45 protein-coding genes, 1 tRNA gene and 4 pseudogenes are annotated in these 45204 nt (G+C 69.9%); 25 read left to right on the top strand and 25 right to left on the bottom strand.

What is annotated here, in order from left to right; genetic code table 11:
• Positions 1-121 precede the first annotated feature (121 nt).
• Positions 122-319 (top strand): IS3 family transposase, encoded by a 198-nt coding sequence (locus tag AB0I21_RS48940; protein ID WP_360571574.1) that lies wholly within the window; start codon positions 122-124, stop codon positions 317-319.
• A 1040-nt stretch (positions 320-1359) separates the two neighbouring features.
• On the opposite strand, the gene AB0I21_RS48935 is transcribed toward AB0I21_RS48940, so the two are convergent.
• Positions 1360-1551: a hypothetical protein gene (locus AB0I21_RS48935; RefSeq protein ID WP_360571572.1), complete on the bottom strand. Its 192-nt coding sequence runs from the start codon at positions 1549-1551 to the stop codon at positions 1360-1362.
• A 172-nt stretch (positions 1552-1723) separates the two neighbouring features.
• On the opposite strand from AB0I21_RS48935, the gene AB0I21_RS48930 reads away from it, so the two are divergent.
• The 3 genes and pseudogenes from AB0I21_RS48930 (at position 1724) to AB0I21_RS48920 (ending at position 5036) form a co-directional block, all read left to right on the top strand.
• Positions 1724-2140 carry a hypothetical protein gene (locus AB0I21_RS48930; RefSeq protein WP_360571570.1) on the top strand — a complete coding sequence of 139 codons (417 nt, stop codon included), beginning with the start codon at positions 1724-1726 and terminating at the stop codon, positions 2138-2140.
• 282 nt (positions 2141-2422) lie between these two features.
• Positions 2423-3363 (top strand): annotated as a pseudogene (locus tag AB0I21_RS48925) (cation:proton antiporter); the annotation flags it as partial.
• 194 nt (positions 3364-3557) lie between these two features.
• Positions 3558-5036 (top strand): GAF domain-containing protein, encoded by a 1479-nt coding sequence (locus AB0I21_RS48920; RefSeq protein WP_360571568.1) that lies wholly within the window; start codon positions 3558-3560, stop codon positions 5034-5036.
• Between the two features lie 672 nt (positions 5037-5708).
• Here the strand turns inward: AB0I21_RS48920 and AB0I21_RS48915 are convergent.
• The 3 genes from AB0I21_RS48915 to AB0I21_RS48905 form a co-directional block, all read right to left on the bottom strand.
• Positions 5709-7913 carry a hypothetical protein gene (locus AB0I21_RS48915; RefSeq protein WP_360571566.1) on the bottom strand — a complete coding sequence of 735 codons (2205 nt, stop codon included), beginning with the start codon at positions 7911-7913 and terminating at the stop codon, positions 5709-5711.
• A gap of 658 nt (positions 7914-8571) precedes the next feature.
• Positions 8572-9189 carry a superoxide dismutase gene (locus AB0I21_RS48910; RefSeq protein WP_360571564.1) on the bottom strand — a complete coding sequence of 206 codons (618 nt, stop codon included), beginning with the start codon at positions 9187-9189 and terminating at the stop codon, positions 8572-8574.
• Positions 9186-9647 carry a hypothetical protein gene (locus tag AB0I21_RS48905; protein WP_360571562.1) on the bottom strand — a complete coding sequence of 154 codons (462 nt, stop codon included), beginning with the start codon at positions 9645-9647 and terminating at the stop codon, positions 9186-9188. The genes AB0I21_RS48910 and AB0I21_RS48905 overlap by 4 nt, the downstream gene beginning before the upstream one ends.
• A 294-nt stretch (positions 9648-9941) precedes the next feature.
• Here AB0I21_RS48905 and AB0I21_RS48900 point away from each other — a divergent pair, with 294 nt between their 5' ends.
• A complete protein-coding gene (locus tag AB0I21_RS48900) occupies positions 9942-10277 on the top strand; it encodes an STAS domain-containing protein (protein WP_360571561.1) in 336 nt (111 codons plus the stop codon).
• 49 nt (positions 10278-10326) lie between these two features.
• Here the strand turns inward: AB0I21_RS48900 and AB0I21_RS48895 are convergent.
• Positions 10327-10475, bottom strand: a pseudogene (locus AB0I21_RS48895) (DUF4235 domain-containing protein); the annotation flags it as partial.
• On the opposite strand from AB0I21_RS48895, the gene AB0I21_RS48890 reads away from it, so the two are divergent.
• Together AB0I21_RS48890 and AB0I21_RS48885 are read left to right on the top strand one after the other, a co-directional pair.
• Positions 10476-10742, top strand: coding sequence for an STAS domain-containing protein (locus AB0I21_RS48890; protein ID WP_360571559.1), 267 nt, complete (start codon positions 10476-10478; stop codon positions 10740-10742).
• Between the two features lie 96 nt (positions 10743-10838).
• Positions 10839-12221: a hypothetical protein gene (locus tag AB0I21_RS48885; RefSeq protein ID WP_360571557.1), complete on the top strand. Its 1383-nt coding sequence runs from the start codon at positions 10839-10841 to the stop codon at positions 12219-12221.
• Positions 12222-12234: 13 nt separating this feature from the next.
• On the opposite strand, the gene AB0I21_RS48880 is transcribed toward AB0I21_RS48885, so the two are convergent.
• On the bottom strand, positions 12235-14046 hold the full coding sequence (locus AB0I21_RS48880) for a prolyl oligopeptidase family serine peptidase (RefSeq protein ID WP_360571555.1): 1812 nt from the start codon (positions 14044-14046) through the stop codon (positions 12235-12237).
• Positions 14043-15401 carry a M20/M25/M40 family metallo-hydrolase gene (locus AB0I21_RS48875; RefSeq protein ID WP_360571553.1) on the bottom strand — a complete coding sequence of 453 codons (1359 nt, stop codon included), beginning with the start codon at positions 15399-15401 and terminating at the stop codon, positions 14043-14045. Before AB0I21_RS48875 ends, AB0I21_RS48880 begins: the two co-directional genes overlap by 4 nt.
• Before the next feature lie 126 nt (positions 15402-15527).
• Here AB0I21_RS48875 and AB0I21_RS48870 point away from each other — a divergent pair, with 126 nt between their 5' ends.
• The 3 genes from AB0I21_RS48870 to AB0I21_RS48860 all read left to right on the top strand — a co-directional run bounded on the left by AB0I21_RS48870 (position 15528) and on the right by AB0I21_RS48860 (position 19086).
• Positions 15528-16142, top strand: a complete 615-nt coding sequence (locus AB0I21_RS48870; RefSeq protein ID WP_360571551.1) for a TetR/AcrR family transcriptional regulator — start codon at positions 15528-15530, stop codon at positions 16140-16142.
• Between the two features lie 207 nt (positions 16143-16349).
• On the top strand, positions 16350-18224 hold the full coding sequence (locus AB0I21_RS48865; protein WP_360571549.1) for a DUF4118 domain-containing protein: 1875 nt from the start codon (positions 16350-16352) through the stop codon (positions 18222-18224).
• Between the two features lie 49 nt (positions 18225-18273).
• Positions 18274-19086 (top strand): hypothetical protein, encoded by an 813-nt coding sequence (locus tag AB0I21_RS48860; protein WP_360571547.1) that lies wholly within the window; start codon positions 18274-18276, stop codon positions 19084-19086.
• Between the two features lie 425 nt (positions 19087-19511).
• On the opposite strand, the gene AB0I21_RS48855 is transcribed toward AB0I21_RS48860, so the two are convergent.
• Positions 19512-19883 carry a helix-turn-helix domain-containing protein gene (locus AB0I21_RS48855; RefSeq protein ID WP_360571545.1) on the bottom strand — a complete coding sequence of 124 codons (372 nt, stop codon included), beginning with the start codon at positions 19881-19883 and terminating at the stop codon, positions 19512-19514.
• 74 nt (positions 19884-19957) lie between these two features.
• Positions 19958-20446 carry an HSP20 family small heat-shock protein gene (locus AB0I21_RS48850; protein WP_360571543.1) on the bottom strand — a complete coding sequence of 163 codons (489 nt, stop codon included), beginning with the start codon at positions 20444-20446 and terminating at the stop codon, positions 19958-19960.
• Positions 20447-20796: 350 nt separating this feature from the next.
• On the opposite strand from AB0I21_RS48850, the gene AB0I21_RS48845 reads away from it, so the two are divergent.
• A complete protein-coding gene (locus tag AB0I21_RS48845) occupies positions 20797-21384 on the top strand; it encodes a DnaJ C-terminal domain-containing protein (RefSeq protein ID WP_360571541.1) in 588 nt (195 codons plus the stop codon).
• 127 nt (positions 21385-21511) lie between these two features.
• Here the strand turns inward: AB0I21_RS48845 and AB0I21_RS48840 are convergent, their stop codons facing one another.
• The gene (locus AB0I21_RS48840) at positions 21512-21886 is read right to left on the bottom strand and encodes a DUF2267 domain-containing protein (RefSeq protein WP_360571540.1); all 375 of its coding nucleotides are present in this window, start codon (positions 21884-21886) and stop codon (positions 21512-21514) included.
• A gap of 302 nt (positions 21887-22188) precedes the next feature.
• On the opposite strand from AB0I21_RS48840, the pseudogene AB0I21_RS48835 reads away from it, so the two are divergent.
• Positions 22189-22577 (top strand): annotated as a pseudogene (locus AB0I21_RS48835) (methionine synthase); the annotation flags it as partial.
• A 236-nt stretch (positions 22578-22813) separates the two neighbouring features.
• Here the strand turns inward: AB0I21_RS48835 and AB0I21_RS48830 are convergent.
• Positions 22814-23242, bottom strand: coding sequence for a hypothetical protein (locus AB0I21_RS48830; RefSeq protein WP_360571538.1), 429 nt, complete (start codon positions 23240-23242; stop codon positions 22814-22816).
• 53 nt (positions 23243-23295) lie between these two features.
• Positions 23296-24006, bottom strand: a complete 711-nt coding sequence (locus AB0I21_RS48825; RefSeq protein WP_360571536.1) for a hypothetical protein — start codon at positions 24004-24006, stop codon at positions 23296-23298.
• A 165-nt stretch (positions 24007-24171) separates the two neighbouring features.
• Here AB0I21_RS48825 and AB0I21_RS48820 point away from each other — a divergent pair, with 165 nt between their 5' ends.
• The 4 genes from AB0I21_RS48820 (at position 24172) to AB0I21_RS48805 (ending at position 27277) form a co-directional block, all read left to right on the top strand.
• Positions 24172-24426, top strand: a complete 255-nt coding sequence (locus AB0I21_RS48820; RefSeq protein ID WP_360571534.1) for a hypothetical protein — start codon at positions 24172-24174, stop codon at positions 24424-24426.
• Between the two features lie 531 nt (positions 24427-24957).
• On the top strand, positions 24958-26313 hold the full coding sequence (locus AB0I21_RS48815) for an NAD(P)/FAD-dependent oxidoreductase (protein ID WP_360571533.1): 1356 nt from the start codon (positions 24958-24960) through the stop codon (positions 26311-26313).
• Between the two features lie 179 nt (positions 26314-26492).
• Positions 26493-26939 (top strand): VOC family protein, encoded by a 447-nt coding sequence (locus AB0I21_RS48810; protein ID WP_360571531.1) that lies wholly within the window; start codon positions 26493-26495, stop codon positions 26937-26939.
• The gene (locus AB0I21_RS48805; protein ID WP_360571529.1) at positions 26936-27277 is read left to right on the top strand and encodes a hypothetical protein; all 342 of its coding nucleotides are present in this window, start codon (positions 26936-26938) and stop codon (positions 27275-27277) included. Before AB0I21_RS48810 ends, AB0I21_RS48805 begins: the two co-directional genes overlap by 4 nt.
• Here AB0I21_RS48805 and AB0I21_RS48800 read toward each other — a convergent pair.
• From AB0I21_RS48800 to AB0I21_RS48785, 4 genes are all read right to left on the bottom strand, one after another.
• Positions 27265-27474 carry a hypothetical protein gene (locus AB0I21_RS48800; RefSeq protein WP_360571527.1) on the bottom strand — a complete coding sequence of 70 codons (210 nt, stop codon included), beginning with the start codon at positions 27472-27474 and terminating at the stop codon, positions 27265-27267. The two genes, AB0I21_RS48805 and AB0I21_RS48800, sit on opposite strands and share 13 nt — an antisense overlap.
• Positions 27475-29007: 1533 nt before the next feature.
• Positions 29008-30246, bottom strand: a complete 1239-nt coding sequence (locus tag AB0I21_RS48795) for a sigma-70 family RNA polymerase sigma factor (protein ID WP_360571525.1) — start codon at positions 30244-30246, stop codon at positions 29008-29010.
• A 64-nt stretch (positions 30247-30310) separates the two neighbouring features.
• Complete coding sequence (locus AB0I21_RS48790) at positions 30311-30682, bottom strand: YciI family protein (protein ID WP_344505985.1); 372 nt, start codon at positions 30680-30682, stop codon at positions 30311-30313.
• A 33-nt stretch (positions 30683-30715) separates the two neighbouring features.
• Positions 30716-31366, bottom strand: a complete 651-nt coding sequence (locus AB0I21_RS48785; protein ID WP_360571523.1) for a DUF998 domain-containing protein — start codon at positions 31364-31366, stop codon at positions 30716-30718.
• 150 nt (positions 31367-31516) lie between these two features.
• Between AB0I21_RS48785 and AB0I21_RS48780 the strand changes: the two genes are divergently transcribed.
• On the top strand, positions 31517-31942 hold the full coding sequence (locus AB0I21_RS48780; RefSeq protein ID WP_360571522.1) for a hypothetical protein: 426 nt from the start codon (positions 31517-31519) through the stop codon (positions 31940-31942).
• Positions 31943-32055: 113 nt separating this feature from the next.
• A tRNA-OTHER gene (locus AB0I21_RS48775) sits at positions 32056-32183 on the top strand.
• 84 nt (positions 32184-32267) lie between these two features.
• Here the strand turns inward: AB0I21_RS48775 and AB0I21_RS48770 are convergent.
• Positions 32268-33404: a hypothetical protein gene (locus AB0I21_RS48770; protein ID WP_360571520.1), complete on the bottom strand. Its 1137-nt coding sequence runs from the start codon at positions 33402-33404 to the stop codon at positions 32268-32270.
• A gap of 399 nt (positions 33405-33803) precedes the next feature.
• Here AB0I21_RS48770 and AB0I21_RS48765 point away from each other — a divergent pair, with 399 nt between their 5' ends.
• The gene (locus tag AB0I21_RS48765; RefSeq protein ID WP_360571518.1) at positions 33804-35411 is read left to right on the top strand and encodes a cellulase family glycosylhydrolase; all 1608 of its coding nucleotides are present in this window, start codon (positions 33804-33806) and stop codon (positions 35409-35411) included.
• 192 nt (positions 35412-35603) lie between these two features.
• Positions 35604-37094, top strand: coding sequence for a transposase (locus AB0I21_RS48760; RefSeq protein WP_360571517.1), 1491 nt, complete (start codon positions 35604-35606; stop codon positions 37092-37094).
• Positions 37095-37112: 18 nt separating this feature from the next.
• Here AB0I21_RS48760 and AB0I21_RS48755 read toward each other — a convergent pair whose 3' ends face one another.
• On the bottom strand, positions 37113-37433 hold the full coding sequence (locus tag AB0I21_RS48755) for a DNA polymerase ligase N-terminal domain-containing protein (RefSeq protein ID WP_360571576.1): 321 nt from the start codon (positions 37431-37433) through the stop codon (positions 37113-37115).
• Between AB0I21_RS48755 and AB0I21_RS48750 the strand changes: the two are divergent.
• A pseudogene (locus tag AB0I21_RS48750) lies at positions 37425-37694 on the top strand (GNAT family N-acetyltransferase); the annotation flags it as partial. The gene AB0I21_RS48755 and the pseudogene AB0I21_RS48750 sit on opposite strands and share 9 nt — an antisense overlap.
• 206 nt (positions 37695-37900) lie before the next feature.
• Here AB0I21_RS48750 and AB0I21_RS48745 read toward each other — a convergent pair.
• The 4 genes from AB0I21_RS48745 to AB0I21_RS48730 all read right to left on the bottom strand — a co-directional run bounded on the left by AB0I21_RS48745 (position 37901) and on the right by AB0I21_RS48730 (position 40393).
• Positions 37901-38200 carry a hypothetical protein gene (locus AB0I21_RS48745; protein ID WP_360571578.1) on the bottom strand — a complete coding sequence of 100 codons (300 nt, stop codon included), beginning with the start codon at positions 38198-38200 and terminating at the stop codon, positions 37901-37903.
• Positions 38201-38305: 105 nt separating this feature from the next.
• Positions 38306-38755 carry a hypothetical protein gene (locus tag AB0I21_RS48740; protein ID WP_360571515.1) on the bottom strand — a complete coding sequence of 150 codons (450 nt, stop codon included), beginning with the start codon at positions 38753-38755 and terminating at the stop codon, positions 38306-38308.
• Between the two features lie 9 nt (positions 38756-38764).
• Positions 38765-39928, bottom strand: coding sequence for an amidase domain-containing protein (locus AB0I21_RS48735; protein ID WP_360571513.1), 1164 nt, complete (start codon positions 39926-39928; stop codon positions 38765-38767).
• A gap of 99 nt (positions 39929-40027) precedes the next feature.
• Positions 40028-40393 carry an MBL fold metallo-hydrolase gene (locus AB0I21_RS48730; RefSeq protein ID WP_360571511.1) on the bottom strand — a complete coding sequence of 122 codons (366 nt, stop codon included), beginning with the start codon at positions 40391-40393 and terminating at the stop codon, positions 40028-40030.
• 255 nt (positions 40394-40648) lie between these two features.
• Here AB0I21_RS48730 and AB0I21_RS48725 point away from each other — a divergent pair, with 255 nt between their 5' ends.
• Positions 40649-40984, top strand: a complete 336-nt coding sequence (locus AB0I21_RS48725) for a hypothetical protein (protein WP_360571509.1) — start codon at positions 40649-40651, stop codon at positions 40982-40984.
• On the opposite strand, the gene AB0I21_RS48720 is transcribed toward AB0I21_RS48725, so the two are convergent.
• Positions 40961-41929, bottom strand: coding sequence for a nitronate monooxygenase (locus AB0I21_RS48720; protein WP_360571507.1), 969 nt, complete (start codon positions 41927-41929; stop codon positions 40961-40963). The genes AB0I21_RS48725 and AB0I21_RS48720 overlap by 24 nt on opposite strands.
• Before the next feature lie 101 nt (positions 41930-42030).
• Here AB0I21_RS48720 and AB0I21_RS48715 point away from each other — a divergent pair, with 101 nt between their 5' ends.
• The 3 genes from AB0I21_RS48715 (at position 42031) to AB0I21_RS48705 (ending at position 43691) form a co-directional block, all read left to right on the top strand.
• Complete coding sequence (locus tag AB0I21_RS48715; RefSeq protein ID WP_360571505.1) at positions 42031-42546, top strand: AAA family ATPase; 516 nt, start codon at positions 42031-42033, stop codon at positions 42544-42546.
• A gap of 68 nt (positions 42547-42614) precedes the next feature.
• A complete protein-coding gene (locus AB0I21_RS48710) occupies positions 42615-42923 on the top strand; it encodes a hypothetical protein (protein WP_360571503.1) in 309 nt (102 codons plus the stop codon).
• A gap of 42 nt (positions 42924-42965) precedes the next feature.
• Positions 42966-43691 (top strand): GAF and ANTAR domain-containing protein, encoded by a 726-nt coding sequence (locus AB0I21_RS48705; RefSeq protein WP_360571501.1) that lies wholly within the window; start codon positions 42966-42968, stop codon positions 43689-43691.
• Between the two features lie 8 nt (positions 43692-43699).
• Here AB0I21_RS48705 and pyrF read toward each other — a convergent pair whose 3' ends face one another.
• Together pyrF and AB0I21_RS48695 are read right to left on the bottom strand one after the other, a co-directional pair.
• Positions 43700-44407, bottom strand: coding sequence for an orotidine-5'-phosphate decarboxylase (gene pyrF, locus AB0I21_RS48700; RefSeq protein WP_360571499.1), 708 nt, complete (start codon positions 44405-44407; stop codon positions 43700-43702).
• A partial coding sequence (locus AB0I21_RS48695; RefSeq protein ID WP_360571497.1) for an RNA-guided endonuclease TnpB family protein occupies positions 44404-45204 on the bottom strand: 801 nt, incomplete at its 5' end. The genes AB0I21_RS48695 and pyrF, both read right to left, overlap by 4 nt.

The raw sequence follows: 45204 nt of genomic DNA, 5'->3' as shown, positions 1-45204 counted from the left end.
GCAATGACGTACCGGGGCCGCGGCATCAGGTGACGTACCAGCCTCAGGCCGCCGATCGCCCACTCGATCCCCTTGCCCGGGCCGAGCAGCCCCCACGTCAGGATCGTGCGAACCGACCGAGATGATCAAGCGGATCCATCGGGAGAACTACGGCGTCTACGGTGCCCGCAAGATCTGGCACGAGCTGCACCGGCGTGGCGTGCGAGGACGCCCCGACGACCGAGAGTTGGGGGGCAGTCGCTTCCGCCCATCGGTCGTGCTGGGCAAAAATGGTCTCGTCCTTGGTCCTGCCTTCGGCGGTGCGCCGAGGTCCGGGTAGCGACGGGCTGCACTCGAATCGCAGATGCTGCCCATGCTGCTGCAGATTCGTGCTTGCGCTTACCCTTCTTACTTCGTGTCCGAGCCGGGTTTGAGTGTGCGCCCGAGGGTAACTACGTCCGTGCCGGACGACTCCCGCATTCCTGCTCGAGCGTCCGACAGTGTGTTGGTTACGGGGGTTGGTCAGCACACCGCCGGCGGGTGGACTCGACAGGGCACTGCCCGCCGGCACCTCGCGCCGCGAGGACCTGAAAGGTCAACCGATCGGTGGCTGGCGGTTGACGTTCCTGCAGTATCCGGCAATTTGCGCCGATCAACACTCGGCGGCGCCCAGAACACGGTAGACAGTGGTGCAGGTCGACGCGGCAACATGGGTGGCTCCCGCCGGGAGCGCCCGCCTTCCGCAGCACGGCACGTCGCCGCGTCGGCCCGAACCGGACCTACGAAGCCCCGGCCGCTGACGAAGTCGCCCAGTTGTATACCGACCCGTCCCGGCGCTACTACTCGACCATCACAGTCCGCTTCCCCCATCGGCGCCGTGAACGTGATCCGTCCCCGCACGCATCGACCCGCGGGAAGGTCCCGGTCCCCAACCGGGTGAGTCGGCGCTTCGAACTGGTTGTAGGTGGTGTTCGACGGCTCCGCGCTGGTTCCGTCCGCGTAGATCAGCAACCACGAGATGTTGCTCGCGTACGGCGTCTCACCGGTCCCTGTCTTGATGCACACCTGCGCATCGACGGAGGCCCGTTCTGAGTCGGGTGTCGAGCTTCGGCGGGCTCGCGTGTTTGCCGGCGCTGCCGCGGACGCAGCAGGAGTCGGTGATCCACTTGATCCACTGACAGTCGGGCCGGCCGAGGCGGTCGATGAGGTGGCCGGCTGCGCGGTCGACTTGCCCGGAGCGCTACCGCAGCCGGCGAGGACAGGTGCGGCGACGCCAAAGCGGGTGATGGTCATGGCGTTCGGCGGTGTGTGGTGCGACAGGTCCATCACCTCGTCCTTCATCGTTCCCGGCATCGACTGGGTCACGATGGAATCGACAGGTCATGGTGAGTCTGGATCGTCGACGACCGCTGCGACGCGGACAGCACGGCGGCGTGATCGGGTGATCTCCGCTTCGGCCCCGGCGCGGCCGGCCCAGACGCCGTGCTCGGCGTCGATGGCCTTGCCCGGTTCGAGATCCTGGTGAATCTCAAAGGAGCGTGCGGTGATCGTTCCGTGCAGACCCAGTGCCACGGCCGCGGGAACCGCGTCAGGCGTACCGGTCGGTTGGGGTGATGAACCCTGGACGAGGGAATGGTGCATTCATCGTGCGCTCTCGGACCGGCAGTGGCCTACCATTGGCGCGTCATCTCAACCGCTCCGGACCCCGGCGGTGTCCTCACTGCTGGCACCGTTGGGAGCTTCGATGGCAACATCGCCGGTGGACCCGTCAGCCGCTGCAGCGTCATACAACATCCTCGTTCGGCAGATCGCGGACCGGGATCCGGCCGCCCTTGCGCGGCTCCACCGTCTGCTGGCCCACCAGGTCTTCGTCCACGTTCGGGCCGGGCTGGGCGACACTGCCGCCGCTGTGTCGATCGTCCGTGCGGTCTTCGTCGAAGTGTGGCGACTCGCACCCGTGTCGAGGATGCGCCACGACGATGCACACGCGTGGCTGATCGCGATCGCCGATCGGCGGGTCGCCGAGCACCTCTGTTCACGGGAATGGCTGTTCTCGCTGGCGATGGGCTACGACGAGCACATCGGCCTGGAGTTGAACGCCCTGCTCCGGTACGGGCGGCCCGCGCGTCGCGACGGACACCGGCGATCGGGCAGCTGGTGATCCCGGCCCGCGGTCATGTCGCCGGCCTGAACTGCCCGCATTGTCTCGACGCATGGCAGGTAGTAGCGTCAGCGACACGACGTCGGCCCCGGCGCCTGACTGCCTTGGCGCCGGCGGTGCCGGTCTGCGGAAGGGTGCGGCGGCGGATGCGTACGCACTACCGGCACGTTGCCCGACGTTGTAAGCCGTTGCCCTGGGCCGCCGTGATCGGCGCGGTCAATGCTCATACGTCAAGCGCTACGCCTCGTCTGCGACGCCGGGCACCACCGGCCACGGTCGGCCTCAGGCGCGAGCCGGCTGCAGACGAGCGCGGTCTGGCGGCTGGTCGACTTCCTGCTCGAAGGCTTCGTGTTCCTGCTGATAGGGCAGCAGTTGCCCGAGGTTGTACGCGGCCTCGCGCGGTACGACGCGGCCACGATTGTCATCGCGGTGACGATCACCGTCGGTGTGGTGTTGCTGCTACGCCCGGTGTGGCTGGTGTTGACCCAGTCGCTGCCCCGATCGCTGCGCACCCTGGCTGGGTGGCCAGACTGTCGACGACGACCGCGCTGGGGCGGACGAGACACGGGCGGCACCGTCACACGATCGCGAATCCCAGCGGCTCACGTGCCGCGACATCGTGGCCCTCAGCTGGTCCGGCACCCGAGGCGTGATCAGCCTCGCGGCGATTTCCACCCTGCCACTGGTCACCGCCAACGGCACCCCGTTGCCGAATCGCGATCTGCTGCTGTTCTGCACGTTTGTCGTCGTACTGGTCACACTGGTGGGTCAGGGTCTCACCTTCGCACCCCTGGTCCAAGCGCTCGGCCTGCGCGCCGATGAGGTCGACCAGGCGCGGCTACGCAACGAGGCACGCTCGGCCGCTGTCGAGGCTGCTCTGGCCAGGCTCGACGAGTTGGCGGCTCAAGCGCATGACGACGTCGAGACCCACGCGATCAACACGATGCGTGGGAAAATCAACACGATGCGTGGAAAACTCCGCGGCCAGTTGACCCACCACCAGGGTCCGACGAGACCAGCTGAGCAGCACTGACCTGGTCCACGTGCCGTTGTCGCCGCGACACGAAGCCGCGCTGCACGTCCGCCGGGAGGTCATCGATGCCCAGCGGGAGGAACTGCTGCAGTGGCGTGACGCCGGCAGACTGCCGGATGAGGGCCTCCGCGTGCTCGAACGGGAACTCGATCACGAGGAAGGGCTGCTGCCCACGAGGCCGTCGCGCTGAGCCCGGCGCGCAGATCGCGTACACGTGAGACAGCTTCTTGCTCTGCCTCCGTTACGACGAGCGTTTCCCGAAGCGTCGATAGTTCGGGGTCGGGCCGGTCGATCGGTGGTTGGTCACCCGGCGCCTCACCCTGGAATCACCGGTGACCGGCATAGTGTGGGCGCCAATACGTCTGGTCGGCGAAGGGGCCGCGGATGGAGGCATACCAGGAGGCCGACTTCCTGGCCGTGCTGAGCCGTCTCATGCTGTGCGCGGACGATCTGCGGTCGGTGCTGCCGGAGGTCTCGCGCCGCCTGGCGCGGGAGCTGCGTCTGCCCTTCGCTGTGATCAAGTTCGACAGCGTCCCAGGCGACGAGCGCCGGGTTGCTTTGCCGCTGCGGTACCGCTCGCAGCCGGGCACCCTCCTCGTCCCCGCCGACCTGCCCGAGCCGACCCTGCGGCGCCTCCGCGAGCGCGTGGTGCCCCAGCTGGAGACGCTGCTGGCAGTCGCGACCGAGTACAAGGCGATGGCCGAGTCCCTGCGGACGAGCCGCGACGAACTGCACGACCTCGCGACGGAACAGGCGGGTCTGCGGCGGGTGGCGGTGCTCGTCGCGTCCGGTGCGCCGCCGGCGGACGTGCTCGCTGGGATCGTCGCCGAGGCCGCCGCGCTGCTCGACGCGGACGCCACCAGGCTGATGCGCTACAAGTCCGCTGGCACCGTCACCGTCCTCGCCGGGTACGGCAAGCCCGGCACCGAGACCTGGCTGGGTCGGCGATTCCACGTCGAAGGCGACGTCACGGAGCCGGTGCTGCGAGCCTTCCACCCGGCCAGGGTAGACAGCTACGACGATCGTCCCGGCGCCTTCGCCGACCTGGCCCGCCGCGAAGGCTTCAACTCGTCGGTCGCCGCACCGATCACGGTGGGTGGCCGCCTGTGGGGCTGCCTGGTGGTGATGTGGTCCCGCCGAGAATCACCGCTACCCGGCACCGAGGAGCGACTGGCGCAGTTCGCCGAGGGCGTCGCCACCGCGGTGGCGACCATCGAGAGCGGCGCGTCACGTGCACGGATCGTCCATGGCGTCGAGGAGGGGCGCCGCCGCTTCGAACACGACGTGCACGATGTCGTCCAGCAGCGTCTGGTGTCGCTCGGCCTGGAGCTTCGTGCGGCGGAGGCGTTGGTGCCTGACGAACTCGACGAGCTCAAGGCGCGGCTCTGCCGCACGATCAAAGGTCTGATAGACGTCTTCACGGTTCTGCAAGAGATCACACGCGGCATCCACCCGGCCATCCTCACGCAGGCCGGGCTCATGCCTGCACTCAAGGCACTCGCGCGGCGCTCGGCCGTTCCGGTCACGATCAGCCAGGGTCCCGAGCGCCGGCTGCCCCACAGCGTCGAGGTGGCCGCGTACGACGTCGTATGCGAAGTGCTCGCGAACGCGACCGAGGACGCACACGCCGCCCCGATCAACGTCGACATCACCGTCGACCGCGCGGCCGCGCGCGAGTTCCTCGTGGTCTCGGTCAGCGACGATGGTGTCGGAAGAGCAGAGCCAGCCTTCGAAACGGCGCTCGTAGGCCTCACCGACTGGGTGGAGGCACACGGCGGACGCCTGCAGATCTCACGTCCGGCAGGTCAGGCGACGTCACTATGCATCACCTTCCCGATCGATATCGACTCCGGACGGTTTTGACGCTGCACGGTCGCCGACCTGTTCGCCAAGTCCGGCCGCACCGGCTCCGCACTCGGGGTGGTGCTGGCCTTCGTCCACACCGGCCGGTTGTTCCCGCAGCGCGGCTGGGGCGGCGTGTGGGTCGGGAACCTTCAAGTGGGGCGAGCTGACCCACGCCCGGGTGCTGCGTCGGTTGCTGAAGAACCCCACCTACGCCGGGGTCTACACCTTCGGCAAGACACCTGGCGCACAAGTCTCCATCAGCTTCCGAGGTGCCTGACGGCGCACCGCAGCCTGGACCACGACCACACAATGAGCAACCGTCCACACGCTTGAGGGAACGACTCTTCGTCGATATGGTCGGACGCATGCATCCCAGTTTCTTTCAGGGGTGCTATGGGTGGGGGTTCACATCCCCCCCTTTGACACGTAGGAGTCCCGCACGGATCATGGCTCCAGAGCGGTCGCATCCGAACCGCACTCGACGGTCTCAGGCAACCGTTGATCATTGTTGAAGTCATTCCAGTTGTTCACGGACTGCAGACAGTAGTGATGTGACCTTGCTGGTCCGGAGCGGTTGGCCACTGTCGCCCGCGGGCCGCGGCACGCGAGGAACGGGCGGTGTGGCCGGCAGCATCGGGTAGCCGGTCGGGTCATAGCTGACGAGCACCGGCGGCGCGGTCGGTGTACCGGTCATCGTGACGTCCGTTCTGGCGCACCGCTGGTTGCCGGCACGCCGGGGTCCGTGGTGGTGAGCTCCTCGTACAGCTGCTGCGTGGCCGTCTCGGGCGTGGCCTCGTCCGCCGACCGCCGGTCAAGCAGGGCGGTGTACGCGCGGTGCACGCCCTCGAGGTCGCCGGCAGCGGCGTGGCGGCGCAGCACTGCGCGCAGGATCGCCTCGTTGTCGGGTGCGACGCGCAGCGCCTGATGCAGCAGCGGGAGGGCGGTGCCGTGGTCCGGTTCGGTGCCGGCCAGGTAGGTGAGGATGTCGATGCGGTGCCGGGCGGTGGCTTCGCGTGCCGGCGCCAGCCAGGCCGCGGTCCATCCTTCTGCGAGCTCGCCGCGGTCGAGGTCCGCGGCCTGTTGCAGCAGTGCCCGGCGTTCGGCCGGCGAAGCGGCGCTCGTGGCGTTGTCGAGCAGGTCGTGGAACCGCCACAGGTCGATGTCCACTGCCGAGGGTTCCAGCCGGTACCGGCTGCCGCCGGTGAGCACGTTGGACCGTTCGACGACATCGACGCCGGTTGCCTGCTGCAGCTCCTGCCGAAGCTCCGACAGGGTGGTCGCGAACCGCCGGGTGGGACGGGTGGGCAGGTCGGACCAGAGCGCGGCGGCGAGGTCATCGCCGGTGGCGCCGTCCCGGTGCACGGCGAGCAGCACCAGCAGGTGCATGCCGGCGGTACGCCGCACGTGGACCGGTGATACCGCGTCACCGTCGGCGCACTCCACGCGGACCGGCCCGAGCACACCGACGGACAGCAGCCGCGGCGCGGCGGGCGGTGCGGCGGGCTCCTGCGCAGGCACCGCGGCCGCCTTCGGCGTCACCTGCCGCAGTCCGGTGAGGACGACGGCTGCTGCGGCGGCGTTGAGCACCGCGAGCCGCACGTCCGCTGCTGCGACGGTACCGTCGGCGCGCACCTGCCATGAGGGCAGCGACGCTGCGGCGGCGAGTGACACGACGGTCATCCCGGCTCGGGTCGGCCCGTCGAATCGCCCGTTCCCGCCTCGCACGAGCAGGACCGGCTGCCCGGCCGCGGCGAGGACGGCCCCGACCGTTGCGGCAGAGCTTTGGTTGTCGACGACGTGCAGGCCGGGCACTGCGGTGACTGCCCCACCGACCAGCGTACGCAGATCGCTGGACGAGATCACCACGGCTGGGCCGCGAGCGGACGCGGTCGCTGCGGCGGCCAGCACGGAGACCACCAGCCCGCGCAGCGCGCGCACCGCTCCGGCACCGGTGAGGTGCACTCCCCCACCGGGAAGGTCCGCCAGATCCAGCCACCCGGCCGCCGTGACGCCGACGACGACCCGTCCGTCCACATCGGACGGTACCGGCAGCGGCGTCAGATCGGGATCGTCACGGTGCGCACCGCACGGTGTTCGCGGCAGGTACTGGCGGCGGCGCTGCACCCAGATCAGGGCCACGGTGGTGTCCGCTGCCGGTACCGGCAGCTGGACCGCGCCGAGCACCGCCGCCACCTCCGGCTGCGGGACCGTCACCGGACGGACGCCGACCGCGTCGCCGAACGCGTCCGCGACGACCGGCAGCCGCGCTCCCCCGCCGACACACACCAGCGGCCCCAGGTGCTCACGGCCGACATCAGCGGCCTCGACCGCCTGCACCGCCGCGGCGACGGCCGCATCCACGACCCCGGCGGCCGCCTGCCGCAGCTGCGGCAACCCGAACACGATCTGCTCGCCCGACGGGCCCGGCACCAGCACCGTCTGGGTCACCGACAGCGCCTCCTTCGCCAACCTGGCCGGCAGCAGCAGCTCCGCCGCCCCACCGGACGGGGCCAGGAACTCCGTGACCGCCGCATCCAGCGCGTCACCGCCGCCGTCCACGGCCTCGACACTGGCGAGAACGTCGAACCCGTCACCCGTCCTCGACAACACCGTGGCAGTGAACCCGGCGCCCAGGTCGCAGACGACGAAGGCCTCTTCGGACAGCTCGGCACCACCCGCGAGCAGGTGCCAGCCCACCGCGACCGGCGCAGCGACCAGCTCCGCGTCACCCGCACCGACCCGCTGCAGCCCACTGCGCAGCGCGGCCCGCCGGCGCGGACCCCACGAACCGGCGGTCACGACCCGCACCACGACGGCCGGCGAACCGGCAGCCTGTGCCGCAGTCGCCAGCGCCACCCGCAGCAGCGCCGCGACCAGCTCCGCGGTCTCGACCACGACTCCGCCGGCACGGTGTCCGCAGTCAGCCGGCCCATCGGATGCGTCACGAGGCCTTCCGGGCGGTGCACCGCTCGACGGACTGCGGCCGGACCGGTGATCAGGCTGCAGTCCTGCTCGACCAGGACTGCGGAGGGCGTCCAGCCGTCCCCGTCGAAGCGGACGACGTGCACGACACCGTCCGGTCCCGCGTACGCGACCTTCATCCGAGCCGCACCGATGTCCACGGCCACGACGACCCCAGAACGCGAAGACATAGACACATCCTTACGCATCGAATCTTGACCGTGTGACCCGGTAGTCACACCCAGCAACAGCGCCTATGTTCGATGCAATCAGCACAGTCGCCAGGGCGGCCGCAGCGAACGCGGATCGTCGCGTGCTGTCTCGGCTACCATTCGACCGCGTCCTCAGGACTGGTGAAGTCAGATGCGTCAGGATCCTGCTTCTTCACACACCCTCGTTGACCCTGCCCGCACGAGACGATGATCAGGTCAGGCACCTGTTCGGGCGACCCAGCTTCGGGGGTAGCCGGTCGACGTACGCCTGCTCCGTTCCGGGGGTTCGTTCCATGGCGGTCGACTGAATGCGGCCTGATAGACGCCGGCCAGTTCGTTGCGCAGGGCGACGAACTGGCCGGCGGTCACGGTCTGGATGCTCATGCGAGGGGGTTGGGCACCTGGCGGGCGGTGTCGAAGCGGCGGGTGACGTCGGTCCAGTTGACGAGGTTCCACAGGCGCTGGACGTAGTCGGGGCGCACGTTGCGGTACTGCAGGTAGTAGGCGTGTTCCCAGGCGTCGAAGACGAGCAGCGGGACGGACCCGTGTCCGACGTTGCCGTGGTGGTCGTAGACCTGCTCGATGATGAGCCGCTGTCCGAGGGGTTCCCACGCCAGGACGCCCCAGCCGGAGCCCTGCACGCCGGTGGTCGCGGTGGACAGCTGCGTGGAGAACGCGTCGAAGGAGCCGAAGTGTTCGTCGATCGCGGCGGCGAGGTCGCCGTCGGGGCGGTCGCCGCCGTCCGGGGAGAGGTTGCTCCAGAAGATCGAGTGCAGGACGTGCCCGGACAGGTTGAACGCGAGGGTCTTCTCCAGCCCGACGAGGCCGCCGAGGGCGCCCTTGTCGCGGGCCTCGGCGAGCTGGTCGAGGGTGTCGTTGGCGCCTTTGACGTAGGCGGCGTGGTGCTTGCCGTGATGCAGCTCGAGGATGTCGCCGGACATCGCCGGCTCGAGGGCAGCGTAGTCGTAGGGCAGGTCGGGCAGCGTGTAGACGCTCATCCGGATGCGGTCCTTTCCACAGTTCTCAGGTTGGGTGTCAGGTCAAGCAGCCCGGCTGGGCTGATGCCGCCGGGCAGGTGCTCGTCGAAGCAGCGCCACAGGGGTGGTGCGGGCCGCTGGGAGTGGACTGGCCGGGCGGCCGGGTCGGGGTTGCCGTCGAGGATCGCGGCGTAGGTGAGCACGACACCGCCGTCGGCGTAGCGCCGTGACGTGGAGTGCAAGATGGTCAGTGGCGGCGCCCAGTCTGGCTGAGGACCATCGCGCTGGGCGCCGCCGTGCCCTGCCGGGCCCTGACCCGACGGGACGTCTCCGCAGACCTGACCGGCCACCACACCGCCGCGCCGCCGACGGGTCGCCAGTGCCGCCGCGACCTCGGCTGGATGCCCGCCGCTGCACAGGTCACCGGCATGGTCCCGGTGGTGCAGCTGCCCGTCCGCGCCGAGCACGAGGACTTCCACCCGGACCGACGGTCGGCCGTCATCGCCCACAAGATGCAAGTCTTCCGCAATTGCCAGTAACTTGCAACAAGGCGCCCATCGGCCGGCTGCAGGACACCGCCACCGACCCCACGCACACCGACGGTTTGCGGCCCCTCGCCGATCGACTCTCCGCGTTCACCGACGAAACGGGTGATGGCGACCTGAGATTCGATGTCGTCACCTCGCGACGCGCCCGAACCCCAGCGGCAGCCCCGCCGGGCCCGGTGCGAGAGCTAAGATTTGCCATCCGCCGGTGCCCGTTGGGAGCCCGTCATGCAGTTGTCCGTGACCTTCACGCCGGGCTCCCCGACCGTGGTCGCTGCCACCGGGGAACTCGACGTCGCCACCAGCACCGAGCTGCGGCAGTACCTGCACGCCTACCTCGACGACGGCGTGACGGCGCTGACCGTCGATCTGACCGAGGTGGCGTTCCTGGACTCCACCGCCCTCAGCGTCTTCGTCGGCGTCCACAAGCGCCTGCACCAGGAGGCTGGCAGCGGGTTGACGCTGGTCGCCCCGCACGAGCGGCTGCTGCGGATCTTCCGGCTGACCGCCCTGGACCGCGTCTTCACCATCGTCGACGTACTGCCCGGCACCACCCAGATGTGAGCTGCCTCCGCGCCGTTCGGGACGACGGAGGCGCTAGAGCCGCGCAGGCTCAGGTCGGCCAGTGGGTGGTGCGCCGCACCGCGACCGCGCCGCCCGGTCGACCGCCGCTTTGACGACGGCGAAGATGGCGCCCTGTAGCGCTGCTGCGGCGAGGATCTCGCCCCAGCCCCGGTCCTCGTCGGTGGCGTTCGGTGCGTCGTGCGGCTGGTTGCCGTCGGGCACCTCGACTACGCCGCAGCCGACGGCTTCCACGCTGCGGTGCTGGAGGCGTTCGACGCCGGCGCCCGCGCGGTCACTGTGGATGTGGCCGGGATCGAGTTCAGCGACTCGTCCGGGGCTGGGCTGCCGTCATTCGCGCGCACAAGACCGCCACGCGGCTCGGGTGCGGGTTCAGCATCGCCGACCCAGACGACCGGCTGTCCCACATCTTCGCGATCACGGCACTGGACCAGGTCCTGCACGTGATCAGGACCCCAGCGCCGGGCAACCCAGGGGGCAGCCCCCTAAATTCTGGCCAGCTTTGAAGTCGACTCTAAAATTCTAGTTGACTATCATCGTGGAATGCCGCTGCATGAGCACCTTTCGTTCCGCGATGGTGAGCTGTTCCTCGACGAGGTGAGCGCCGGACAGATCGCACGGGAGTTCGGCACCCCGGTCTTCGTGGTGTCCGAGACGCAGCTGCGCCGTGAGACCCGGCGGTGGAGGCAGGCGCTGGAGGACGCGTGGCCCGACGGTCCGGCCGCGCTGCTGCCGGCCTTCAAGGCCAACACCTGTCTGGCGCTGCGCCATGTGCTCAACGGGGAGGGCGTCGGGTGTGACACCTTCGGCGAGCATGAGCTGCGGGCGGCGCTCTCGACCGGCGTCGATCCCGCCCGCGTGTCGCTCAACGGCACCAACAAGTCCGAGGCGGCGATCCGCCTGGCGATCGAGCATGGTGTGCGGATCACGCTCGACAGTCCCCGCGAGGTCGAAACGGTCCTGGCACTGACCAGCAGCGGGAGCCGGCCGGCCCTCGTGCGGTTGCGGCTTCGTCCGGGCGGCGAAACGCTCGAGGCGCCGAGCGACTTCTCCGACCGTGGTGAGTCCATCGCCGGGCTCGCCGCGGCGTACCGCCCAGGTTTCGCCCTGTCGGACGCCGAACGGGCGGCGCGTTCGATCGTGGACTCTGGCAGCGCGCGTCTTGTCGGGACCCATGTGCACCTCGGCCGGCACACCACGAGCCTGTCGACCTGGTCCGGCGTGGTCAGCGATCATGTTCGCCAGATCGCGCGGATCTCAGCCGTCTGCGGCGGTTGGCGGCCGGAGGAGATCGACCTCGGCGGTGGATACGCGGAGCGCGGCAGTCCCGTCGGGCAAGCGATCGCGGGTCGCGGAGCCGCGCCGGAGCCGCCGTCGCCGGAGCGGTACACACAGGTCATCGCGCAGGCCCTGCGTGCCGGCATGCGGCATCACGGCTTCGACAGCAAGGGCGTTGCGCTCCAGCTGGAGCCCGGACGGGCCGTCTACGGGCCGGCCGGCGTCCACCTGACGCGGGTGGTCAGCGTCCGGCGTTCACCCGAGCGTCCCGATCGGCGGTGGGTGGAGCTGGACACGACGGAACAGTTCCTCGCCGATGTGGTGCTGGAGCACGCCCGCTATCCCTTCGTCCTCGCCGGTCGCGGGTCGGCGGCCCCGGGCGTGCCGGCCGACCTGACCGGATCCAGCTGCGGGTTCGACATCATCGCCGCCGGCGTCACCGTGCCGGAGGACGTCGCGCCCGGCGATCTCGTCGCGCTGCTCAACACCGGCGCCTACGTCGAGACGCAGACGACGAACTTCAACGCGTTTCCCCGGCCCGCGACGGTGCTGGTCAGCGGTGATCTCGTCGAGGTGATCCGCCGTGCCGAGACCCCGGCGGAGGTGTTCGCCCGTGACCGGATCCCCGCCCGGCTGATGGGCCGCTGACCCGGCGTGTCGCTCAGCCGCCGACGGCGGTCCGGGCGAAGGCGATCGCTCGTTCGAGGTGCGCGAGGTGCCCGCCCTCGTCGCCGAACCCGTGGCCGCCTTCGAACCAGTGCAGCTCGCACGGGTGGTCGCGAGCGGCGAGCCGTTCGGCGTACGCGACGACCTGTCCCGGAGGGGTGCGGGTGTCGTTGCTGCCCTGCCACAACAGGATCGGTGCGCGGACCTCGTCGACGTACGTGAGCGGGGAACGCTCACGGTAGAGGTCGCCGTGGGTCTCGGGCGGCCCGCCGAAGAGCATCTCGTCCAAACGCCGCATCGCCAGCGGGCTGTCGTGGTGGGTCAGCTCCCAGTCGGCGAGGACGACCTCCCCGATACCCGCGGCCCACAGCTCCGGTTGCCGTCCGAGCGCATAGAGCACGAGGAACCCGCCGTAGGACTCGCCGTTGATGAGGATCTGACCGGCGGCCGAGATTCCCCCGTCGACGAGCCACCTGTGCGCGGCGGCGAGGTCTTCGAGCTCCCAGCGGCCGACATCGCCGTGGATCTGCTCCTCGAACGCGCGGCCCCGCCCTGACGAGCCGCGATAGTTCACCGTGAGGAAGGCGAAGCCGTGCTCGACCCAGGCCCGGGCGGCGGGTGTGAACTCGTCGGCGACGCAGACGTGCGGGCCACCGTGGCAGTGCACGACCGCCGGGAACGGGCCGGTGCCGGTCGGGCGCGCGAGCCATCCCTGGATCTGCGTACCGTCGCTCGACGGGAACACGACGTGCTCGAAACCGGCGCGGTCCGCCGAACCGTCTCCACCGAGCACCACCCGGTGCCGGGACGGGGCCTGCCAGGCGATCAGCGTGAGCGGGGACATTCCGTGCTCGTGCGACGCGAGCACCGTGCCGCCCGGGCCGAACTGCGACGTGCGCAGGTAGGGCGAGCGGAAGCTGCCGGCCGGGAGGTCGAGTCGCTCCCGTTCGCCGGTCAGGACGTCGACGCGCTCGAGCCACTGGGCCGCGAGCAGCTCGAGGCAGAGCAGTACGTGGCGCCCGTCCGGTGACCAGTCGAGCGGGACCACCGTCGCCGTGGTCTCTTCAAGGAGCTCGACGGTGGTGTCGCCGACGGGGTCCCAGACGAGGACGCCCGACCGGTCGCCGGCTCGCTGCGTCGCGACAAGCACCCGCTGATCGCCCCGGTGCGGCGAGCAGCAGACGGCGGTGGCCGCGCCGGACGACGGCAGCATGAGGCGTCCGACGACCGCGCCGGTCACGGTGTCGTACGCGGTGACGGCGAAACGCCGCGTGCCGGGCGCGTGGTCGGTGGTGTCGAGCGTGGCGACCGTGCCGTCGGCCGAGATCCGGCAGTTCCACGCCTCGTGCACCGTGCGGACGAGGCGCCGGGGCGAGGTCGCGGGTGCGCCACGGACGGGGAGACAGACCAGGTCGTAGCCCTCGTCGGTGACGAGGTCGAGCACGAGCGTCTCGCCGTCCGCGCTCACGTCCGCACCGCGCAGCGTGTAGTCGGGCAGGCCCGGCGTCATGTCCTCGATCACGCTCGGATCGTCGAGCAGCACGCGATGGACGTGCCCGAGCTCGTTGCCTCCGTCGTCGGCGAGGAAGAACGCGGAGGTCGCGTCGGCGGCGACCCACGCCGAGTCGATGAACCCGTCGGTGGGCACGCCGATTCGGCGGACCTCCCCGGTGGTGAAGTCGCACGCCGCGAGCTCGAGCCCGTGCTCGTCCTGCAGCGCCGCAAGCCCCCGCGACCGCTCGGCCTTCGCCACCTGTACCCACCTGAGGCGGGGCGCGAGGAAGCCCTGCCGCCAGTCGCCGGTCATCGGACCCTCACCCTCGACAGCTCGGACAGCAGCGCCGCGGCGATCTTCGGCGCCGACAGGTACCGATGCAGCTCGATGTTCTCGTTGGGAGCGTGGTTGGCCTCGTCGGCGTTGGCGAACGGCACACCGATCGACGGCACGCCGAGGATCTTCGTGAACACGTAGTCCGGAAGGCTGCCGCCCATGGCCGGCACGAGGTACGGATCCTCGCCGTGCACGAGTCGCAATGCCCGTCGGATCGGTTCGACGAACGCCGAGTCGAGGTCCGTGCGGGACGGCTCCATCGCCGCGCGCAGCGTGCAGCGCACATCGGGGGCGTGGCGCCGCACGTGGTCGGCGATGCGCTCGTACGTGGTGTCGACCGTCATCGCATCGACCAGCCGGACGTCGCAGACGGCTCGCGCCATGGCCGGGATCACCGCGCGGTCCCCGCCCGAGGCACCGGTCTCGAACCGGCTGATCGTGAGGGTCGGATGTGCCGCGAGACGGTCGTAGAACGGCCGCTCGGCGGGTTCGTCCCAGCGACCGATGCCGAGGGCGGCAAGCTGTTCGTCGTCGACGGGCAGGGCTTCGAGCGCGCGTGCCTCGGCAGCGCTGAGCGGTGTCACGTCGTCGGTGAAGCCGTCGATCGTGACCAGCCCACGGTCGTTCTTCATCGACGCGAGCAGGTGCACCAGCTCCCAGGCGGGATTCCGTCCGACCCCGCCCCAGTTGCCCGAGTGCAGATCGATGGCCGCGCCCTGTGCGATCAGCTCGAACTGGACGATTCCCCGCACCCCGAAGTTCATCGTCGCGCGTCCGCTCTCGTGCACCGGGCCGTCGCTCCAGACGACGAGATCGCAGGCAAGGAGATCCGCGTTGCGGCGGACCAGATCGGCGAGGTTCGGGCTGCCGACCTCCTCCTCACCGTCCAGCAGCAGGGTGACGTTGCAGGGCGGCGCGCCATGAAGACGGATCCATGACTCGATGGCCAGGAGGTGGGCGAGATGCTGGCCCTTGTTGTCGGCGGTGCCGCGGCCGTAGACGCGACCGCCGTGCACCGTCGTGCTGAACGGTTCGAACAGCCAGTCGTCGGCGCTGCCCGCGGGCTGCACGTCGTAGTGACCGTAGATCAGCACGCGGGGCGCGTCGTCGACCTGCGGCCCGTGCAGCAGCACGGCGGGCTGGCCGCCGGTCTCCAGCAGCATCGTCTCCAGACCCCAGGCGGCCGCGCGACCGCGGATGTGATCGGCCGCTTCACGCACGCCCCGGTCCTCGGAGCTGACCGAGGGAATCGAGACGTACCGGTCGAGCTCGTCGAGGTGGGCGTCACGCCGTTGGTCGAGGTCGTGCAGCACGCTCTGGAGATCAGTCACCGCCGGTACACCTCCACGGTTGCGTCGTGGAGTGGACTCTAAATATCTCCTGCACTACAGTCAAGGTTCCGCTCCGGCCGAACGATTCGCTCGGCCGCGAGCTCGTTTCGATTCGACAGGATGGGCATGGAAGAAGCTGGCCTGCGCGAGAGGCAGAAGCAGCTGCGCCGGCTCGCCGTGCTGGATGCGGCGCGTCAGCTGTTCGCGGAGCGCGGGGTCGACATGACGACGATCGAGGAGATCGCCGGGCGCGCCGTGGTCTCCCCCGCCACGATCTACAACTACTTCGTCTCCAAGAACGACCTTCTCGTCGCGCTGTTCGAGCATGAGTGGTCCGACGTCGAGGTCCGGCTTGCGAAGATCACGGTGCGGGCGGGTGACGACGCGGCAACCGCGATGACCCGGTTCGTCGAGGGGTACAACCGCATCGACGAGTCGTTCGGACCCCCTCAGCTGTGGCGGCAGCTGATCGCGGCGTCGTTCACCGCGTCGGCCGAGGTGCGCACGTCCTACCAGCAGATCAGCGACCGCTTCGAAACCATCCTGGCCGAACGCCTGCGGCGCCTCGTCACAGCCGGCCTGCTGCGCCCCGACACCGACATCGAGGCGCTCGCCCGGTCGCTCAGCGCCATCGCCGACGCCGACTTCCACCACCGGGTGCGCGTCCGCGAACGCTGGACGCGAACGCCCCCGGACCTTCTCCGGCGACAGATCCGCCAGATCCTGCACGCCTCGACCTGAGGCACGAGACCAGCGCCGTGTATCGGGGCTCCACACGGCCGGTCGCGCGTCGGCCCGATCGGGGCGGTCGTCGCGACAGCGTCGTTCCGGCTCAACCAGTACATCCGCGGCGCCACGGTGGTGCCGGTTGGCCCGGCGCACACGGATAGATCGGCCACCCGGCACCGGCGGTGAGCTGGAGCGAGTGAGTCGAGCTAGGTTTGGAGGGTGCGCGTCGGTTCGCGGTCACGGCTGGTGCGGCTGACACCCCCGTCCCGCGCGGTCGGGATCACCGTCGCCGCTCTGATGATCGCGGTGGAGACGGTTCTGCTCTACCCGCTGCGATCGATCGTGACACCGCTGTCCCCGGGCATCATCTACATCATCGGCGTGCTGGTGGCCGCGATGGTGTGGGGGATGTGGCTGGGCATCGTCACAGCGGTGGCGAGTTCGCTCGCCTTCGTGGTCTTCCACGTCCCGCCCTTCGGCAGGGTCGCCGTCTCGAATGCGCAGCAGCTGGCCGAGGTGGTGGCCTTCTTCGTCGTCGCGATGGCCACGAGCGTCATCGCGAACGTGTTCCGGCTGCGGATCGTGCAGGCGGAGGAGTCCGACCTCACCGCCGACATGGCCCGACTGCTGCTGCACGCGAACGATCTTCCCGGCGTCCTGCCCAAGGTCGCGCAACGCATCGCGGAGACGCTCGAGCTGCCGGATGCCGTCATCGATCGGGGCGCCGTCGCCGGCGACGACCGGTACTGGGCGTTTCCGCTCCGTGTCGGCGCCACCTCGCTGGGCACCCTACGCGTGCCGCGCGGGGTGCCTGAGCCGACCGTGCAGCGCCTGCGGGAGCGAGTCGCGCCGTCGCTCGCGTCGCTGCTGCAGGCCGGGCACGAACGCGTGGCCATGGTGGACTCGCTGAAAGCGAGCCGGAAACAACTGCGCCGGCTGGCCACCGAGCAGGCCGCGTTGCGGCGGGTGGCGACGCTCGTGGCGCGAGGCGGCCGGCCACCCGAGGTCTTCGAGGCGATCACCACGGAGCTGCACCGGCTCCTGGCCAAGGACACCCTGCAGCATCAGTACACGACGTGGCTGCTTCGCTACGAGGCCGAGGGCATGGTCACCGTCGTGTCGGCCAGCCTCGCCGATCTGCAGCCCGAGCAGATGCACTGGTCGTCCGAGGGCCAGAACGTCCTGGCACTGGTATGGGACACGGGCCGGGCCGCCCGGATGGACAGCTTCGAGGGTGCCATCGGCCCAGCCGCCGCGCTGGCACGGGAGCTGGGCATCCGCTCCGCGGTCGGGGTCCCGATCATCGTCCAAGGGCAGCTGTGGGGCGTGGCCGCCGTCGCGTCGAACCGGCCCAGTCCGCTGCCACCCGGCACGGAGCAGCGCGTCGCGAACTTCGTGGACCTCGCCGCCACCGCGATCGCCAACGCCGACAGCCGGGCCGAACTCGTCGCATCGCGCGCCCGGCTGGTCGCCGCTGCGGACCAGGCGCGCCAACGGATCGAGCGCGACCTGCACGACAGCGCACTGCAGCAGGCCATCGGCATCGGGCTACGGCTGGGCCTGGTGCAGGCCGGCCTGCCGCCCGAGCTGGAGCAGACCAGAGCGGAGCTTTCCAGCGCCGTACACGGCCTGAACAACGTCGTGGACAACATGCGAGAGATCTCGCGGGGCATCCATCCGACGCTGCTCGCCGCGGGCGGGCTGCAGCCCGCGATCAGGTCGCTCGCCCGCAAGTCACCGGTACCGGTCGAACTGGACACCCACGCCGACGGGCGCCTGCCGCCAGTCGTCGAGATCGCCGCCTACCACGTCGTCTCCGAGGCGCTGACGAACTCGGCCAAACACGCCCACGCCACCGTCGTGCACCTGCGGGCGGCCACCCAGGACGGCACCCTGCGCGTATCCATCCGCGACGACGGTGTCGGCGGCGCCGACCCCGCTCGCGGATCCGGCCTCACCGCACTGCGGGACCGAGTCGAAGCGCTGGGCGGACAACTGACCATCACCAGCCCCGCCAACGGCGGCACCACCCTTCAGGCCACCATCCCGGTCGCGCCCCCGGAGTTCAGCCCGCTTGGCGTTCGGCCCTCCTGAGAAGAACACCGCCATCCTCGCGGGCGCGGCACGCATGGATAATGCCCGTGTGTCGCATGCTGACCTGACCGTGGACGCGTGGCTGGCCCTGTCAGCCGACGCGGCCGAGCGGACCGCGGCCGCCATCGCCCGCGACGTCGACGCCGAGTTGCTCGGTGTCGCGGCATGCGGCTATGCCGGGCGGGCCGGTCGGGTGGCGCTGTTCGAGCGCGACGGCTTCCGGTTCGCCCTGGTGCCGGGCGGAACGGTGCACGTCGGCCACGACCCCGACCGTTTCGTGCCCACCCGCCGCCAGTTGGACGACTTCGCCGAGGCCGTCGACCTGTACTCGGTGCCCGGGCCGATCCACCGGTTCCTGGCCGAGGCGTTGTCGCCGCCGCGCCGGGCGGAACTGCCGGCGCGGCTGGTCGCCGTCCGGTCGGTCGACGCCGACACGCTGCTGACCGCCGAACACGACGGCACCGACGACCACGACTCGGTCATGGCGCGGCTGGCCTGGCGAGGTCTGCGGCCGCCCACGCCGGACGAGTGGGAGCACGACTGCGGTGCGGGAGCGACCACGCTGTTCCGATGGGGTGACGAGTATCCCGACGGCGAACCGTACGGCGACGTGCCGCTGATCCAGCAGCCGAACTTCTTCGGACTCGTCATCGGCGACGACCCGTACCGGACGGAGTTCACGACCGACCCGTCCGTGCTCTGCGGCGGCGACGGTGGCAGCGCGCTCTGCGGCGGGTCCGGAGCGTTCCTGTCCTGGATAACGCTGGCCACCGCCTACCGCGACCCGACGCAGGCCGAAGTCGTCTACGACGGCTCCCTCGTCGGCGAGACACCGCTGCGTCCGGTCCTGCCACTGCCCTGACCAGCGTTCGGGGGGCATGCGGCACATGGCGATCGGGGACAGCTGAGCGAAGGTACGGGCGACGAGCGGGCCGACGGGACGCCGCGCGGGTGGGCGGACCTCGTCGTGGCGAGGCCGACCGCCGCAGGTTTTGTAAATGTTCCTTGCCGATATCGACCCGGGTCTGTGGCATCGTCAACCACAGCTGCCACGGTCGGCTGCGGGTTTGTCGCCGGGGCGCCGGTGCGGACGCATGCGGGGCAGTACGTGGGTTGTTCGGGCCGTGCTGCGGCGTCCCAGCCGGCGTAGACGGCTTCGTCCCGCAGCGAGGTGAACTCGTAGCAGGCGTCGTCGTAGCAGACGAACGGCAGGCCGCAGCCGTCGCACGTGAGGGCGAAGTAGACGTGGCTGTCGTGGTCGAGGTTGAGATGCAGCGTCATGGCCGTTCACTCCTGGCGGCTGCCGCCTCGCTTGGACGGTCCGGCCTTGCGGCGCAGCACGTCGATCATGGCGTGGGCGGCGGCGAGCTGGTGTTCGAGGGTGACGATGCGGACGGCGGCGTCCATACGGATGCCGTCGTCCACGAGCCGGCGGGCGCGGTCGGCGCGGTGCAGGTCGTCGCGGCTGTAGCGGCGGTGTCCGCCGCTGGAGCGGGCGATGTCGAACAGGCCGGCGGCCTCGGCCGCTCGCAGAAAGGCGGGGGTGACCCCGATGGCGTCGGCTGCCGCACCCATCGCGTAGCCGGGGAAGCCGGCGTCGTCCAGCGCCGCGGCCCGCTCGGCCGGGCGGGGCGATTCCGCCACCGAGGTCATCTCCATCGCAGAAGTTTGTTCGCAGGTACCGTTGGTGTCGACCACCTCCCTCACGCAGCGGTGATCGCGCGGCGCGCGGGTCAGCTGGTCGCGCCGGCCGACTGACGGTCCTTCCCGGCCTCACCGGAGATCATTTTGTGGCCCTCGTGGGAGCCGATCGTCGCGCTCCCGGGCCGGGCGATCTCGATCTTGCGCGGCTTGGCCCGCTCAGCGACCGGGATGGTCAGCGTGAGCACACCGTCGCGGTACTCCGCCATGATGTCGTCGACGGCCAGCCCTTCGCCGAGGACCAGTTGCCTGCTGTAGGTGCCGGACGGGCGTTCGGAGACCAGGTACGTCGAGTCGTCCGGGTCGTGGCGGGTGCGCTCGGCGCGTACGGTCAGCGTCTGGTTCTCCGCCGACACGTCGAGGGAGTCGGTGTCAATGCCGGGCAGGTCGAAGCGGACCGTGAACTTGTCGCCGGTGCGTAGGCAGTCCATCGGCATCAACGACGGCGTGCGCGCCGTACCGAACGCCTCGGCGGTGAGCCGGTCAAGGTCGCGGAACGGGTCGAATCGCAGGGGAAACATAACGGACACACCTCCACAAACTGTCCTGAGGAAAGCTGTCGCTAGTGCGGGCCGACCTCACGTGGCCCGGGCTGGCGCAGCGGGCCTCGCGCTGAATGGCCGTGAGCACCGCGGTCCGGTGCCACGCCTGCCACGAGTGATCAGTGACGCCGGTTCGGCGGCCTGCGGCAGGAGACGCGCCACCGCTGGCGGCGGTGATGATAATGGGCAGGGACCAGCAAGGCCATCATGATCACCTCCTGTCAGAACCTTCGTCCTTACCGGGAATCATGACCCAACCAACACATAAATTCTGTACTCACCACTGCAGGATTTGTCAAGTGCGTTGCCCCCTGCCGCCATGATCAACCGTGTTGGACGTGGCAGGCCGGGGTTTGCGCTCGTCCGTCGGAGGTGGCGAAGCTGCTCGACCTCGGCGGCGCGTTGCGCGAGGCGACCGCCTCGCTGAACTCGGGGCGGTAGCTTTCCGAGCACCTCCGCGCCGGCCGGCTCGCCGGGACCCTGTCCAGCAGCGACGGACAGCGGATCCGCCTGGCCGGCAGGGCACCTCGGGCCTCGGCGGCGGACCTCGCGGCGATCTTTACCTGGTGGTGCGGCTGGCGCCGCACCCGCGATACCGCGTCGACGGACGGGACATCACCGTCGACCTGCCGGTCACTCCGTGGGAGGCGGCGGTGGGTGCAAGCGTGCCGGTGGCCACCCCGGCCGGCTCGGTGCAGGTCCCGCCGGGGTCGTCGTCCGGGAGCCGGTTGCGGCTGCGCGGCCGTGGCATGCCCAACCCAACAGGGCCCCTGGCGACCTGTACGCCAAAGTCCGAATCATCGTGCCGGCGCGGCCGCCCGCCGCCGAGCGCGAGCTGTGGCAGCGGCTGGCCGACGCGGCGCGATTCGACGCACGCGGCGAGCGCGCCGGGGGGCGAAGGGAGGCCGGTGATGTGACCCGGCTCCCGCACCATCCGGCGGCCGGACGCCCACCGGTGGGCCGTCGACAACGCAACCCGCGGCACCCGCGCTCGGTGTCCGTCGGCTGCAGCCGGTCGACGAGCCGGCTCCGCGGGGTCGCGGGTCAGCCGGCCAAGCCCGGTCGACCGAACAACGCCGCATAACCAGATGGAAGCTGTGTCAACACGTCGTTCAGCTCCCCGCCGGAGACGGCGTCGGCGACCGTGGACAGCACGGCACTGGCGTCCCACTCGGCAGTCCGCTCGGTCGCACCGGCACCGGCCGCCACCCGCCGCAGAAACTCCTCCACGCCGAACCGCCGCACACTGAGCATCTCGGCCGCCTCCGGCGGTAGCTGAGCAGCGAGATCGTCGACTTCGTCCGGGTTCAGGCGTGCCGCGAACGCCGAAAGAACCACTCGTGCGACCCGCTCCGCCTCCGCGACGTCGGGGTATTCACCCCGCTCCCGGATCGCCGCCAGGAATTCGTCGTACTTCATGCTCGCTCCCTTCAAGTCACCCGTCGAATGTCTCCCGCCGCGGACGTGACCGCAGCAGGTGATGCCCAACCGACTACGCGGCGGATACCCGACCCGTGTCACCACAACCATGCGGCGCCAGCAGCGTGTTCGCAGCGGTCGACGGACGATGACAGATGTTCATGGACAGGTAGGCGTCCCGGCCGTGGACGGCTACTCGTCTGCGGTGGGGGCGACCACCACACCGGAGACACCGCCGCCTTATGGACCTCGCCGAGATCCGACTGGCCATGAACGCGGCCCTCGACAAGGACCGGTTCCTCCAACTGCCCGCGCGTGGCTCGGGCGCGGACATGATCGGGCGCGGGGCGCGTTCCTGGTCGAGCTGCCGATCGAGCTGTACGCCACGCGGTGGCGCATGGCCGCGCGCTCCGGCCGCGACCTGCGCATCGCACGCGACCTGCTGGAACGCGACCTGGACACGATGACGGAGGAGGCCGCCGAGTTCGCGGACATGTTCCAGGTGCAGGTGCCGGGCCCGTGGATCCTGACGCCCTCGCACGGGCTACCGATCGGCGGGCAGGTGCTGCGCGAGCCGGGCGCCTCCCGCGGCCTTGCGGCCTCGCTCGCCGGCGGCGTCCGCACGAGCGTGCTGCTGCAGATCGACGAGCCGTCGCCGTCGGCGTTGCTGGCCGGACGAGTGCCGACCGAAGGCCGCTGGAGTGCGTCACGTTGGGTGACCGACGGTTCCGCCGCCGATGCTCTGACATGCCGAGATGAGCGCAGCCGGTCACTCAAAATATTCGGATGGTGTCTTACTGAGAAGCCAGTAGGCCAGCGCGGTCACTTACAGCTCACGCGGAGGCCGTGAGGTCGGTGGCCCCCTTTGCCGACCCAGCAGCGACGCGCGCCGGCCGCGCAACTCGTTGCAACGCCTCGGCGCCAGGACTAGGTGATCCGGTTCATGGCAGCCTGGATCTGCAGCCAGGACGGGTCACTCTCGGAGGCTTCGGTGACAGTTTCTAGATCGCCCGGCTGCCAGGTTCGGGTTCCGTCGGTGAGGTCAAGTTGGTCCATGTCGACGGCCGAAGCCTCAGAGGTACCGGCGAGGAAGTCGGTCACTGCGGCCGTTGACGCCTCGGCTGGGCCGGCCCGTCCGATCGAAAGCACGAGAAGCGTGCCGTCCCGGCCGGCAACGATCAGTTCACCTGTGGCGGTGGCCGTCAGAGCGGTCACTGCCGACCCGGGCAGCGTCTCATGTTCGGTCGCCTGTTTCCCGTCGATCTCGAGCTCGATGACGGCACCCTCCGGCGTCCCGATCCAGAGAACGCCCGGACGCGGCCCAAACGCGAGGTTGTGGCGCGACCAGGCGTGCATGCTGTCCAGCCACTCTTGCGGGTACGGGTATCCCGGACTCGGCTCCCCGAGTGTCAGGCCGAGAACGCGGCGCAGCGAGGGAAGTCGAACACCTCCAGCGAGTTGTCGTAGGCGTTGCCCCGCACCGCGAACTGCCGCCCGTCCGGGCTGAAGATAGGAGTCTCGTAGCCGTCGCAGTCGAGGACCAACGCCCGGCGCATCGGCCGCAGCACAGGCCCGGTGTCTCGAGAGAAGAGCACCAGCGTGGCACCCTGATCGCTCTGCATGGTGGCCAAGAGGCCACCGCCCGGATACGTCACAACTCCGGTGTCCCAGCGTGGGCCAATGGCGGTTGCGCCGGAGGCCAGGTCGAGCGTGATGGAGGACTCCCAGCCCTCCTCTCCGCCAGCTGGCGACAACCAGAGGGTCCGACCGTCCGGACTGAACGCCACGTCGCGGTGGTATTCGGTCGGTGGAACGCCCTCGATCCTGAAGGTGCCGGCGCGGGTCCAGCAGACCGTATGGTCGCCGTCCGTTACCGCGAGCTGCGGCTTCTCCGGATGCCAGGCGGCGGAGGGCGTCCGTTCGAACCGGTCATAGCCGGTGGCGTCATAGACGGCCGAGTCGGCACCGACAGCGCCGATCTCACGCAGCTGCCCGATCGCGTACTCCCAGATCCGAATCGCCGGACGTTCGGCGTCCCAACCGGCAATCAACGGCAGTCTGGGATGGCAGAGCAGCCGCTCGAGCGGGGCTTCGGAACGGATCTGCGCCAGGGTTTCCATCGGCGCACCGTAGCGGTGAGGGGGTCGAGCGATGGGCTTGCCAGGGCTGGCTGCTGGGTTGTCAAACTCGCCGACTTGCCGCAGTCATCCGGAGCTGCCGCGGGTCGTGCGCTACTGGATGGGACAGTAAGCGGTGCCCTAACCGCTAATGGAAGGAGGGACGCTGTGGATCGGGTGGTGGAAGCACTGATCGCGAGCATCGCCGCCCTCGAGACGGTCCTCCAGCAGCATCAGGACGACCGATCGGCCGGTAAAGCGCTCGAGGAGATCTCGTACCACCTTGGAGAGATGGGACCGGCTGAGCGCCGCGAGTTCGACGCCGCCATTGAGCGCGTCGCCACCAGGTGGGAAGCGGATGATCCGGACCGAGGCCATGGTGACTGGATCCGCCGGATACCCGGCCAGTTGGGGCTGCGCTGACGCGGCCCTCGCTCCCGCGCACAAGATCACGCGCGCACATCTGCCGCCCTCCGTTCCCGCCGATCGTTGACGCGTGAGTCACTGGTCGTAACCGACACTCGCCGGCGTGTTGTCCGGCGTTTTCGATGAGGACGTAGCCGTCGTTCGTGGTGGGGACGGGTGGCAGAGGAATGCCCCTGCCAGCGGTTGCTGGGCGGGGCGTTGGTCGTCGTGGTTGGCGTGCTGGTGGTCGTGGTGGTGCTGGTGGTGCCGGATCGGGCTATTCGGTCATGACTTCGCTGATCGCGGCGCGGTGGAGGTTTCGTCGACGATGGCTTTGCCGTCGGCGAAACACGAGGACTGTAACCGCAGTGTGTAGTCGGTCGGGCGCAGGGAAGGAAACACCGCGGCCAGTCCGCAGACCGGCCGTGATCCCAGTACCACCCAGTAGATGACCGGTTGAGGGCCGGATCGGCCAGCCGGACCCGGACGGGCCGGACTGGTACGCCGAGTTCATGGTCCGGGAGCCGGCCGGAGAGGAGCTACCGAGCGATGAGCGACCACGACGTGATCGTCCTGGGCGGCGGCTCGCCGGGCGAGCACTGCGCTGGCGAGCTGGCCGACGGCGGCCTGCGCGTGGCCGTGGTCGAGCGGGATCTGGTCGGGGGTGAGTGCTCGTACTGGGCGTGTATCCCGTCCAAGACGCTGCTGCGGCCCAGCGAGGCGGTGCACGGCGCGCGCGAGGCGGCGGCCACGGCCCGCGTCGACGTGCAGGAGTCGCTGGCCTACCGCGACGTCATGGTCTCGGACTACTCCGACGCCGGGCAGCGGCAATTTCTGGCGGGCAAGGGCATCGACCTGATCCGCGGCACCGGCCGGCTGGCCGGGCCGGGTGTGGTCGAGGTCGACGGCGTGCCCCACACCGCCCGGCACGTGGTGGTGGCCACCGGCTCGGACCCGGTCATACCGCCCGTCCCGGGCCTGCACGAACTGGACGGCATCTGGACCAGCCGCGAGGTGACCGGCATGAAGGCCGTCCCGCGCCGCCTGCTCATCCTCGGCGGCGGGCCGGTCGGCGCCGAGATGGCCCAGGCCGTCCGCCGCCTGGGCAGCGAGGTGGCCCTGGCCGAGGGCGCCGGGCATGTGCTGGCCCGCGAGCCCGAGCCGCTGGGCCATGCGCTCGGCGAGGTCCTGCGGGCCGACGGCGTCGAGCTGTTCCTGGGCATACGCGCGACCGCTGCGCGGCGCGACGGCGCGGAATACATCCTGACCCTCGATGACGGTCGCGAGCTGCGCGGCGACCACCTGCTCGTGGCCACGGGCAGGCGTCCGCGGATGCCCGCCGGCCTGGACTCGATCGGCGTCACCGCCGGCCCGCACGGCATCGGAGTCGACGCGCACCTGCGCGCCGGCGAGCGGCTGTGGGCCATCGGGGATGTGACCGGCATACGGCTGCTCACCCATGTCGGCAAATACCAGGGCGAGGTCGCCGCCGCGAACATCCTGGGCGAGCCCCGCGAGGCCCACTACGAGGCCATACCGGACGTCGTCTACACCGACCCGCAAGCGGCCGCAGTCGGCGCCACCGAGGCCGCTTTCAGCGCCACCGTCCCGGTGTCCGAGGTGGCCAAGACGGCCACGTACACCCACGCCTACGCCACCTCCAACGGTTTCCTGACCTTGCTGTCCGACGGCGACCGGCTGGCGGGTGCCTACGCGTTCGGACCCGAGGCCGGAGAGTGGCTGCAGCAGGCCACCCTGGCCATCCGCGCTCGTGTGCCGCTGGCGGTGCTGCGGGACGTCATCCAGCCCTTCCCCACCTTCTCAGAGATCTACGTCGCCGCGCTGAAAGCGCTCCGCGGCCAGATCACGGCCGCCCGCGAGCCGGCCACGGAGGGATCGCTATGACATCCGCCCGAATTACGCAGGGAACGCCAAGGACAGTCCCCTCGCCGGTCACATTCGGTCAGGAGCACGCCATGCGTGCGGACGTCGCACCCGGCGGACCTTCCCCGACTACGCGCCGACCGACCACACCAAGACCCCGCCGTAAGCGGGGTATGAGTCCCAACCAGTGGAGGTGCTAGATGGCCGAGCTCACATCCGCAGAGCGAATTGTGGTGGCCCATTTCATCGTCTCGGACGATGTCGAGCGCTCTCGGCGCTTCTACACCGAAGTGCTCGGCGGCAGGGTGGTCTTCTCCGGAGGGCCGACCTATGTCGCACTAGCCAACAGCTGGATCGTCATCAATGTTGGCGGAGGCCCGACCGACGACAAGCCCGCAGTCACCCTGGAGACGCCACGCGACCCCGACCGGGTCAGCAGTTTCCTCAATATTCGGGTCGCAGACATTCAGGCCGTGTACGCCGAATGGAGCGCCCGGGGTGCTCAATTCCTGACGCCGCCGAAGCAGCATCAGTACGAGATGCGTTGCTACATCCGCGATCCCGACGGTTATCTGATCGAGGTGGGGCAAACCACCGACCCAGAGGGGGACTGGTCGCCGTGGTTGCCGTCTCCCTCGGTGCCATGAAGACGGCGATGGTCGACACCTCGTTGTATGCGCGCCTCGCCGCCGCGCACCCCCTCGGACGGATGGGCGAGATCGCCGACGGAATCGTGCCCTACCACGCCTGCCACATGATCGCCGCGCCGACCGCCACGAGCAACAGCCCGAAGATCCGGTCGAGCGACCTTGACCAGCAACACGTTCTCGGCGCGCCGCTGCGGAGTCGGCTCGGGCCTCTCTTTGTGGTGCCCCATTTCCAGGGTGCGCAGCGCGTGTTCAGGTGGGTCGTCGAGCGAGCGGGACGCGGCCCGGTTCGCCCCCACCTAGCCATTAGGCTGGGTCGATGTCGTTACGGCCGGTAGCAGACCCAGGAGTTTGGGTCGTCGAACGAGCCGTAACGCGAGCGGGTGCCGGGGCCGTATTGCTGAAGGCACGCATCGTCCACGCTGACCGACTGATCCGGCCGGCCGTCCCCGCCGCATCGCCACCCGTACGCGTTGGGCTCGCGTAACAGCGCGTGCAGACCCCATCCGTCCTGGCAGTAGCGTTCGAGGTCCACGCCGCCGATGCTAGGCGGCGCTGGGTTCGGCGCCGGCGTGGTGGGAGTGGTGGTCTGCGTACTGCCCGGCCGTTGGGTATTGGCTGGCTGCCCGGGCCGGTCCATTGCTTGTCGGCCGTTGCTGCCAGAGCGTCGGCAACGCAGCCGCCTAACTCTGACGAGCCCCCGTAACCGAGCGAATGTGCGCAGCTCAGCGCTCGCAGTAGTAAGTCGCCGGGATCGCTGATTCCAGCGAATAGGGACAGCACCCCCGAGATGAAGGTGGCCGGAGCGTCCGGCCGGAACGACAAGGCGGGTCCACCAGGTACCGCCCGGTAGGTGAAATCGGCAGTCGCTCCGGGCGGCAACGGCAGGGAGTGCCATTGCGCCAGTGCACGGATGACCGCCCCACCGGCGCTGGTTACCTTGTCCAAGACGCCGGAGACCACCACGTCATGGATCTCCAGTCCTCGGGTCGGCTCTACAGATAGATAGAAGCCCCGGTTGTTGACCAGCCGCAGGCTGCCGCCATTCTGATCACCGACTACACAAGCGAGGACTGGCGGCTCTTTCATGCTGGACAACGGGTAGCGCAGCTCCGGGCCGGGACCGTTGCAGGAAGGCGGAGAGCCGCGGAAGTGGGCCAGCCATTCTCCCAGCAGTTTACGTAGCGCCTGATAGAACATGTCGATGAAGTCGCCATACCAGCTGAGATGGCCGGTCAGAACCGTGACCGTGCGGCTGGCCGCATCGTAGTGGCCCACCTCGGTCCCCCACTGACCACCCGACAAGAACGGCACGAGAGTGGAGCCATCCGCGCCCACGGCCGGTTCAAGGTGACGGGCAAAGTGACCTCGACGGGCTTGACGACATGTGCCCCACCCACGTCAAACTCGTACCCGCCGACCGGTGCCCCGTCGGGCGGGTTCTCGACCGTCCGACTAATCCGTACTGTGGTATCGCGATCGAGCGAACCGGCAGGCAGCCGAAGAACCGCACCGTTCTGCCGCACCGTGTTGTCCTGCGCTGCCTTAACAGGCACGCGGTCTGCGTCTTTGGACTGAGACCGGGACGAGCACCCGACCGGCGCCAATACGAGCAACGACACCATCGCCAGCACCAGCGACCGGGGGCGCCCGGCACGGGGAAGCCACCGCACGCTCCGGACGTTACGCGCGTCCAACAGCCACATCGCCCCCCGTTCGCCTCTAGGTACCCGCCCGAACGAACCCTCCCCGGTCGGCGGAAGGTCCGCAGAGCACAGCGATCGACCGACCCTGTTCCGGCGACGAAACCCAACGATTATGAGGTCTCTTTGCGTTCGCTGATCGGCAAGCGAACACCACGCGGCCCGACATCAACGCGCGCGATTACCCGAGGCGGAAACATCGAACGGAGCACCAATCCCCGAACCTTAAGCGCAACCATGATCACGTTTCCGCACATGCCGCAGGTCGTGCGCGATTGGCGAACGATGACCGTCACGCTTCGTACGCAACGCCGAGAGCATCGGTGCGCACTCGTGCCGATGTGCGGACGCTGGCCGGCGATCGGTCAGCCGAGGCGGCGGGCTCGGCGTTGGAGGTACCGCTGTTCGACCTGGTTCTGGGTCAGGGCGGATGCTTCGCGGTACTGTTCCGCCGCGCCGGTGGTGTCACCGGTCATCTCGAGCAGATGCGCGCGAACGGCGCGTTCGCGTTGCCGGGTCAGCGGTTCCTCGTCCAGGTGATAGCCCCGGTTGAGGTCGTCGAGCAGGGCCAGCCCGCGGGCCGGCCCGTACGCGTGCGCGACCGCGACCACCCGGCTCAGCCGCACCGGCGCGGTCGGACTGAGTCGTTCGAGACCCAGGTACAGTGCCGCGATCTGTGGCCAGTCCGTGCGGTCCGGCGACGCGGCCGCGGCGTGCACGGCCGCGATCGCCGCCTGCAACTGGTATGGGCCGACCTCGCGCCGGCGCCAGACGCTGTCGATCAGCTCGGTGCCCTCACGGATCAGCTCGGGATCCCACCGGGTTCTGTCCTGCTCCTCCAACGGCAACAGCTCGTCGCCGTCGGTACGGGCGGCGCGTCGCGACTCGGTCAGCAGCATCAGGGCGAGCAGCCCTGTCACCTCGGCGTCGTCCGGCAGGGAGTCGCGGAGCATGCGGGTCAGCCGGATCGCCTCGCGGGTCAGGTCGACGCGGGCGAGCTCATCGCCGGTGGAGGCGGTGTAGCCCTCGTTGAAGATCAGGTAGAGCACCTGCATGACGGCGTTCATCCGGCTGTCGCGGTCGGCGTCGGCCGGCGGGGTGAACCGGGCACCGGCACGGGCCAGTTGCTGCTTGGCGCGGCTGATCCGGGCACCCATGGTGTTCTCGGCCGTCCCGTAGGCGTGTGCGATCTCCGTGGTCGTCAGGCCGCCGACCGCACGCAACGTGAGCGCCACCTGAGAGGTGGGGCTCAGCGCGGGGTGGCAGCACAGCAGCAGGATCGTGAGACTGTCGTCGGCTTCCAGCGCGGGGCGCGCCCGTCGGGCCGGGTCCTGCATCGCCAGTTCGCTGATGCCGGCGTGCCGTTCGCGGCGGCGTCGGGCCTGGTCGGTGCGGAGCAGATCGACCATCCGCCGGTACCCGATCCGGATCAGCCAGCTGCGCGGGTTCTCCGGCACGCCGTCCGTCGGCCACGCCCGGCTCGCGACGAGCAGCGCCTCCTGTACCGCGTCCTCGGCGGCGTCGAAGTGGCCGAAGCGCCGCACCAGCGCGCCGAGCACCTGCGGCGCCTCGGTGCGCAGCAGGTGCTCGACGTCCGGCGTCACGCCGGTACCGCCGTTCGTATGTCCGCCCGGTCTGCCGCCGCCCGGCGACGCTGGGTACGGCGGGTCATGCCGCGAAGTCCGCGCCCATGATCGGCCGGATCTCCATCGGCTCGCCCAGCACCTCGACCATCCGCGAGACGATCTCGACGGCACGCTCCTGGCTGCCCACGTCGATCACCGCGAAGCTGGCCAGGACCTCCTTGAGCTCGACGAACGGGCCATCTGTGGCCACCACGCCGGTCGGGGTCCTGCGGACCGTGGTGCTGACCGCCGGGTGACCGAGCCCTTCGCTGCTGACGAACTCGCCGGTCTCGACCAGCTCCTGTTCGAACCGCTGGTACGCGGCGAACGCGGCCAGCGCCTCGTCGGACGGGGTGTCGGCGGTCGCAGCGTCCCAGGCGGCGGCCGGCGTGTAGCTGAGCAGCAGATACTTCATGGTCATCCTCGTGCTCGCAGGGCTTGGATCACGCTACGCCGACCAGCTCGAACGGCGCAGGGAGACGGCGACGACCGTCGTCCAGGTGAAGGCCACCAGGCCGTTCACGGCGATCTGGATACTCATGTGGCTCGGCGACATCGGCATCAGCAGGATGAGCGCGGCGAGGCCGTTCAGCACCGCCGGCAGGGCAGCGCGACGGCGGGCCTGACGAACGGTCAGCACGATGGCTGCGGCGGCCAGCGCGGTGAAGGCGATCGCTGCCGCCGCCGAGTGCGCGATGCTGTGCCAGGACATCTCGCCGACCGGCCCGTCAGCAGCCCCTACCGGGAAGCCGTACTCCGGATCCATGACGAACACCCCCGCCGCGACGAGCCCGGCACCGAAGATCCCGACGAAGATCGGCAGCACACGCCGGCCGGCGCCCTCGGTGAGCGTGCGTCGGACACCGACGGCGAGGGCGATCCCGCCGAAGCCGGCGAGCACGAACGTGGTGATCTGGATCCAGCCGAGACCTCCGTTGGCCAGCTGGCTGATCGGGTGCCGCGTGATGTCGTAGCCGTCCCGGGTGAGCATCTGCGTCACGGCTGAAGCGAAGAAGACCGGCCCAGCGAGGCTGCCGGCGAGGAGCAGGCGGTCGGCCGAGCGGCGTACTGCGGGACCGGTGGCGGCGATGGTGGTCATGACTTCCTCCGTGGTGAGTGGTTGCCGCTACCTCGTGGCCCGACCGCGAACCTTGACGCCCAGGCGGGGTGTCCTGGGTCACATCACGTAGATGTCAAAGCCCGGGCGTCACCTCCGAGGTGCCGGCAAGCAACCGCCAAGGAGGACACGATGTCTGAGAACACCCAGCCGAGCCCCGAACTGACCGCCCTGGACCGTCTGGTCGGCACCTGGACGGTAACCGGCGGCGCCGAGGGAACCGTGCGGTACGAGTGGATGGACGGCCGGTTCTTCCTGCTCCAGCACGTCGAACTGAACCAGTTCGGCCAAGCCGTCACCGGGCTGGAAGTCATCGGCAACCTGCACCCGTTCGGCGAGCCGGCCGGCGCCGACGTGGTGTCGCGGTTCTACGACGCAGCCGGCAACACCTTCGACTACGTCTACGAACTCGTCGGCGACAAGCTGACCATCTGGGCCGGGGCGAAAGGCAGCCCGGCCTACTACGAGGGCACGTTCAGCGCCGACGACACCACGGTCACCGGGGAATGGACCTACCCCGGCGGAGGCGGCTACGCCTCCGCCATGACCCGGATCTGAGATCGGAAGACCGCAGCGACCCGGACGTTCCCGGACGTCCGGAGCCGCGATCCGCTCGCTGCGCTGCCCATAACCCGTCGACGTGGCTGGAGAGATTGAGCCATGCTGTGTCCGGACCGGTGGCAGAGTCGGGTTATAGCAGCGCTACGAGCCGAAGGCCGGGCACGCACGGGCGGCTCGAAGGCGCGTGGGGTCGCCGGCGTGCCACGCCCCACCGGGGGTTCAAATCCCCTCCGGTCCGACACATCCTCACCTGCCACGATCCGCCCGTGCGCCCGACGGCCGGACGGCCGATGTACGGATGCGCAGGTTGGGCCTGGGTCGGTCATGACGGGCCGAGCGCGCGTAGGGAGGCGAGCCGGTCGGGCGGCAGGCAGTCGGTCAGGTTCCGCTCCAGGTCGACCAGCTCAAGGTCGACCGCATACACCACGAAGTCGTCGGTGACTGGCAGCGTGTCCGACCAGTCGCGGAGGTTGAGCCGAGCGGCCGCCGAACACAACAGTCGACGCCCGATCTCGGATCCGGCGCCGGGGTCGGCCGCGTCGAGCAGGGCGAGCTCCTGCCACACCAGCCGCACCGGTCCCGCCTCGGCAAGGTCGAGGTCGGTACCGGTCTCGAAGTCGGCCGGCGACCATGCGGCATGCGGGTCGATCGCCGCCAGGGCGGCGCGCTCGTCCGCGGTGCACGCGTGGACCTCGACGGACAGCGCACGCGATTGGTGATAGCTCAGCGCGACGCAGGCGGCGGGGCCGTTGACCGTCAGGCGCGCCACGGCGTCCGGGATCAACGCGACCAGGGCGTCCTCGATCGCCCGGCATGCCACGTCGAGGTCGAACCCGGCCGGCGGCCGCTCGTAGCACACTTCGGACCAGTGGCCCATGACCTCGACGAGGCGGACCAGGCCGTCGTCGTCGTGTTCGGCCATCAGCGTTGAACGTGGCCGACCGTCGTGCTCGATCTCGACACGGCTGATCCGCCCGTGGGCGTACGTATACGACTCTCGCCCCGAGCCGCGCCGCGCGACGGTGTCAGCCGAGCGCATCAGCCCACCCACGAAACGGTACTCGTGCAGGTAGATGGGCCCGTCCGTGTCGAAATGCGCCACCTCCACCACGTCGCTGCCGTGGCGGACGAACGTCTCGTAGTACAGGCGGCCGCGCAGGAAGCCGGAGTACTCCTCGGTCACCACAGCTCGGCCCTCGGCGTCGAAACCGATCCGCAGGACATCCCGGTCCGCCGGCGGTCGCGTATCCAGCCTGCGGCCGGGCCTGAGCAGGTCCCGTTCGAAGTGCAACGGACGCAGATCCAGGCCCGGCCAGCTGTACCAGTCCCAGCGCTCGACGAGCGCGGTCGCCGCCCGCTTGCGGGCGCCGTATTCGCCAGCGAGCTGGGCAAACCGGGAAGCAAGATCGGACACGTCCTGGATCTTACGAGTCGCCTCGCCGGCCCGGCGCCGGCACATCCGGATCTGGCCGCGATCAGCGCGGCACCTCCCAGCGACGGACGACCGACGCCGCCGATGTGCGTGCAGCCGGTCGGCGCTGAGCCGCGAATCCGCGCCCCGGTCGTGGTTCGGGACCGCTGTCCGGAGCCGGAGTGTTACGCCGTCCCTGACGGCCGAGTGGCGGTGTCCCGCCCGCTGGTCAGGCAACCAGGATTGTCGACGATTTCCGAAAGATGCAGAGCCGGTTTCGCGGTCGTCGACGGAAAACCGCTGTTCAGCGGCCTTCGGCGGCCTAACGAACACGTTCGTCGAAGCGCATCGATTGACACCCGTTGCGGCCGTGGCAACACTCCTCGCCAGGTTCGGACCGGAGACGCCGCCACGTCCGGCGCTCGAGACCGTACGAGAGGAATCTGCATGAGTTCGAGAGTTAGGAGGGCCGGGCTCGCAGTCTTTGCCGCCGGCCTGGCCCTCACCGGAGCCGTGTACGGCGTGGCGAGGTCGACCGCGGCCAACGCCGCGGCGCAGCTGACCGCTCCCCAACTGGTCGCCGAGATGGGCGCCGGGTGGAACCTCGGCAACCAGCTGGAGGCCAACGCCAATGGCATTCCCAGCGAGACGGCCTGGGGCAACCCGGTCATCACCCAGGCTCTCATCGACCGGGTGAAGGCATCGGGCTTCAAGACGATCCGCATCCCCGTGTCGTACCTGGGAAAGATCGGGGCCGGCCCGAACTACACCGTCGACTCGGCCTGGTTGAGCCGGATCCAGGAGGTCGTCAACTACGCCTACAACTCCGGCCTGTACGTGCTGATCAACATGCACGGCGACGGCTACAAGAGCGTGACCGGCTCCTGGCTGGTCTGCGACGCGTCGGACCAGACCACGATCAAGGCCAAATACCAGAAGGTGTGGCAGCAGGTCGCGACGAAGTTCGCGAGCTACAACGATCACCTGATCTTCGAGTCGATGAACGAGGAGTTCGACGGACAGTACGGCAACCCCAGCCAGCCGTGCTACTCGAACATCGTCGCCTACAACCAGATCTTCGTCGACACCGTCCGGCGGACCGGCGGCACCAACGCGTCGCGATGGTTGCTCATTCCGGGCTGGAACACCAACATCGAGTACACGACGGGCAGCTACGGCTTCTCGCTGCCCACCGACACCTATCGGTCGTCCTCCATCCCGAGCGGCGAGCAGCGACTCATGATCTCCGTGCACTACTACGACCCGTGGGACTTCGCGGGTCAAGAGGACGGCAACATCACGCAGTGGGGTGCGGCCGCGACCAACCCGGCCAAGAAGTCGACCTGGGGTCAGGAAGACTACATGGACCAGACGCTGAAGAAGATGTATGACACCTTCGTCACCAAGGGATATCCGTTCTTCGTCGGTGAGTACGGCTCGGTCGACAAGACGTCGGCCGACGCGGCGAACAACACCTACCGTGCGAACTTCGCCAAGGCAGTGGTCGCCACCGCGAAGAAGTACGGCGGGGCGAGCGCCTACTGGGACAACGGATACAACGGCCAGTACGGGCTCGGCCTGTTCAACCGCAGCTCCAACACGGTAACCCAGCAGGGCATCATCAGCGCCATCATCAACGCCGCCGGCGGCACGTCTCCCACCACCCCGCCCGTCTCGCCGTCGCCGTCCAAGACACCCGGATCGCCGTCGCCCTCGCCCTCGAAGAGCAGCCCGGGCGGTGCCGGCACCTGCCGGGTCGTGAACGCGGTCAGCGCATGGAACACCGGCCTGACCAACAACATCACGATCACCAACACGGGCAGCACCGCCATCAACGGCTGGAACCTGGTCTTCACTCTCCCCTCCGGGCAGACCATCACCGGCGGCTGGAGCGCGACCTATTCCCCGTCCAGCGGCACCGTGACCGCGACCAACGTCAGCTACAACGGCACGCTCGCCGCGGGCGCCTCCGCCACCATCGGCTACCAGGCCAACCACACCGGCAACGCCGGCGCCCCCACCGGCTTCAAGCTCAACGGCTCCACCTGCAGCTGAACCCCGGATCTCCGGCACGAAGCCGGAGTGGTTCTGCGCCCCGATCGGGCCGGACGGTGCACCGTCCGGCCCGATCGCGCTCGCCGCGCCGATGACGGACGGCGGGTCCACTCAGTTCGAACCGGTCGCTAGGGCTGTGTCCACGAACGTTGGCCGGGATTTTCTGTCATACCCCTGTGCTTGAGTGTTCGCATGTCTCGCCGTCGTGATCCTGCTGCTGCTCGGGTGGTGCACCGCACCTGCCGGGTGGGGTTGCGGACCACGCGTGGTCAGCGGGAGCGGTGCTTCGGGCTGCTGCGCTCGGCCGGCGACGTGTGGGCGTGTGTGCTGGAGGTCAACCACTGGCGGTGGCGGCATCAGGCGCCGCCGGTGGTGTCGTACCAGGCCTTGTGCCGGGAGCTGTCCACGGCCGGGCCAGGCACCTTCGGTGACCTGGACACGACGGGTGCCAGGTCAGTGTTGCGACGGTATTCGGATGCGTGGTTCGCGGCGGCGAAACGCCGTCGGACCGGTGACCTGTCCGCGCGGTTTCCGCGCAGGCGGCGTGGGCTGCTGCCGGTCCGCTACTACCACGGCACCTACACCCTGGACGGGCGGCGCCTGCGGCTGCCGGTCACGCGTGGGTGTGCACCGTTGTGGCTGCGCCTGGACCGGACGGTGCCGTACCCGCCCGAGCAGGTCCGGTCCGTGACCCTGTTGGCCGAGGGCGGCCGGTTGTGGGTCGAGGTCACCGCCGAAGTACCCGTCACCGTGTATCCGGCAGGCGCCGGTCCGGACCCGGCCCGGGTCGCCGGCGTCGACCTCGGCGTCATCCACCCGTACGCGGTTGCCGGACCGGACGGGCACGGCCTGCTGGTATCCGGGCGAGCGGTCCGGGCCGAACACCGCATGCACCTCACCGACACCAGGCACCGCAGCCGGGCGACCGCCGCTCGAGCGCCGAAGCCCGGCGAGCGTGGATCACGGCGGTGGCGCAAGACCCGCCGCCGCGCCCGCCTGGTCGAGGCCCGGCACCAGCGCCGCGTCCGGCAGGCACAGCATGAGGCGGCGAAGACCGTGATCGGCTGGGCGGTGCAGCAGCAGGTCGGGATCCTGGCCGTCGGCGACCCCCGCGGCGTGCTCGACCTACCCGCCGGCCGCCGGCACAACCTGCGGCTACGGCAGTGGCAGGTCGGCCGCGCCATCGCCGTGCTGCGGGACAAGGCCGAACTCGCCGGCATCACCGTCCATCTCGTCGACGAACGCGGCACCTCCTCAACCTGCCCCAGCTGCCGCAACAAGATCACCAAACCAGCCGGTCGGACCATGACCTGCCGGCACTGCAACCTCACCGGGCACCGCGACCTGTTCGCGGCCGCCACCATCGCCACCCGCACCCCCGGGCACACCGGAGCTGCTGCGGGCGGCGGCACCAGCACCCCAGCGGCAGCAGTGCTGCCGCAGGTGCTCACGCACCGTCGAGCAGGACGGCACCTCCCCGGTGCCGGACTGTCCCGGCGTGACCCACGCCGACCCCCACCACGTCATCACGTCACCACCGCATCAGACGGCGGCGTGATGGCAGGCACGGCGGAGACGGCGGCACGGGTCCGTTGGCCGGCTGAGGCCCGCCCCAACCAGCATGGTGGGGAGTCGCTCGACGCATCCGTGCGGCGAGGAACCACAACACCACCAACCCGGTGAACGTTAGTGGTCACAGCACTAGGCCTTCATGAGGTGCAGCAGCCAGTCCGAGTCCGTTCTGATCAGCGCGTACGTTCGCGGGGCGCCCCGGCCGTGCAGTGTGAAGACGATGCGCTTGTCGTTGCGGTCCACCTCCTGCCACCAGCCGATGTCGGCAATCGACTTGTCGGCGTCGGTGTAGGTCAGGTGCTCGAGGTCATGGTCCGGCACCGCGACCGCCAGACGGTTGTGCCTCGGGTCGTCCGGCAGGCCGCGGGGAACCGCCCACGAGCGCAGGACCCCGTCCTCCTCCAAGCGCAGGTCGAAGTGGTGCCGCGGTTTGGCGTGCTCATGCAGCACGAACGTCGCCCGCCCCTGATCGTCCACGCCTCCCAGTCTGCCCGCTACGGGCGTCCGGAAATCCCTTGCGGGTGGTCGGCACCGAATGTCTGGGATGCCGACGGGGCGTTCGTCGGGTGGTGCGGCATGAGCCGGTTGAATCCGGTGTACCGCAGTGCATCGCTCGGCTACTGCTTCCACGATGCCGCGTGGGGCCACGGCTACGCGACGGAGGCCGCACGCGCGTTGCCGCGGTGGACGTTCGACACGCTGGACCTGAATCGAGTCCAAGCCGTGGGCTACGGGCTGATCAGGCAAGAACGGCGGCCGTCGTCCGAGCCCGTACCTGCCCGCTGGGTCGACGTCGCCCGGCATCCGGATGCATCGCTCCGCGGCGTCGAGGGCCCGGCGCGCTTGTGGCGGATTGAGCGGACCGGATCTTGTTCGGCGGCTCGACACCCGAGTCGACCAGTTCATCCGCCGAGCTCTTACTGCTGGTCGAGCGTGAACGGGGCGTCGGGGCACGTCAGCCACGCGAATATGCGTAGGGCGCCCCACCTGCCAACGAGCAGGCCAGCCGGTTGCTGCGCCGCGGTCGGCTTGGGATCTTTCGCGGGCCGCCACCGCTTCTGCGTGCCGCCGTCGTATTCCTTCGAGTCGATGACGAGCACCAGGGAGGTCGGCCCGGTGCATTGGCGGCACCGCGTGTCGCGCAGGTCCGTCAGGCTCCACTTCGCGTAGCCGCCAACCTTCCATCCCGGCGCCATGGCCACGTCGACATAGCTCACCCCGTCCTCATCCACCTGGCAGTGACCCCATAACCCTGACCAACGCCCGGCGCGGCGCCCGCGACAGCCCGGCGGCGTGATCGGCGGGAGCCGGTGCTAGACCGCTCAGCTGCAGGCGGGGGTGTCCGGCCTCGGAAACTGTTCGTCGACGGACGTGACCTGCCAGCCGCCCTCGGGCTTGAGCTGCATGCCGACGACGAAGCTCGCCGGCCCGCCGCCGATGACGCCGCGGAAGACGGCCTGACAGGCGCCGCCGCTCGTCATCCACAGCGCGTTGACGAACGTGAGCGACTCGACCAGCACCCGCTTGCCGCCGTACCGCTTGAGCTGCGCGTCGACCATCGCCCTCTCGCCGGTGGTGGCGCCGCGACCGTACGGCTCGGCCAGCTCGGTGAGGGCGTCCCGGTCATTGTCCGACAGGGCCTGCAGGTAGCTGCTGACGGTCGCCAGGGCTGTCGCGTTGCGCGGCCCGCCGCGGCCCAGCGTCACGTACAGCAGCACGCCGGCCGCCGCGATGACCAGCACCGCGGCGACCGTCAACAACCGTGCTCGCATCACGAGGTCTCAGGTCCTGTGCGCATACAACTGATACGTCCAAGTCTGGTAGCTGAGAATGTAGTTCAGCGAACGGTTGACGTAGTCGTGGTGATTGCTGCTGTGCTGGGTCATGTACTGGTCGCCCAAACCGAGCACCGGGTCGATGTAGATGTCGGTGCAGATCTGGGTGTGGTCGAGGATGTCGTCGGGCGGGTTGCCCTTCGGCCAGTTCCATTGGAGCACGTCGGACGGCACCATCCAATCGAGCTCACTGAGGATGTAGGTCCGGCCGGAGCCCGTGGCGAACCAGTACCAGTTCTCGGCGCCGCCCCAGGAGTAGGTCGTCGTCCAGGTGTAGGAGCCCCGGAACCATTGTGAGTTGCTCGTCCGGTCCTGGCCGGGCCAGCTGCCGGTGTGCTGCCAGAAGCCGTAGTTCATGCACTCGGAGATGAACGCCGTGCAGTCGTCGCTGTAGTACAGGGCGCTCGGATCGTAGTTCAGGCCGTACCTGATCGCGTATTCGATCATCCGGCCGTAGTCGTACGCCACCTGGAGGTTCGCGCTCGTTCGGTCGCCGAATGTTTGCCCAGCAACCACTTTCGGGCTGCGCGGCGGCTCGCCCGTGCCCGGCTTGATGCCGCTGCCCTTGGCGGGGCCGGGACCCCGGAACTTCGCCGGCACGGCGTCGAGGAACTGGGTCTCGGGCAGGTCGCGGTAGTCGCTGGAGATGAACTGAGCGCTGTCCAGTCGAAGGACCCCACCGTCGCGGACGAACTGCACGTCGTGCTCGACAGTGTATGCAGTAAACCTCCCGCCGCACGCGCGGGGACTCACGAAGTACAGCGTGGTTTCCTCCCGAACCCGCGCAAGCGGTCGCGCCGCGTCGCCGCTCACCGACAGCACCGTGGTTTTGGTTTGCGACCGTTCGTAGCCACCGAACCGCCCGAAGACCGCCCGCCGGGATTTCAGCTGCTCGTGGTCGGACCGCTGCCGCTGCGTGAACGAACGCGTCGACGGCACAAGGAGATCCACCGGCCCCGCCGACGCGCCTCCGTGCGTCACCCGGAGCGCGCGCCCCGAGAAGTACTCCTGAACGAGCCCTTCGATGGCCGCCAGGTCGTCAGCGGCGGGAGCCGCCAGCGCGATGCCGGGCATCGCCGCGACCGCACCACCGAGCGCGATGCCGCTCATCAACGTACGCCGTTTCATGCTTCCCCGTTCCGTCGTGTTCCCCCGGCACTCTGTGCACGCGGAAGCTATCAACGGCGAGGAGTCAGTGTGGGGACACATTTACATACGTGAGTATTGCGAGGGGGATTTTGGGTCAGGGCGGTGCGGAATATGAGCAGCACCGCTCAAACGATCAGCAGTATTCGCGGCGTCGCCGTGGACGGGTTGCCACTGGGCGCGCTTCGCGTCGGCGATCCGGGCGATGGTGTCGGCGACGTCGGCTGCGGCGTGCACGGCCACGTCGTCGCCGGTGGGCAGTGGCAGGCCGTTGAGGTGGTCCGGGTGCGCGTGCGTGACGAAGGCGCCGAGCAGGGGCTTGCGCAGCGCCGCGATGCGGGCGGAGAGGGCACGGACGTCGGACTGCAGCAGGTTCGCGTCGATGAGCACGACACCGTCTGCGGACTCGACGAGGTAGCTGTCGACCAACAGACCGGGCAGGGCGGCGGTGTACGTGTGGGTGCAGTACCGGGACGTTGTGGCGCCGTTCCTCTCAGTGGCTACCGTGGAGCACCGACGGTAGGACGCGTCGCGGCCGACCGACAGAAGGGCACTTCCTGGTGCCTTTCGACGAGACCGACGCTCGGGGGTGCGTGTGTCGCTGGTGGTGCCGGACGTGATCGAGGAGAGCTGCGCGACGCGGCAAGCGTTGGAGCGCCTCGCGTCCAAGTGGCGGGGCTGACGGTGGAGCTCGATCTGGATGCGCCTGCGGGTGAGGTGCTGGCGGCCGACGTCGTCACGACGGCGAAGGCCGGGCGGTGGGCGGTCGTGCGGCTGCTCGCGGCGGGCGTCGTGCAGTCGCTGTTCGACGACAGCATCGGACCGGGCGGGCCCGGCACGCCGACCGTGCACGGGCACCTGGTCGTCACCCGGCGGGACACCGGTGAGGTCGTGCTCGCCGTGCCGCTGGGGCTCAAGCCCGACCTGGAACACGGGGACGCCGACTATCTCGGGTACGTGCAGAACCAGCTCGACGAGCTGACCGTCGGCGAGTTCCTAGACCGGTGGGGCACCACCTGAGCAGCGGGCCAGCGCGGCCTCGGCCTGGGCGGCGAGCGCTGGGACGAGCGCGGCGGCCGACGGCAGGTCGGTGATGAGGTCGACGCCCTCGCCGGCCCAGATCGGCAGCGGCGGGACGGCACCGCGGGCCACGTCGTCCTGGTAGTCGCGCCGGGCCTGCTCGTCGCCGGCGAGCTCGTCCTCGCGGTCGCGCCAGCGGTCGATGTACGGGTGGCGCAGCGTGCGGGCCGCGTACCGCGACGGCCAGCGCGACCCGCGGGCGATGTCCAGGACGCGGTTGCGTTCGGTGTCGTCGCCGCGCGCCGCCACGAGTGCCGACGCGGTGGCGGGAGGCACGAGCGCCTCGGTGGTCGCCTGGAACCTGGTGCCGATCACCGCCCCGGCCGCGCCGAGGACCAGCGCCGCCGCCACGCCCCGGCCGTCGGCGATGCCGCCCGCGGCGAGGACCGGCACCTGCCCGGCGAGGTCGGCGACCGCCGGCACGAACGGCAGGGTCGAGCGTCCACGCAGCGCGCCGTGCCCGCCCGCTTCCGTGCCCTGCGCGACGACGACGTCGGCGCCGAGGTCCAGCGCCTCGCGGGCCTCGGCGAGGTCGGTGACCTGGAGGATGAGCAGGGCGCCCGAGTCGCGGACGATGCGGGTGTACGGCCGTGCGTCGCCGAACGACAGCATGACGGCTCGCGGCCCGTACATGAGCGACCGCCGAACCGCGTCGACGGTCGTCATCCAGGTGAGGAAGCCTATCCCCCACGGCAGCCCGGTGGCCGCGGCGACCGGCGCCTCGCGCGCCAGCCACGCCGGGTCGCCGTCCGCGGCGCCGAGCATCCCGAGCCCGCCGCCCCGCGAGACGGCCGCCGCGAGCGCACCGCCGGCAGAGCCGCCCATGGGCGCCAGCATGATCGGGTGCCGCACTCCTACCAGGCTCGTGAACCGCGTCGACAGCATCCCCGCACGGTACTGTCGCCGCCATGTTGTTCGTGTACCGGACGCCCTACGAGGGGCCGTTGAGCAAGCGCGTCCGCTGAGGTTTGTGGCAGCCTGTCTGGGTGCTGATCGTGATGTGCGGGCTGCAGGGGACCGGGAAGAGCACCATCGCCGGGCAGCTGGCGCGGGAGCTGCCGGCGCCGATCCTGCCCGTCGACCCGGTCGAGGTCGCGCTGTGGGCCGCCGGCGTCGACCGTGACCAGCCGACGGGGCTCGCCGCGTTCGTCGTGGTCGGTGCCCTCGCCGGCGCGATGCTCAAGCTCGGCCAGACCGTGATCGTCGACGCCGTCAACGACGCCGAGGTCGCCCGCCAGCAGTGGCGTGACCTGTCCGCCCGGCACGAGGTGCCGCTGCGGTTCGTCGAGGTGGTCTGCTCCGACGAGGCCCTGCACCGCCGCCGCCTCGCCGAGCGGGCCGACAACCCGATCGCCGGCGACGCCGAACCCACCTGGGAGTCGGTGCTGGCCCGGCGGGACGGCTTCGCCAGCTGGACCGACGACCGGCTCGTCCTCGACTCCGTCGACGACGTCCCGGCCAACGTCGCCCGCGCGCTCGCGTACGTGCGAACCTCTCCATGAGGCACCTCGCCGTCGACCGCCTGGACCGGCACCGGCCCGGCGGCCGAGGGCAGTGACGTAATTCGATCGTGGGCGGCGCCGCCGTCGGGCAGGATTCCGGGATGAGCGGAGCGCCTGAAGGTTTCACGTACCGGATCCGCAAGAGCGGCGACGTCAAGCTGCTGCATCACGGCCGGCCGGCGGGGGTGCTGCGGGGCACGGCCGCGGCACGGTTTCTGGCCGAGGTGGACGAGGGCGATCCGCAGGAGCTGATGGCGCGTCTGACGGGCAACTACAAGCACGGCAACGAGCGGGTCGCCAGGGACCATCCGCGCAACCGGCGCAGACAGATTGCTGGCGGGCGAGTAGGACGCGGCGGATCTGGGCAATGCAGATGAGATCAGATGATTTCAGTGCCGACCTCAGGAAGGCGGCCCGTCGTGACCGAGCATCCGCACTCGACCGCCGCGCAGCTGCTCGGGCTGCTGGTGCAGGCGCACGACCTGGACGACTTCCTCGACCGGCTGGTGCACGTCGCCGCCGCGGCGGTGACGCCGGCGGTGGCGTGCGGGGTGACGGTGCGGCGGGACGGGCGGCCGTTCTCGGTGGCGGTCAGTGACGAGCTGGCCGGTCAGGTCGACGAGATCCAGTACGGCGCCGACGAAGGGCCGTGCCTGGACGCGATGCGGGAGGCCGAGGTCATCCTCGTCGAGGATCTCAGGCGGGAGCGGCGCTGGAGCGCGTACCGGCCGCACGCGGTCGCGCACGGCATCGCGAGCTCACTGTCGATGCCGCTGATCATCGAGGGGCAGAGCCTCGGCGCGATGAACCTGTACGCGGCCGCCACACAGGTGTTCACCGCGCCGGTCCGGAAGCAGGCGGAAGGGATCGCGGCGCAGTGCACCGACGCACTCACGCTCACCGTCCGCCAGTTCCGCCAGTCCCAGCTGCTGGATCAGCTCGCCGAGGCCATGGTCTCCAGCAGCGTGATCGACCAGGCCATCGGCATCCTGATGGCGCAGCAGCGCTGCACCGCCGCCACCGCCTTCGACCTGCTGCGCCGGGCGTCGCAGAGCCGCAACCGCAAGCTCCGCGACGTGGCCGGCGACATCGTCACCAGGGTCAGCGGCGCACCGCCCGAGCCCCGGCCCGACTTCAGGGACTGACGGATCGCTCAGGTCGCCGCGGCCCGCAGGTCGTCGACGATGGCGGCGAGCACGGCGGCGGGGTCCGGGGCCCGGGTCAGGGCGCGGCCGATGACGATGTGTGACGCGCCGGCACGGAAGGCGTCCACCGGGTGTGCGGGGCGGGCGTGATCGCCGGCGGCCGGGGCGCCGGGCAGCGTGACGCCGGGCGTGACGATCAGCTGGTCCGGGCCGAGCAGCCGGCGCAGTGCGGCCGCGTCGTGCGGGGAGGCGACGACGCCGTGGCAGCCGGCCCGCCGCGCCAGCAGCGCGAGGCGGGTGACCTGCTCCTCGGTGGTGGCGTCGATGCCGACCTCGGCGAGGTCCGCGGCGGTGAGGCTGGTGACGACGGTCAGCGCGACGACGCGCAGCCGCGGGGACGGCGCGGCCGCTTCCACCGCCGCGGCCAGGATCCTGGATCCCGCCGTGGCGTGGACGGTGACCATGGTGGCGCCGTGGCGGGCGGCCGCTCGTACGGCGGCGGCGACGGACGACGGGATCTCGAAGAGCTTCAGGTCCAGGAAGACGTCCTTGCCGGCGGCGGCGAGCCCGGCGGCCAGGGACGGGCCCGCGGCGGTCAGGAGTTCCAGTCCGATCTTGTACGCTTGACCGGCGTCGCCGAGACGGTCGACCGTCGCGGCGGCGTCCTGGGCGTTGTCGTGGTCGAGCGCGACGATGACGCGACGGGACAGATTCACGGCGAGCAGTTTGGCTTGACAGTCCTCCCCGTCCTAAGGGCGGGGATTCCCTGGGTCGCCCCAGGGGGTTCCTGCTTCACCGACGACTGCCCCGTCCGAGAGGACTCTCGTTGAGGTCTTACACCGCCTCCACAGGCGATCACGGAGAGCCCCTCCGCGAGAATGTTGCGGGCCGCGTTCACGTCACGTTCGTGGGTCTGCCCGCATCGGCAGGTCCACGACCGCACGTGCAGCGGCATCCGCGCAGCGAGCGCACCACAGGTCGAGCACAGCTTGGACGACGGGAACCAGCGGTCCACGGCGACCAGGGTCCGGCCGTGCCAGTCGGCCTTGTATTCGAGCATGGTGCGGAACTGCCGCCAGGCCGCGTCGCCGATGGCGCGGGCGAGGCGGTGGTTTCGGAGCATGTTGCGTACCGTCAGGTCCTCGATCACGATCGTTTGGTTTTCACGAACGAGTCGAGTGCTCAGTTTGTGCAGGTGATCCCTGCGCCGGTCGGTGATCCGGGCGTGGACGCGGGCGACCTTCAGCCGTGCCTTGGCCCGGTTCGCGGAGCCCTTCTCCTTGCGGGCGAGGTTGCGTTGGGCGCGGGCGAGCGCGGCCCGGTCCCGGCGCTCATGCTTGGGGTTGGTGACCTTCTCGCCGGTGGACAGGGTGAGCAGGCTGTCCAGGCCGGCGTCGACACCGACCGCGCCCGTGGCCGGGCCGGGCTCGATCCGGTCGTCGCAGAGCAGCGACACGAACCAGCGCCCAGCGGTGTCCTGGGACACGGTGACCGTGGACGGCGATGCTCCCTC

Source organism: Dactylosporangium sp. NPDC050588, from assembly GCF_040654975.1.
In the GTDB taxonomy this organism is placed as follows: domain Bacteria; phylum Actinomycetota; class Actinomycetes; order Mycobacteriales; family Micromonosporaceae; genus Dactylosporangium; species Dactylosporangium maewongense.
The sequence above is the reverse complement of the archived record's forward strand: the minus strand, read 5'-3'. Positions and strand labels throughout refer to the sequence as shown.

Coding starts and splice junctions, on each gene's coding strand:
- AB0I21_RS48940 (WP_360571574.1), top strand. CDS start 122: ATGATCAAGCGGATCCATCGGGAGAACTACGGCGTCTACGGTGCCCGC.
- AB0I21_RS48930 (WP_360571570.1), top strand. CDS start 1,724: ATGGCAACATCGCCGGTGGACCCGTCAGCCGCTGCAGCGTCATACAAC.
- AB0I21_RS48920 (WP_360571568.1), top strand. CDS start 3,558: ATGGAGGCATACCAGGAGGCCGACTTCCTGGCCGTGCTGAGCCGTCTC.
- AB0I21_RS48910 (WP_360571564.1), bottom strand. CDS start 9,189: ATGAGCGTCTACACGCTGCCCGACCTGCCCTACGACTACGCTGCCCTC.
- AB0I21_RS48900 (WP_360571561.1), top strand. CDS start 9,942: ATGCAGTTGTCCGTGACCTTCACGCCGGGCTCCCCGACCGTGGTCGCT.
- AB0I21_RS48885 (WP_360571557.1), top strand. CDS start 10,839: ATGCCGCTGCATGAGCACCTTTCGTTCCGCGATGGTGAGCTGTTCCTC.
- AB0I21_RS48880 (WP_360571555.1), bottom strand. CDS start 14,046: ATGACCGGCGACTGGCGGCAGGGCTTCCTCGCGCCCCGCCTCAGGTGG.
- AB0I21_RS48870 (WP_360571551.1), top strand. CDS start 15,528: ATGGAAGAAGCTGGCCTGCGCGAGAGGCAGAAGCAGCTGCGCCGGCTC.
- AB0I21_RS48855 (WP_360571545.1), bottom strand. CDS start 19,883: ATGGAGATGACCTCGGTGGCGGAATCGCCCCGCCCGGCCGAGCGGGCC.
- AB0I21_RS48850 (WP_360571543.1), bottom strand. CDS start 20,446: ATGTTTCCCCTGCGATTCGACCCGTTCCGCGACCTTGACCGGCTCACC.
- AB0I21_RS48840 (WP_360571540.1), bottom strand. CDS start 21,886: ATGAAGTACGACGAATTCCTGGCGGCGATCCGGGAGCGGGGTGAATAC.
- AB0I21_RS48830 (WP_360571538.1), bottom strand. CDS start 23,242: ATGCACGCCTGGTCGCGCCACAACCTCGCGTTTGGGCCGCGTCCGGGC.
- AB0I21_RS48825 (WP_360571536.1), bottom strand. CDS start 24,006: ATGGAAACCCTGGCGCAGATCCGTTCCGAAGCCCCGCTCGAGCGGCTG.
- AB0I21_RS48815 (WP_360571533.1), top strand. CDS start 24,958: ATGAGCGACCACGACGTGATCGTCCTGGGCGGCGGCTCGCCGGGCGAG.
- AB0I21_RS48810 (WP_360571531.1), top strand. CDS start 26,493: ATGGCCGAGCTCACATCCGCAGAGCGAATTGTGGTGGCCCATTTCATC.
- AB0I21_RS48805 (WP_360571529.1), top strand. CDS start 26,936: ATGAAGACGGCGATGGTCGACACCTCGTTGTATGCGCGCCTCGCCGCC.
- AB0I21_RS48790 (WP_344505985.1), bottom strand. CDS start 30,682: ATGAAGTATCTGCTGCTCAGCTACACGCCGGCCGCCGCCTGGGACGCT.
- AB0I21_RS48785 (WP_360571523.1), bottom strand. CDS start 31,366: ATGACCACCATCGCCGCCACCGGTCCCGCAGTACGCCGCTCGGCCGAC.
- AB0I21_RS48780 (WP_360571522.1), top strand. CDS start 31,517: ATGTCTGAGAACACCCAGCCGAGCCCCGAACTGACCGCCCTGGACCGT.
- AB0I21_RS48770 (WP_360571520.1), bottom strand. CDS start 33,404: ATGTGCCGGCGCCGGGCCGGCGAGGCGACTCGTAAGATCCAGGACGTG.
- AB0I21_RS48765 (WP_360571518.1), top strand. CDS start 33,804: ATGAGTTCGAGAGTTAGGAGGGCCGGGCTCGCAGTCTTTGCCGCCGGC.
- AB0I21_RS48760 (WP_360571517.1), top strand. CDS start 35,604: ATGTCTCGCCGTCGTGATCCTGCTGCTGCTCGGGTGGTGCACCGCACC.
- AB0I21_RS48740 (WP_360571515.1), bottom strand. CDS start 38,755: ATGCGAGCACGGTTGTTGACGGTCGCCGCGGTGCTGGTCATCGCGGCG.
- AB0I21_RS48735 (WP_360571513.1), bottom strand. CDS start 39,928: ATGAGCGGCATCGCGCTCGGTGGTGCGGTCGCGGCGATGCCCGGCATC.
- AB0I21_RS48720 (WP_360571507.1), bottom strand. CDS start 41,929: ATGCTGTCGACGCGGTTCACGAGCCTGGTAGGAGTGCGGCACCCGATC.